This window comes from Catalinimonas locisalis (genome assembly GCF_038039535.1).
GTDB lineage: Bacteria > Bacteroidota > Bacteroidia > Cytophagales > Cyclobacteriaceae > Catalinimonas.
The window spans coordinates 1-57,671 of the sequence record NZ_JBBPHP010000032.1 but is presented as its reverse complement, the minus strand read 5'-3'; the positions used below and the strand labels follow the sequence as shown (position 1 = coordinate 57,671).

At 40.2% G+C, this 57,671-nt stretch carries 54 protein-coding genes (1 of these 54 running past the window's edge); 26 read left to right on the top strand and 28 right to left on the bottom strand.

Annotated features, from left to right (window positions below; all coding sequences use genetic code 11):
* On the top strand, positions 1 to 402 hold the end of the coding sequence (locus WJR50_RS25720) for an FUSC family protein (RefSeq protein WP_341296179.1). It extends 1,812 nt beyond the left edge of the window; only the last 402 of its 2,214 coding nucleotides appear in the window; its start codon lies off the left edge, out of view; the stop codon is at positions 400 to 402.
* A 250-nt stretch (positions 403 to 652) separates the two neighbouring features.
* On the opposite strand, the gene WJR50_RS25715 is transcribed toward WJR50_RS25720, so the two are convergent.
* The 3 genes from WJR50_RS25715 to WJR50_RS25705 are packed head-to-tail and all read right to left on the bottom strand — an operon-like array spanning position 653 to position 2,401.
* A complete protein-coding gene (locus WJR50_RS25715; protein WP_341296178.1) occupies positions 653 to 970 on the bottom strand; it encodes a 2Fe-2S iron-sulfur cluster-binding protein in 318 nt (105 codons plus the stop codon).
* Between the two features lie 10 nt (positions 971 to 980).
* Entirely contained in the window at positions 981 to 1,412 is a 432-nt protein-coding gene (locus tag WJR50_RS25710; protein WP_341296177.1) for an RrF2 family transcriptional regulator, read from the bottom strand.
* Positions 1,413 to 1,468: 56 nt separating this feature from the next.
* A complete protein-coding gene (locus WJR50_RS25705) occupies positions 1,469 to 2,401 on the bottom strand; it encodes a PA14 domain-containing protein (RefSeq protein ID WP_341296176.1) in 933 nt (310 codons plus the stop codon).
* A 196-nt stretch (positions 2,402 to 2,597) separates the two neighbouring features.
* On the opposite strand from WJR50_RS25705, the gene WJR50_RS25700 reads away from it, so the two are divergent.
* From WJR50_RS25700 to WJR50_RS25680, 5 genes are all read left to right on the top strand, one after another.
* Entirely contained in the window at positions 2,598 to 3,503 is a 906-nt protein-coding gene (locus tag WJR50_RS25700; RefSeq protein ID WP_341296175.1) for a LysR family transcriptional regulator, read from the top strand.
* A gap of 33 nt (positions 3,504 to 3,536) precedes the next feature.
* Positions 3,537 to 4,172: a peroxiredoxin gene (locus WJR50_RS25695; protein WP_341296174.1), complete on the top strand. Its 636-nt coding sequence runs from the start codon at positions 3,537 to 3,539 to the stop codon at positions 4,170 to 4,172.
* 248 nt (positions 4,173 to 4,420) lie between these two features.
* A complete protein-coding gene (locus tag WJR50_RS25690) occupies positions 4,421 to 6,247 on the top strand; it encodes an assimilatory sulfite reductase (NADPH) flavoprotein subunit (RefSeq protein WP_341296173.1) in 1,827 nt (608 codons plus the stop codon).
* Between the two features lie 45 nt (positions 6,248 to 6,292).
* Positions 6,293 to 8,017 (top strand): assimilatory sulfite reductase (NADPH) hemoprotein subunit, encoded by a 1,725-nt coding sequence (gene cysI, locus WJR50_RS25685; RefSeq protein ID WP_341296172.1) that lies wholly within the window; start codon positions 6,293 to 6,295, stop codon positions 8,015 to 8,017.
* Positions 8,014 to 9,150: a trans-sulfuration enzyme family protein gene (locus WJR50_RS25680; RefSeq protein WP_341296171.1), complete on the top strand. Its 1,137-nt coding sequence runs from the start codon at positions 8,014 to 8,016 to the stop codon at positions 9,148 to 9,150. Before cysI ends, WJR50_RS25680 begins: the two co-directional genes overlap by 4 nt.
* Positions 9,151 to 9,228: 78 nt before the next feature.
* Here WJR50_RS25680 and WJR50_RS25675 read toward each other — a convergent pair whose 3' ends face one another.
* The 11 genes from WJR50_RS25675 to WJR50_RS25625 all read right to left on the bottom strand — a co-directional run bounded on the left by WJR50_RS25675 (position 9,229) and on the right by WJR50_RS25625 (position 21,934).
* Positions 9,229 to 11,532, bottom strand: coding sequence for a nitric-oxide reductase large subunit (locus WJR50_RS25675; RefSeq protein WP_341296170.1), 2,304 nt, complete (start codon positions 11,530 to 11,532; stop codon positions 9,229 to 9,231).
* 41 nt (positions 11,533 to 11,573) lie between these two features.
* The gene (gene ric / locus WJR50_RS25670) at positions 11,574 to 12,503 is read right to left on the bottom strand and encodes an iron-sulfur cluster repair di-iron protein (protein WP_341296169.1); all 930 of its coding nucleotides are present in this window, start codon (positions 12,501 to 12,503) and stop codon (positions 11,574 to 11,576) included.
* A 70-nt stretch (positions 12,504 to 12,573) separates the two neighbouring features.
* Positions 12,574 to 13,860, bottom strand: coding sequence for a hypothetical protein (locus tag WJR50_RS25665; RefSeq protein WP_341296168.1), 1,287 nt, complete (start codon positions 13,858 to 13,860; stop codon positions 12,574 to 12,576).
* A 3-nt stretch (positions 13,861 to 13,863) separates the two neighbouring features.
* The gene (locus WJR50_RS25660) at positions 13,864 to 14,235 is read right to left on the bottom strand and encodes a group III truncated hemoglobin (RefSeq protein WP_341296167.1); all 372 of its coding nucleotides are present in this window, start codon (positions 14,233 to 14,235) and stop codon (positions 13,864 to 13,866) included.
* Entirely contained in the window at positions 14,216 to 15,304 is a 1,089-nt protein-coding gene (locus WJR50_RS25655) for a DUF8744 domain-containing protein (protein ID WP_341296166.1), read from the bottom strand. Before WJR50_RS25655 ends, WJR50_RS25660 begins: the two co-directional genes overlap by 20 nt.
* Positions 15,305 to 15,401: 97 nt before the next feature.
* The gene (locus WJR50_RS25650; protein WP_341296165.1) at positions 15,402 to 16,184 is read right to left on the bottom strand and encodes an ABC transporter permease; all 783 of its coding nucleotides are present in this window, start codon (positions 16,182 to 16,184) and stop codon (positions 15,402 to 15,404) included.
* A 103-nt stretch (positions 16,185 to 16,287) separates the two neighbouring features.
* Positions 16,288 to 17,019: an ABC transporter ATP-binding protein gene (locus WJR50_RS25645; RefSeq protein WP_341296164.1), complete on the bottom strand. Its 732-nt coding sequence runs from the start codon at positions 17,017 to 17,019 to the stop codon at positions 16,288 to 16,290.
* On the bottom strand, positions 17,016 to 18,251 hold the full coding sequence (locus tag WJR50_RS25640; protein WP_341296163.1) for a nitrous oxide reductase family maturation protein NosD: 1,236 nt from the start codon (positions 18,249 to 18,251) through the stop codon (positions 17,016 to 17,018). The genes WJR50_RS25645 and WJR50_RS25640 overlap by 4 nt, the downstream gene beginning before the upstream one ends.
* Before the next feature lie 2 nt (positions 18,252 to 18,253).
* Positions 18,254 to 19,330 (bottom strand): nitrous oxide reductase accessory protein NosL, encoded by a 1,077-nt coding sequence (locus WJR50_RS25635; protein WP_341296162.1) that lies wholly within the window; start codon positions 19,328 to 19,330, stop codon positions 18,254 to 18,256.
* A gap of 61 nt (positions 19,331 to 19,391) precedes the next feature.
* Positions 19,392 to 21,260 (bottom strand): Sec-dependent nitrous-oxide reductase, encoded by a 1,869-nt coding sequence (nosZ, locus tag WJR50_RS25630; RefSeq protein ID WP_341296161.1) that lies wholly within the window; start codon positions 21,258 to 21,260, stop codon positions 19,392 to 19,394.
* 146 nt (positions 21,261 to 21,406) lie between these two features.
* On the bottom strand, positions 21,407 to 21,934 hold the full coding sequence (locus WJR50_RS25625) for a c-type cytochrome (RefSeq protein ID WP_341296160.1): 528 nt from the start codon (positions 21,932 to 21,934) through the stop codon (positions 21,407 to 21,409).
* 152 nt (positions 21,935 to 22,086) lie between these two features.
* On the opposite strand from WJR50_RS25625, the gene WJR50_RS25620 reads away from it, so the two are divergent.
* The gene (locus WJR50_RS25620; protein ID WP_341296159.1) at positions 22,087 to 22,698 is read left to right on the top strand and encodes a Crp/Fnr family transcriptional regulator; all 612 of its coding nucleotides are present in this window, start codon (positions 22,087 to 22,089) and stop codon (positions 22,696 to 22,698) included.
* Between the two features lie 86 nt (positions 22,699 to 22,784).
* Here WJR50_RS25620 and WJR50_RS25615 read toward each other — a convergent pair whose 3' ends face one another.
* The gene (locus WJR50_RS25615) at positions 22,785 to 24,188 is read right to left on the bottom strand and encodes an amidohydrolase family protein (RefSeq protein ID WP_341296158.1); all 1,404 of its coding nucleotides are present in this window, start codon (positions 24,186 to 24,188) and stop codon (positions 22,785 to 22,787) included.
* Between the two features lie 171 nt (positions 24,189 to 24,359).
* On the opposite strand from WJR50_RS25615, the gene WJR50_RS25610 reads away from it, so the two are divergent.
* Positions 24,360 to 24,845: an RNA polymerase sigma factor gene (locus WJR50_RS25610; RefSeq protein WP_341296157.1), complete on the top strand. Its 486-nt coding sequence runs from the start codon at positions 24,360 to 24,362 to the stop codon at positions 24,843 to 24,845.
* The gene (locus tag WJR50_RS25605; protein WP_341296156.1) at positions 24,817 to 25,377 is read left to right on the top strand and encodes a hypothetical protein; all 561 of its coding nucleotides are present in this window, start codon (positions 24,817 to 24,819) and stop codon (positions 25,375 to 25,377) included. Before WJR50_RS25610 ends, WJR50_RS25605 begins: the two co-directional genes overlap by 29 nt.
* 197 nt (positions 25,378 to 25,574) lie before the next feature.
* Here the strand turns inward: WJR50_RS25605 and WJR50_RS25600 are convergent, their stop codons facing one another.
* The 4 genes from WJR50_RS25600 to WJR50_RS25585 are packed head-to-tail and all read right to left on the bottom strand — an operon-like array spanning position 25,575 to position 29,554.
* Entirely contained in the window at positions 25,575 to 26,024 is a 450-nt protein-coding gene (locus tag WJR50_RS25600; protein WP_341296155.1) for a hypothetical protein, read from the bottom strand.
* A complete protein-coding gene (locus tag WJR50_RS25595) occupies positions 25,996 to 27,909 on the bottom strand; it encodes a type IV secretory system conjugative DNA transfer family protein (protein ID WP_341296154.1) in 1,914 nt (637 codons plus the stop codon). Before WJR50_RS25595 ends, WJR50_RS25600 begins: the two co-directional genes overlap by 29 nt.
* 2 nt (positions 27,910 to 27,911) lie before the next feature.
* Complete coding sequence (locus WJR50_RS25590) at positions 27,912 to 29,183, bottom strand: DUF5712 family protein (protein ID WP_341296153.1); 1,272 nt, start codon at positions 29,181 to 29,183, stop codon at positions 27,912 to 27,914.
* A gap of 8 nt (positions 29,184 to 29,191) precedes the next feature.
* Entirely contained in the window at positions 29,192 to 29,554 is a 363-nt protein-coding gene (locus WJR50_RS25585; RefSeq protein WP_341296152.1) for a hypothetical protein, read from the bottom strand.
* 759 nt (positions 29,555 to 30,313) lie between these two features.
* On the opposite strand from WJR50_RS25585, the gene WJR50_RS25580 reads away from it, so the two are divergent.
* Positions 30,314 to 30,982 (top strand): ParA family protein, encoded by a 669-nt coding sequence (locus WJR50_RS25580; protein WP_341296151.1) that lies wholly within the window; start codon positions 30,314 to 30,316, stop codon positions 30,980 to 30,982.
* A gap of 4 nt (positions 30,983 to 30,986) precedes the next feature.
* The gene (locus WJR50_RS25575; protein ID WP_341296150.1) at positions 30,987 to 31,514 is read left to right on the top strand and encodes a hypothetical protein; all 528 of its coding nucleotides are present in this window, start codon (positions 30,987 to 30,989) and stop codon (positions 31,512 to 31,514) included.
* Between the two features lie 94 nt (positions 31,515 to 31,608).
* On the opposite strand, the gene WJR50_RS25570 is transcribed toward WJR50_RS25575, so the two are convergent.
* The 4 genes from WJR50_RS25570 to WJR50_RS25555 all read right to left on the bottom strand — a co-directional run bounded on the left by WJR50_RS25570 (position 31,609) and on the right by WJR50_RS25555 (position 35,951).
* Positions 31,609 to 32,001 carry a hypothetical protein gene (locus WJR50_RS25570; RefSeq protein ID WP_341296149.1) on the bottom strand — a complete coding sequence of 131 codons (393 nt, stop codon included), beginning with the start codon at positions 31,999 to 32,001 and terminating at the stop codon, positions 31,609 to 31,611.
* A gap of 145 nt (positions 32,002 to 32,146) precedes the next feature.
* Entirely contained in the window at positions 32,147 to 33,007 is an 861-nt protein-coding gene (locus WJR50_RS25565; protein ID WP_341296148.1) for a DUF932 domain-containing protein, read from the bottom strand.
* Between the two features lie 86 nt (positions 33,008 to 33,093).
* A complete protein-coding gene (locus tag WJR50_RS25560) occupies positions 33,094 to 33,672 on the bottom strand; it encodes a hypothetical protein (protein ID WP_341296147.1) in 579 nt (192 codons plus the stop codon).
* 551 nt (positions 33,673 to 34,223) lie between these two features.
* Positions 34,224 to 35,951, bottom strand: coding sequence for a toprim domain-containing protein (locus tag WJR50_RS25555; RefSeq protein ID WP_341296146.1), 1,728 nt, complete (start codon positions 35,949 to 35,951; stop codon positions 34,224 to 34,226).
* A gap of 358 nt (positions 35,952 to 36,309) precedes the next feature.
* Here WJR50_RS25555 and WJR50_RS25550 point away from each other — a divergent pair, with 358 nt between their 5' ends.
* The 12 genes from WJR50_RS25550 (at position 36,310) to WJR50_RS25495 (ending at position 47,362) form a co-directional block, all read left to right on the top strand.
* Positions 36,310 to 36,684, top strand: coding sequence for a hypothetical protein (locus tag WJR50_RS25550; protein WP_341296145.1), 375 nt, complete (start codon positions 36,310 to 36,312; stop codon positions 36,682 to 36,684).
* An 8-nt stretch (positions 36,685 to 36,692) separates the two neighbouring features.
* Positions 36,693 to 37,025, top strand: coding sequence for a hypothetical protein (locus tag WJR50_RS25545; RefSeq protein WP_341296144.1), 333 nt, complete (start codon positions 36,693 to 36,695; stop codon positions 37,023 to 37,025).
* Positions 36,985 to 39,441, top strand: coding sequence for a VirB4 family type IV secretion system protein (locus WJR50_RS25540; RefSeq protein ID WP_341296143.1), 2,457 nt, complete (start codon positions 36,985 to 36,987; stop codon positions 39,439 to 39,441). Before WJR50_RS25545 ends, WJR50_RS25540 begins: the two co-directional genes overlap by 41 nt.
* Positions 39,441 to 40,679, top strand: coding sequence for a hypothetical protein (locus WJR50_RS25535; RefSeq protein WP_341296142.1), 1,239 nt, complete (start codon positions 39,441 to 39,443; stop codon positions 40,677 to 40,679). The genes WJR50_RS25540 and WJR50_RS25535 overlap by 1 nt, the downstream gene beginning before the upstream one ends.
* 2 nt (positions 40,680 to 40,681) lie before the next feature.
* Positions 40,682 to 41,296: a hypothetical protein gene (locus WJR50_RS25530; RefSeq protein ID WP_341296141.1), complete on the top strand. Its 615-nt coding sequence runs from the start codon at positions 40,682 to 40,684 to the stop codon at positions 41,294 to 41,296.
* Between the two features lie 3 nt (positions 41,297 to 41,299).
* Entirely contained in the window at positions 41,300 to 42,148 is an 849-nt protein-coding gene (locus tag WJR50_RS25525) for a DUF4138 domain-containing protein (protein ID WP_341296140.1), read from the top strand.
* A gap of 1 nt (position 42,149) precedes the next feature.
* Complete coding sequence (gene traM, locus WJR50_RS25520; RefSeq protein ID WP_341296139.1) at positions 42,150 to 43,145, top strand: conjugative transposon protein TraM; 996 nt, start codon at positions 42,150 to 42,152, stop codon at positions 43,143 to 43,145.
* Between the two features lie 13 nt (positions 43,146 to 43,158).
* Entirely contained in the window at positions 43,159 to 43,767 is a 609-nt protein-coding gene (locus WJR50_RS25515) for a hypothetical protein (protein WP_341296138.1), read from the top strand.
* An 11-nt stretch (positions 43,768 to 43,778) separates the two neighbouring features.
* A complete protein-coding gene (locus tag WJR50_RS25510) occupies positions 43,779 to 44,612 on the top strand; it encodes a hypothetical protein (protein ID WP_341296137.1) in 834 nt (277 codons plus the stop codon).
* Between the two features lie 26 nt (positions 44,613 to 44,638).
* On the top strand, positions 44,639 to 45,886 hold the full coding sequence (locus WJR50_RS25505) for a hypothetical protein (RefSeq protein ID WP_341296136.1): 1,248 nt from the start codon (positions 44,639 to 44,641) through the stop codon (positions 45,884 to 45,886).
* A gap of 95 nt (positions 45,887 to 45,981) precedes the next feature.
* The gene (locus WJR50_RS25500; protein WP_341296135.1) at positions 45,982 to 46,737 is read left to right on the top strand and encodes a hypothetical protein; all 756 of its coding nucleotides are present in this window, start codon (positions 45,982 to 45,984) and stop codon (positions 46,735 to 46,737) included.
* Positions 46,738 to 46,825: 88 nt separating this feature from the next.
* Positions 46,826 to 47,362 carry a hypothetical protein gene (locus WJR50_RS25495; RefSeq protein WP_341296134.1) on the top strand — a complete coding sequence of 179 codons (537 nt, stop codon included), beginning with the start codon at positions 46,826 to 46,828 and terminating at the stop codon, positions 47,360 to 47,362.
* Positions 47,363 to 47,731: 369 nt separating this feature from the next.
* Here WJR50_RS25495 and WJR50_RS25490 read toward each other — a convergent pair whose 3' ends face one another.
* On the bottom strand, positions 47,732 to 49,063 hold the full coding sequence (locus WJR50_RS25490; RefSeq protein ID WP_341296133.1) for an ATP-binding protein: 1,332 nt from the start codon (positions 49,061 to 49,063) through the stop codon (positions 47,732 to 47,734).
* Between the two features lie 201 nt (positions 49,064 to 49,264).
* Between WJR50_RS25490 and WJR50_RS25485 the strand changes: the two genes are divergently transcribed.
* From WJR50_RS25485 to WJR50_RS25475, 3 genes are all read left to right on the top strand, one after another.
* Positions 49,265 to 50,266, top strand: coding sequence for a helicase associated domain-containing protein (locus tag WJR50_RS25485; RefSeq protein WP_341296132.1), 1,002 nt, complete (start codon positions 49,265 to 49,267; stop codon positions 50,264 to 50,266).
* Positions 50,267 to 50,473: 207 nt separating this feature from the next.
* Positions 50,474 to 51,556, top strand: coding sequence for an amidohydrolase family protein (locus WJR50_RS25480; RefSeq protein ID WP_341296131.1), 1,083 nt, complete (start codon positions 50,474 to 50,476; stop codon positions 51,554 to 51,556).
* Between the two features lie 12 nt (positions 51,557 to 51,568).
* Entirely contained in the window at positions 51,569 to 52,384 is an 816-nt protein-coding gene (locus WJR50_RS25475; RefSeq protein WP_341296130.1) for a carbon-nitrogen hydrolase family protein, read from the top strand.
* Between the two features lie 146 nt (positions 52,385 to 52,530).
* On the opposite strand, the gene WJR50_RS25470 is transcribed toward WJR50_RS25475, so the two are convergent.
* The 4 genes from WJR50_RS25470 to WJR50_RS25455 form a co-directional block, all read right to left on the bottom strand.
* Positions 52,531 to 53,520 (bottom strand): virulence RhuM family protein/type II toxin-antitoxin system death-on-curing family toxin, encoded by a 990-nt coding sequence (locus WJR50_RS25470; protein ID WP_341296129.1) that lies wholly within the window; start codon positions 53,518 to 53,520, stop codon positions 52,531 to 52,533.
* 301 nt (positions 53,521 to 53,821) lie between these two features.
* The gene (locus WJR50_RS25465) at positions 53,822 to 55,516 is read right to left on the bottom strand and encodes an AAA family ATPase (RefSeq protein WP_341296128.1); all 1,695 of its coding nucleotides are present in this window, start codon (positions 55,514 to 55,516) and stop codon (positions 53,822 to 53,824) included.
* Positions 55,517 to 55,560: 44 nt separating this feature from the next.
* Positions 55,561 to 56,637 (bottom strand): dsDNA nuclease domain-containing protein, encoded by a 1,077-nt coding sequence (locus WJR50_RS25460; RefSeq protein WP_341296127.1) that lies wholly within the window; start codon positions 56,635 to 56,637, stop codon positions 55,561 to 55,563.
* A gap of 158 nt (positions 56,638 to 56,795) precedes the next feature.
* On the bottom strand, positions 56,796 to 57,536 hold the full coding sequence (locus WJR50_RS25455; RefSeq protein WP_341296126.1) for a hypothetical protein: 741 nt from the start codon (positions 57,534 to 57,536) through the stop codon (positions 56,796 to 56,798).
* Positions 57,537 to 57,671: the final 135 nt, after the last annotated feature.

Genomic DNA, 57,671 nt, shown 5'->3' with positions numbered 1-57,671 from the left:
ATGCAAACCGCGAATATGGGCTCGGCTTTTCAGAGGATGCTCCATGAACCAAAAAATAAGCAGGAAAGAGCTCCCTATATCAATGAGTTTGTAGTACTCAACCATATTTTATCATCATATCTGGCTGCTTTGTCTTCTAGTTTAGAAGAAAATCATGTCAAAAAAGTAATTAACACTGAACATTTAAAGCTTATTAGAAAGTCGAAATTTCTGTTGCAAGAAGCGATCAAGCATATTGATCAAAAACCATTTAATATAGATTTTGAGCTTCCTGATATAACCGAGGAGACAGATTGTGATAACTCTGACGCGCAGTTTATTCAAAAGCAATTGGAGTTAATAAGAAAAGTATCCTCGGATCTGGAGAAATTAAGTCAAAACTTGAGTAAGCTTCCAAATTAAAGATATAACTGTTGGGCAAATACATTTTGGTCCGGTTTTCCTGTGGTGAAAGCAGTTTGACTCTTGGATAGATTAATTAGCCTGGCATAAATACCGTGGTGTTGATTTACCGTAAAAGTCCGGCACGGAGTCTAATAGCTAATATTATCGGCCGCCCTTCCGGGGTTTGGCAAATAAAATTATAAATTGATATTTATGAATAATGATCTATTGTTTATCAAGAGTATAAAGCGGGTTACAATACTATTTATTAATCATCTTTTAAAATCTTAAATGTCATCTTATCTATGGAGCGATCCAGCATGATCTGGCAAGCTAATCTGCTTTGTGCTGTTTGATTAGGCAAGCCATTAAGAGTGTGTTGTTCAAATGAGTCTACCTCACCTAAGTTCCCGTGAATAACCTCTACATGACAAGTTCCACACATTGCCCTTCCCCTACAATCTCCCCATTCCTCCCACAATTCATTCACTACCAACTCCATAAGATTTCTGTATGATAATGGAGTAAAATTTATTTTTTTTACCTGCTCATCTTCGTCAATTATTGTGATACTATATTGATCCATTTTCAAATTGTCATTTTTTCAAAAACACCAATCCTTTTTCTAAATCTTCGGTTACTTCCTGAACAGTAGTTCTTTCCAACATTTCTTTAAGGGAATCTCTGATTTGTTTAAATTCATCATGAATGGGGCAAGGCCTCCGTTCTGAGCATTCTTTAATGCCCAATCCACAACCGGTAAACAGCTTGTTACCATCAATTGCCCTTACAATATCAATGAGTCGGATATCTTTTTTCCCTTCTTCAATATAAAAACCTCCGTGGGGACCTTTAACAGAACTGATCAGTTCCATACGACTGAGGTTTTGCAGTATCTTGCCGGTAAAATGCTCAGGAACGTCAATTTCCTGACTGATATCACGAATCCCAACTTTTTTTCCTTCCTGGCTTTTGGCTACAATATAGATGACAGCTCTTATACCATATTCACACGCTTTAGAAAACATATTTTTTTGAGTTTGTAAAATGTACTGACAAATTAAAGAACAAATTTTTTCTACTTTCATTTATCGTCAACAGAAAACACCTCTTTAGGAATGACACTATAGTATTCTTCATCAGGGGTAATCCATTGTAATGACCACACATTATGATCCTCTTTCAACACATATTCTACAACAATGGGATATGTTCCAGATTGCATTTCTTTTAAAACTTCAGTATCATCATCATTTTCATTGATGATCTTGTCCCCATCTATGAAAACTCTGCCTTGACCTGACTTTAGCAGCTTAAAGAAATATTTACCCTTTTCTTCAATGTGTATATTACCGGTAGCACGAACCAAAGCACCTGCCTCAACCGGCTGAAAAGATAACTGCTCTGTAAAATGTATAATATTTGCCCTTCCTGAATATGCTACCGCGACTTCTGATAGCTTCTCTGAATTGAGATAGGCCAGATCAAACGTATTCCCATCATTGGGAGCAAAAACATCTAATTCTAATCCTTGTGCTAAATTTGACTTCATATTTTTATCCGCAAGAATTTCAGAAAACTTAAGTGTTGGCTGATGACTCATAGGATTTTTATTAACTGTAGAATCATTCAGGGAAAAAATCCATCTCACTATTTTTTTAGCATCTTTTTTCTCCAGAAACGGATGTTTGGTCATCTGTTCACTTCCCCAGATACCTCCCCCACCTTCAATAATTTTGTTGGCCAGGCGACTGATGGTGCTAAAATCAGCTTCGTACTTTTGCGAGATCTGTACATAGGTAGGTCCCACAGATTTATCTTCTATATTATGACAATTCAGACAATCATCATTTCTGATAATGGTGAGCGCTGTTTTCTCTTTTACCTTCTTTTGCTGGTGGTTTTCTTCTCTTTCACTACAAGCTGGTAAGCAAAGCACCCAAACAGAAAGTACCATTATGCATAACATATTTCTCTCTCCTACTGTCTTCTTATGCTTACTACTTCTATTCTCCATATATTTTACGTTAGAATTTTTTCCCAAAATATAATAAATTACAAAAAGAGACAAAAAAGTCTTTTATTATGTTAGTTTGCGGCTAGAGCAAAAATTATTGTAGGTATCAAAAAACCTGATGATAAGTATGAAAGCTTTTCATCAATAAAATTAGGCTGACAACTGATCTGCTTATAATTTTGAAAAAATAAAAGAAATGGAGATAAGGTATTTACGTCTGATTAAAGCTATTGTGGAGGAAGGGAGCATTACGCGTGCCATTGATAAGCTCCATCTGTCGCAAAGTGCGCTCAGCTACCAGTTGAAGGAAGCTGAAGTACAGCTGGGCACACCTATCTTCTATCGTCGTAATAAGAAACTGATCCTTACTCCAGTTGGCAAAAAGCTGTACAACACTGCTAATCATGTACTGAAGGAAATTGATTCCACAGAATCAGAGATCAAAAAACTGATCTCGGGAGAAACCGGAGTGATCCGGATCAGTACGGAATGCTATACCAGTTATCATTGGCTACCCCCTGTACTCAAAAAATTTAAAAATGAATTCCCTAATGTGGAGGTGCAAATTGTATTTGAGGCTACTCACCGCCCTATTGAGAAACTCATGGAAGGAGAGCTGGACCTTGCCATTACCAGTAACCCTGAATCAAAAGACAAAGTAGAGTACACAGAACTTTTCTCCGATGAAATGTTCGCTGTCGTATCACCACAGCACCATTGGGCAGAGTTAAACTATGTGGAAGCCGAAGATTTTGAGGATGTCAAATTGATTATTCATTCCTTACCACTGGAAACAGTTTCTATATTCAGAAACCTGCTTACGCCCAAAGGGATACAACCCAAAGACCTCATCATACTGCCCCTCACTGAAGCCTCTATTGAACTGGTGAAGGCCAATATGGGAGTGATTGTCATGGCCAACTGGGCACTCAAACCCTACAAAAACCAGGAGATCAAAACGATTAAGATCAACAAACATGGCTTCTTCCGCCAGCAGTACCTGGCAAGGATGGAAGACCGGGACTTTCCCGCTTACTTTGACTATTTCATCAAGTTCCTGAGAGAGGAAATCAGATTTGATGATAATGAAGAAACCAACTGAAAATTTTCTTTTTTAACCATAAATATTTTTACAATGAGTTTACGAATTGGTGACGAAGCACCTAATTTTACCGCGCAAACTACTGAAGGAGAAATTAATTTCCATGACTGGCTCGGTCAGGGCTGGGGCGTGCTGTATTCACATCCCGCTGATTTTACGCCAGTTTGTACTACTGAGCTGGGAAGGACCGCTCAACTCAAAAGTGAGTTTGAGAAAAGAAATACCAAAGTGCTGGCAGTGAGCGTAGACGACCTTGATTCACATAATGAATGGGTGAAAGACATCAACGAAACCCAAAACTGTACCGTTAACTTTCCTATCATCGCTGACTCCGACAGAAATGTGGCAGAATTGTACGGTATGATTCATAAGAACGCATCTGCTACGCTTACGGTAAGGTCAGTATTCTTTATAGGGCCGGACAAAAAAATTAAAGCAACGATCACCTACCCGGCCTCTACAGGAAGAAATTTCCATGAAATACTGCGGGTAATAGACTCTTTGCAATTAACTGCTGATTATAGTGTCGCTACTCCTGCTGACTGGAAAGAGGGAGAAGATGTGGTGATTGCTCCGGCCATTAAAAATGAGGATATTCCTGCCAGGTTTCCCAAAGGACACAGAAAGATCAAACCCTATTTGAGACTTACCCCTCAGCCTAATAAGTAAATGGGTCTGCTGTATTCGTATGGAGAGTTGCCATGATTGGACAGAAGACCGGAGCGGGAAGACTGAAGAAAAGGTTATCATCATTGTTAAAATTTGTGATTTATCTGTTAGTCAATAGATTTCTTTCTTCGTCCTCCCAACTGCACGGTCACCTTCTGTCCTTCCAATTTGACTTCTATTAAATTCTTTGTAGAACCAAGTAAATTTATTTCATCACTCATTCGTAATTCGTAAGAAGGCAATTAACAATGGATTGGAAAGACGGAATTAAGGGAGGGCCATTTAGCTCGGATCAGCTTGACAAGCTTATCAGTGCGTTTTCAGACTTATCTTCTGAGCAGATACAATGGCTAAGCGGATATTTTGCTGGCACTACTAACACATTAGTGCAGCAAACGGCTCCACAAAAAGAGCAAAACCCTTTAGCAGAGAAATCTACTTCAGACCAAGTTTCTTTATTGATACTTTATGGCACGCAGACCGGCAACTCTGAAAAGCTCGCTTTGCACATGGAAAAGTGTGCCGAATCCACTTCTCTGGAAGTGACCGTAAAAAGTATGGCAGAATTTAAGGGTAAAGACCTCAAAAAAGTCACGAACCTTGCTATCATCGTAAGCACGCAGGGCATTGGCGAGCCTCCAGTGCAGGCTGAAGAACTGTACAGTTTCCTCCATAGCAAAAGAGCACCAAAGCTTGACCATATTAAATATACTGTGTTGGCATTGGGCGATACCGGCTACGCGCAGTTTTGCCAGACCGGTAAAGATTTTGACAGTGTGCTGGAAAAGCTCGGGGCAGCGCGAATTTGTAAAAGAGTAGATTGTGACATTTATTATGAAGATGATGCTTCTGCCTGGATAGATTCGGTATTGAAGGCGCTGCAAAAAAGTGAAACGGCAGCCTCTCCTACTCTACTTGTTAACTTTCAACAAAACAGTAATGGACATCAGCAGAAACCACAATACAACCGGAAGAACCCTTTTGAAGCTACGCTTTTAGAAAAGATCAATCTGAATGGCCGAGGGTCTAGTAAAGAAACCATTCACCTGGAAATTGGCCTGGAAGGTTCAGGAATTACCTACAAAGCGGGAGACGCGCTGGGCATTTACGCACACAATTCCGAACGTTTGGTCAGCAGTATTCTGGAATCTTTGCAATTCACAGGCACAGAAGAAGTGGAGACTTACAAAGGTACATCCAGCCTGGAAAACGCATTGACTTACGACTATGAATTAACTCCCTTAACTGCTCTCTCTTTAAACAAATACGCTGAACTGACAGGAAGCAGCAAGCTCAAAAACACATTGGCAGAACCTTCACGTGTGTCTGAATATCTTTACGGAAGAGATATCATAGACCTTTTGAAGGAAACTCCCTCCAAGCTAAGTGCTCAGGAATTAATCTCGGTGCTCAGAAAAAACACAGCCCGGATGTATTCAATAGCCTCCAGTCAGCAAGCTTACGAAGATGAAGTACACGCTTTAGTCTCTGTCATCCGATATCAATCTCATGGAAGGGCCAAAGAAGGATTTTGTTCATCCCACCTGGCTGACCGGCTTACTTTTGAGGATGATAAGCTCAAAGTTTTTGTAGAGGAAAATAACAAATTCCGGCTTCCGGAAGATGAGCAAACGCCCATCATTATGGTGGGTCCGGGTACAGGGGTGGCACCGTTCAGAGCGTTTATGCAACAAAGAGAAATAAGTGGCAGTCCCGGTAAATCATGGCTCTTTTTTGGAGATCGTAACTTTACGACAGATTTTCTCTACCAGACAGAGTGGCTGCAATATCTCAAAGAAGGTATACTCACCAAAGCGGATGTTGCCTTTTCGCGAGATAGTCAGGAGAAAGTCTATGTGCAGCACAAGATGCAGAAGAATGGCAGAGAATTATACGACTGGCTGGAAAGTGGCGCTCACTTTTATGTCTGTGGCGATGCCATCAGCATGGCTAAAGATGTTGAAAAAACATTGAAAGACATCATAAGAACGCAAGGGGATAAAACCACAGATCAGGCGGATGAATATGTAAAATATCTGCAACTGTCCTGTAGATACCAGACGGATGTCTATTAACCCACAACGCTACTTTTTTTAACAGCATTAGAAAATATTATAAATATGGCTGAACAAGACCATCTTTCACAGGAAGAACATATCAAGAAGAACAGTAACTACCTGAGAGGTACCATTCAGGATAGTCTGAAAGACCCTTTGACTGGTTCGCTGGCCCCTGAAGATATCAAGCTCATTAAGTTTCATGGCTCTTATCAGCAACATGACCGGGACCTTGAGCATGAACGAAAAAGACAAAAGCTGGAACCCCTCTACCAGTTTATGGTGAGGGTGAGGGCAGCGGGAGGAATCACCCAGCCTCAGCAGTGGCTGATCCTGGATGAGTTAGCCGAAAAATATGCCAATAATACGCTTAAACTCACTACCCGGCAGTCCTTTCAGTTTCACGGAATTCTGAAAAGAAACCTCAAGACAACCATCAGGTCTATCAATGAGGTGCTGATGACTACAATCGCTACCTGCGGGGATGTGAACAGAAATGTGATGTGTAATCCTAATCCTTATCACTCTCAGGTACATGATGAGGTGTATGAACAGGGAGAAAAGCTGAGCGAGTATTTCAAACCTAAAACCAAAGCCTATTATGAGATCTGGCTGGGCGGAACCCCGCTGGGCGGCACCCCGCTGGATGGGGAGAAAGTTGAGAACACTCCTGACAAAGAGCCTCTATACCAGGAAACTTATCTACCCAGAAAATTCAAAATCGCGCTGGCAATTCCTCCCCGAAATGATATAGATGTCTTTGCCAATGATCTTGGGTTTATAGCCATAGAAGAAGATGGAAAGCTGACAGGCTATAATGTATGTGTGGGCGGAGGATTGGGCAATACTTTGGGTGACGATACTACCTACCCCAGACTTGCTGATGTAATTGGATTTGTCAGGCCAGAGAAGGTAATTCAGGTCGCTGAAGGAGTCATTAGTTTACAACGTGACTATGGCAATCGGGTGGATAGAAAAAACGCTCGCCTGAAATACACCATTGATAATATGGGGCTGGAAGTCTTTAAAGAAAAACTCAATAGCTGGCTGGGCTGGGAATTAGAAAAAGCCATGCCCTTTAAGTTTACCACCAATGGCGATGCGTACGGCTGGTTGAAAGGTACTAATGGAAAGTGGTTTTATACACTTTTTGTAGAACACGGCAGGGTACGTGATGAGAAAAACTATCAGCTCAAAACTGCTTTAAGAGAAATCGCTAAAATCCATAGAGGTGATTTCCGCCTGACAGGTAATCAGAACTTGATTATTGGCAATGTCAGCCAGGCGGATAAAAGAAAAATAGAAAAGATTCTGACTGACTATGGCGTACTCAACCATCCTAAACTTACGGGTTTAAGACTCCACTCCATGGCCTGTGTGGCACTGAATACCTGCGGGTTGGCATTTGCCGAATCAGAACGTTATTTACCTTCTCTGGTGGATAAACTGGACCAGATCATGGAAAAGTATGGTCTGGAAAAAGATGCCATCAATATAAGAATGACAGGTTGTCCTAACGGCTGCGCCCGCTCCTACCTGGGTGAGATAGGCTTTGTAGGCAGAGCACCGGGACATTACAATCTATACCTGGGAGCCAGTCATAATGGCGACCGACTCAATACTTTGTACAAGGAGATGGCAGATGAGAAAACGATTCTGGAAGCCTTAGAGCCCATCATCAAACAGTATGCTGAGCAAAGAGAAGATGCGGAGCATTTCGGTGACTTTGTGCTTCGTAAAGGTATAGTAGAGCCTCTCATAGTAGAAAATAAAAACCGTAATTTATGATAGCTGAAAGCACTTTATGTGTGCATCCTGTCTCAAGTAACAAGCGTAAGGAGCCATCAATCACTTCTCCTATTTACACTTCTACAGCATACTCCTATACGGGCGCTGAAGAACGTTTATACCCGGGCTTTCTTTCTACCTTTAATCAAATTAGATTGGGAGAAGTTATTGCGGGATTGGAAAGAGGAAATTATGGTATTGCTTTTAATTCCGGGATGGCTGCCATTAGCAGTACCATACTTTCTCTTGTGAAAGAAGGTGACCATATTATTTTTTCTCGTGACCTCTATGGAGGCACTTCACAATTTGCCACTGATGAGCTGATTCAGAGAGGTATCTCTTGTGATTTTGCGGAAAATACATTACTCAGTTTTGAGTCTAAAAGACAAAAAAATACGAGAGTCGTCTTTTTTGAATCACCCTCTAATCCATTATTAAATATCATTGACCTTCAGGAGATTGCCCTTTGGTCAAAAAAGCATGAACTAATTACCATCATTGATAATACATTCGCTACGCCCATCAATCAAAAGCCACTCTCATTTGGCATTGACATCGTAGTACACAGTGGCACTAAATATTTGAGTGGTCATAATGATCTTTTATTTGGTGCTACTGTAACAAACAATGCTTTTTATAAAGAATCCATTCTGTCTACCGCTAAACTTTATGGTGGGGCTCTGTCTCCTGCTCTCTGCTATCAGGCTGAAAAGAATATTAAAACCTTAGCTTTGAGAGTCCAGCAACAGAACAGCTCTGCTATGCGGATTGCTTTATATCTGGAAAAGCACCCCAAGATAAAAAAGGTGTATTATCCGGGTCTCAGCTCTCACCCTTCCTACCAGCTTGCAAAAAGGCAGATGTCAGCCTTCGGTGGTATGATATCGTTTGAATTATATGAATCCGCATACTTAGATCAATTCTTAAAAAACCTAAATATCATTCAGCCTGCGCTAAGTTTGGGTGGCGTAGAAAGTCTGATTTGTGTGCCAGCACAAACTTCTCATGCGGCAATAACTAATACTCAAAGAGATTTACTAGGAATTAGTGAGGAACTATTAAGACTTTCAGTAGGTATAGAAAATACTGATGATCTAATTCATGACATTGAGAGCACTTTGCAATGTTTGTAAATATTATTCCAACGAATACAAATGAAGAATAAAAATCCGCTTACCTGTTTGGTAAGCGGATTTCTGCTTTACAAAACGTTAAACTGTTACTTCTTTTTCTTCTTTAACTTTGGGATAATGCTTATCCGAAAGGTCAATCTCATCCTTCAAAGACCAGCCGGTTTTTAGTCCGATTACAAACCAGCCCAGGGCAAGCACTCCTACGGCAAAAATAGTATCGCCAATCACGCGCAGCCAACGGAGGGTATCCATGCCGGGCTGTTGCAAAAACTCAGCAGAACGGGCATACCACAAACCTACTTCCACACTTACCCAGGTTTGTGCCAGTCCAATAGGTAACACACTGATCAGCACCATCAAAGCCAAACCAATATTGATAGACCAGAAGGCAAAACGAATCACGCCATCTTTCCATACGTTACGAGCAGCCAGACCCTTGAGGACAAAAAGCATCAGTCCAATTCCTAAGATCCCATACACCCCAAACAAAGCGGTATGGCCATGGACCGGAGTCGTATTGAGCCCCTGCATATAGTAAAGCGCAATGGGTGGGTTGATCAGAAATCCAAAGATACCCGCTCCTACCAGGTTCCAGAAAGCTACCGCTACAAAGCAGTAGATCGGCCACTTATAGGCTTTGATCCAGTCGGTAGAACGGCTCAGAGAAAGGTTATGATAAGCCTCAAAACCAATCAGTACCAAAGGAACTACTTCCAAAGCACTGAAGGTTGCTCCCAGCGCCAGCACCGCGGTAGGTGTTCCAGAAAAATACAAGTGATGAAAAGTACCTATGATTCCTCCTGACAAGAAAATAATGGTGGAAAATAACACTGTAGCCGTGGCAATATTCGCTTTGATTAACCCCATTCTTACGAACAGGAAAGAGATGACAACAGTAGCGAACACTTCAAAGAAGCCTTCCACCCACAGGTGTACTACCCACCAGCGCCAGTACTCAGCCACCGCCAGATTGGTTTGTCGTCCCCACATCAATCCGGCTCCATAGAAAACAGCAATGGCAATGGATGATATCAGGAACATCGCCAGCATATGCCGGCTGTCTTTCTGTGTTTTGAAAGCGGGCCATATGGCTCTGCCCATTAGGAACAACCAGATGAAAAGACCAGCAAAAAGAAAGATTTGCCAGAACCTACCCAGGTCCACGTATTCATAACCTTGATGTCCAAACCAGAAATTAGCTTCATACCCAAGTTTTTGCATCACACCATACCACTGCCCAGCCAGGGAACCCAACACAATGACAAGCAAGGCACCAAATAAAATATTAACTCCCAATGCCTGGTATTTTGGCTCTTTTCCCGACACCGCTGGCGCAATGAATAAGCCAGTGGCCAGCCAGGAAGTAGCAATCCAGAAGATCGCCAGTTGAATATGCCAGGTGCGGGTAACCGAGTATGGTAAATATTCTGCCAGGGGAAAGCCATAAAATGCTGTTCCTTCAACGCCATAATGTGCTGTTACTGCCCCCAGGATTACCTGTACTACTATCAGTGCCATCACTACCCAGAAGTACTTAAGGGTAGCTCGCATAGATGGTGTAGGCTGAAGCCCCAGCAGCGGATCTTTATCCGGCAGCTCTGAAGGGTCAGGACTCTCTTCATGGTGAGAGGCATAATAATAAGCAAGTAAGCCGATACCAGCCAGCAATAAAATAACGCTAAACCCTGTCCAGAGAATAAGACCACTGGTCGGCTCATTGGCTACCAATCGTTCGGGAGGCCAGTTATTCGTATAAGTTATTTCACTTCCAGGTCTGTTGGTCACACAGGCCCATGTTGCCCAGAAGAAGAAAGCATTCATTTCCTGCATTCTACTTTCTTCCTGGATAGAATTCGCCGGAATGGCATAAGCATCTCTTAGTGCTTCCTGTGCCGGATCATTCATAAACAATCCCGCATAAAAATGGCTGTTATCTTCTATAGCCTGAGCCCTCAAAGATGTAATGGTCAGTGTACCTGATTGAGGATCATAGGTATTTTGCCGCAACTGCTTTTGTAAGCGTGCCCTCAGTGCGGCTTGCTGTTCTTCATCCAAAACATCATAGGCAGAATTATAATCCTGCTTTGCCATTTGGTTCAGCATAAAAACCGCTTCTTTATGCAGCCAGTCAGCAGTCCAGTCAGGAGCTACATAGGCACCATGCCCCCAGATACTCCCTACTTCCTGCCCTCCCATGGACTGCCAAACATTCTGACCATTTTTGATGTCCACTTCAGTGAAAATGGTTTCTCCTTCTTCAGTCACAATCTGTCTGGGTATGGGAGGAGCCTGTCTGTAAATTTCTATCCCATAATACCCCAGCACGGCAAAAGATCCCACCATTACCACGATAAAACCGATCCATAACTTTTTGTACTTCATAATGATAAAAATTAGGTTGTCAAAATATTAAAAAGTGTCTATCAGTATAGACTGGCCGTATCAGGCTTATTCATCTGAAGTTGCTCAATGAATTTAGGAAAGAGGATATTGTTCTCCAAATGCACGTGGGCATAGAGGTCTTCTTCAAATTCAGCCAGCTCCTGATAAAACATTTTGTAAGACTGACAGGCATCATCGGGTAAGGTGTAGTCATTGGTAAGGTTACGAATTCTTTTTATCTCATCACCGGCATCTTCATGTTCCTCATTGAGTTCTTTCAGCAGATCAGCCAGGTCAGTTTCAGATATGCTGACATCTTGTTGATCTAATGCTTTGATCAATGGAAACAGCTTTTCTTCTTCCTTGCGGGTATGCTGTAGAAGTTCCTCATGCAGCTCAATAAAGTCATGATAAATGTCAATCAGCTCAGGATGCTGCTTCCCATGCACTTTGCTTACCTTATCTGCCAATAGATGAATCTGCGGCCCCTGATTTCTGATGTATTCATGGTGGTTATTGACGATGAAGTCGCAGAGCATGGAAAGTGGCCATTTATCGACCCTCAGATTTTGCTTTTCGGTCCGGACCTGCCGGATAGCTTTGTGCACCTCTTCGGGATCTACACCGGCTTTACGGCAGGCATCCTCAAAACTTCTTTTCCCACCACAGCAATAGTCTATTTTCAGTTTGTTGAACACAGTAACAGCCTGAGGGTACTGTTGAACCACATCAGCGACGATTATTGTAGAAGATTGTTTACTGATTTTAATTCGCCACACTTCCGGACCGGCTTGCAGCACTTTCCACTGTAACTGTCCAGGTCGCTCTTCCTGAAACTGATAAAACAGCGGTTTGGGATCATGATCGTTGATAAGCATCAGGCTTTCACCTTCGGAAAGCTTGTCAAAAGATTCAAAAATGAATCTGTGCTTATCTTTTGGGGCGATTTCTCTTACGTCTATCGTACTCATTATCTTAAGGTTATGAATGAATAATGAGTTAAAGATAAAGGAGACGAAGAGCAGAGTTTTATGATTTGAATCACATTGACTCAGAAAAAACTCTCTTTTTCTGGCTAATGTACAGCAAGCCAAGTCCAATAGGCATGATGAGACTCAGATAAAAGAGCAGTTCAAAAAAATAGCTGAATCCGGGCAGACCATTAATATTGAGTAGAGACTGTAGCACCAGCGCCAGTTCACTTAAGATAAAGCCTGTGATAAATATCCACATGCCCAACTGCTGCCTGCGGCTGGATAAGCTTAGCCATCCTTCCAGCGCAAACCAGCCCATCAAAAAGAAAGTGGTGATCCCAATGAAGTTCAGATGCAGATAAGCAATCACCAGGTTTCTTTGCTGGTAAGCCAGATCAGCAATAAAAGGTAAGGCTTCGGCTAACTGCAAGATATTTTTCACAACCAGTGCTATCAGCACCAATAGCCAAAGCGAGGCTACCATTTTACCTAATTTCTTTGTCCACTGTGGACGGACTACCCGCAGGATGCGAAACAGAAAATAAAGACTAAATAACTGAGCAAATGCCGCCAAACCAGCCAATACATAAAGCCAGAGAGGAGGCTGGATCCACAAGACGGAAGAGGCATAAGCGGGTACAGCAGCCCAAGCATTGAGCCAGAAGAATACCTGACCATCCTTCTTAGAATAACCTATATTATTTTTCTCCAGCCAGTAAAAAAACAATCCCATGACGGCTAAGAGAAACCAGCCATTGTACTGAAAATGCAGGTAAAAATAAATCGCCAGATGATACCAATGGGTAGCCGATAAACCATTAGCCATGATAGGTCCCAGGGCAAAAGGCCCAACAGAGGAAATAAGCATCAGAATGATGGCAAAGCGTACGATCACAAATGAAAAGCGATGTCTGCCATTGGGCTGCGTTTCTTCTCTTCTATCCTTCAAGAATCTCCAGGCAAAAAAGTAAGACAAAAAGATATGCAGGGTAGAGACGATGATGCTACCTGCGGCATAACCCTGCATGGGAAAAAGGATCAGCATACCTAATACAGTAAGCTGAAAAGCCCAGAAGAGACGGTTGAAAAGGAGTAGGCGTTCTCTTTTCACATAAGCTGCTACCAGCACCACAAACAAGGCATTGAAAATCCAACCCAGAAAAGCCACATGGGAATGGCCGTGTAGCCAGAATTTATAATTAACTCCCGGCACAGGACTGAGGTAGAAAGAACGCAGAAACACACCCAGTACCGCTACGATAAAGAGAAAAAGCAAAGAAACCCAGGCCCATCTTTTAAACAGCTTTTGGCTCGTTACTACTCCTGCTTTTGGCATGGACTGAGTAAATGGCATGGCTTAAGAAGTGGTTTTAAGCGTTTTCATCTTGAAGCGAAAAATATCAGCAATGCTTTGTGCCTTCAGACGGGCTTCCTCAGCTTTTCGTCCGGCAAAATGCTCGTCCAGCGTCTGCATAAACAGACCCAGCCAGCGATCAAAATGCTCTCCTTCAATGGGCAGAGGCAGGTGTTTGTCAAAAGGGCTGCCTTGGTATGCATTTTCTCCCAGCAGCAGCTTGGCCCAGAAGTCATACATTTTGGGGAGGTGTACTTCCCAATGTACCTGTGCTACCTCATTAAAAATAGGAGCCAGCAGTTCATCCTGATTAACTTTGTTATAGAACTCATCCACCAGCAGGCGAATGTCGGCTTTATCCTGTATATCTTTCATGACAATATCTTTTTTGGCAGCTGAGTAGCCGCTTTGTTTTTAAGTTTTGACGAACAGCAATAGTTCCTATGCTGAGGAGGTAAGCGAAAATAAGAAGACCATTGAACAAGCCACTCCATTGATGCAGCTCATAAATTCCTCCTATACTGCCGGTTATGCGCAAGGCCAGGCTGAGTTGTAATCCTAAGAGCCAGAGGTAAAGTATGGGGTGGTATGGTTTAGCAGAAAGCTTCAGTACGCCCGGCAAGATGATAGGTCCATGCGCGAAGATCATGGAAAAAACGAAACCGATAAAGAAGCTATGCAATACGGCATCGTAGTAAAAATCGCTGAGCAGGCAGAGCGCTCCGCAAACTATCAGCCAGAAGTAGCCACAGAGCAGAGAAGCTGCCACAAATTTGGTCAGCTCTTCTTTTCTGATGCTGATCCGCGCAATGTCGTAGCGATACAGCCATACTCCCATCAGGATCAATCCACTTCCAAAAACCATTCTGCCCATACCATGAAAGGGAAATACCAACCCCAGCAGAAAAATAGTGATTGCCAGCAGGAAGCTATTGCTTTTGAATTTAGAATCTGGCAAAAAGCGGCTGAGTTCTAAGCGCTCTCCGGCGATGGTAAGCAGCAAAAAGGCTATCCACCAGCTTACAGCCAAGGGGTACAGTTGAGATTTAATTAACAGTAGATTGCCAATCAGCCAGCAAATAGCCCCGGCGATCATCACCAGCATATGCCTTTCCTCATGACGCTGGTAGAGGTAATATAGCATGATTGCATAACCCAGGCTGGCAGCAGCTAAGAGCACATAGGCTACTAGGCTCAGATGTGTCAGAAAGAAAAAGGTACTGATACCTGAAAGCAGTGGGGTCAGGTAAGCCCAGTTTTTTTTGATGACCACGGCTCTTTCCAGGCTGATCAAAGTACCCAGGAAGCTACCTACCATCATGGCGCCATGCTCTCCCGCATTCACAGAGATCGGAAATGAAATGCCTAATCTTAGCCAACCCGCTGTCGTGGCGACCAGCAGCGCCAAAGCAACCAGCGGTAAAATAAAATAAGGATTTTTCATGGCTGCTTAATTTTTGTCTTGCAGGCTTATTAATTAAAACCTTCGTTTCAAAACTAATGCTGCCTTTCCTAAACAATTATGATCTAAGTCATATTCCTCAAAAATCTCTGCGGTTGGCAGTTTTACTTGCTCCCCACAGAGGAATCAGTGTCCAGAACATAGAGCAAAGCAAAGCCAGCACAATACCCAGAGAAGTGCCAAAGAATTTATTAAACACAGCTCCGGTATAACCCAATAGTGCCGAGATATCCAGCTTGAGCATCATCAGGATACGGGAAAGGTCTACCGGATTAAAAAGGGTAAAGGCAATGGCAAATTTTTCTACCGGATAATCCTCAAAGGCCAGGAGTAAGAGTAGAAATATTCCGTCGTACAGTACCGCCATGAACAACCAGACCAGCAGCGCCAGGCCGAAGCCTTTCACTCTGTTTTCATTTTTGAGTGAAATCCAGAAGGCAATGGCGGTAAAAATAAAGGTCAGCAGTATGCCTGTGAGCAGCAGTGTGAAGAAATTCCATATCTGAGCAGAAACGAAGATTCCATACAACAGAAATGGAAGGCCAATACCCAGCAACAAGCTCAGGGAAAGGGAAAGCGCCAGTCCCAGATACTGTCCTCCAAAAATAGAAGTGCGGCGTATAGGTTGGGCCAGCAACAGTTCCACAAATTCCCGGCTGCTGTAGTAGTAAATCACGCCAAACATGATACTGACCAGCGGACTCAGCACGATCAGGATATTCATCAGGCTGATGATGGCTTTGGATAAGTCATTGCTGAAGTACAGCAGACCGGCAGCACAGAGCAGGTAGAACAGAAAATAAATGATGCTCCAGCGGCTCCGCATCAGATCAAAGAAGGTGAATTTGAATATTTTTAACATTTTAATTACAAATTGAAAATTGGAAAATTAAAAATTCAGTAGTTCTGAGAAGAAACACGATTAATCGTGTTCGTACTGAATTTTGATTTTTTATAGGGATTCATCAATCATTCATCATTAAAACGCTTTCTTTTTTTTTGAGTAGCATTTGGGCGATGGCATGCTCAAGGTCTACCTCACCGCTTTGCCTTACCAACTCCTGAAGGCTGCCTCTGAAGTGGATATGTCCTTCCAGCAGAAAGACAATTTCATCGGCCAGCGTTTCCACCAGGCTCATGATGTGGGTAGTGAGAATGATTGTTTTGCCAGCCTCTCTTTCTCTCAAGATCATCTCTTTCAGCCGGATCATGGCCACCGGATCAAGCCCTACGGTAGGTTCATCCAGGATGATGACGGGATTGTCAAACATCAGGCTGAGCAGGATATTGACCTTTTGCCGGGTGCCACCGGAGAGGCTTCTCAACTTTTTGTCAAGAAAACTTTCCAGTTCAAAAGCTTCTATAATCTCGGCCTCATAGACCGCTTGTTGCTGCCGGATGTCTTTTACCATACTTATGAGTTCCTGTACTTTCAGGTTTTCAGGGAAGCGGGCGATCTGGGGCAGGTAAGCAATCTTTTGACGATACAGCCACTCTTTCCGAATCTTTTTTCCATCAAGATAGATTTCCCCTTCGTCAGGATGTACCAGGCCGAGTAGGCTTTTGATGAGGGTGGTCTTGCCCGAGCCATTGGGTCCGAGAATGGCAAAAATGCCTCCCGAACTGATATCCAGGTCTACGCCTTTAAGCACCTGATTGGGTCCAAAGGATTTATATAATTTTTTGATCGTAATCATGATACTGGTTTCATTAAAGGTGCGGGATCTACCAGGTTTTGCGGGGTAATAGCCGGAGCCACTTTTTCAGCAAAATTGATGATGTCTATGAAAAGACTCCGCAACAGAATGATAGAAGGCTGCACCCGGTTGATGACATAAGAAAACAGCTTGACCGGATGGTAGGGCACATCCCCCACACCGTCTTTGTCCAGGTCATAGCCGCTGTATTCGCTCCAGTAGTTGCTTTCGTAGGTGTTGTAATTGTGCTGACTGTTCGTAGACAGATCAAAAGTATTGGACAGAAAGTTGTTTTTTGTAAACACATTGCTGTCGCAACTGCCGGAGATACGCAGTGCCCATCCGTTTCTCCTGAAGTTGTTATGGGCAATCTGACAACGGTTAGCCCCTTCAGCATAAATGCCGCTGGTATTTTCGGTAAATTCATTGTAAGTGATCTCGCTGTCAAAAATTTCTTTGAGCAATAGGCCATAGGAGGCACTTCCCCAGTTTTTTTCAAAGACGTTGCGCTGCATGTTGATTTGCTTAGAAAACATGACCGCTACGCCCGCTCCATTGTTGCGGAAGGTATTACGCAGGTAGTTGTCGTAGTTAGAAAACATAAAGTGCAGGCCGTAACGCAGATTGCCTTCACTTACATTCTCGGCTATGCTACTGTAGTTGACAAATTCCAGATAAATTCCATCCCGATGGTTTTTGACGATATTATTTTTGATGGCGATACTATCACAGTACCAGAGGTGGATGGCATTGCCGGAGGAAGCTTCATTTTCCGCATTGCCAATAATTTCGTTGTCTGACACAGTACATTGAACAGATTCTTCCAGCATTATTCCGAAGAAGGTATTCATGAGTTGATTGCTACGGATGGTACTTCCCCGGCTGTTGTTGAGCTTGATTCCCGCCTGATCTTTAAGATAGCTGATCCCTACATTCTGAATTTTGAATCCAGTTACTGTTACAGAGTCAGCGGTGATAGTTAAAATTTCGTTCTGGTTTTCTCCATCCAGCACCGGAAAGTCCTGACCCAATAGTACCAGGGGTTTGTCAATGATGATATTCCCTTCTTGGTAGATACCTTTTTTTACCACTATCGTATCACCGGCACTGGCAAACTGTATGGCTTCGGTGAGAGATGTAAGCCGATGCTCTGCACCCACATAGATGGTTTGTGCATGTACTACACCTAAACTCAAAAACGCGAGCAGCCATATATTCAGCAAAGCTTTCATGATTATTCCTCACTTTCTTCTCTGGTTTGTACTTGCGGATCAGCCAAGGGCCAGAAGGTATCAAACTGTGTGTTAAGTTCTTCCCAGCTGTAGAGTTCCCCTCCCTTTTCCTGTTGAAACTGCTGCGCGATTTCCTTATTCTGAAAGGCAGTCATGTTCAGTCCCATAGGACTGGGCATCTGGTCAGTCTTCAAATAGTGCGCTTCCTGAGCATTGATCAATACTCCCGGTTCTATAAAACCGGTGACGAGATAGTATTCTATATCTTCACGTGCAAGCTGATCAGTTTCGTAAAAGTTGACCATACATTCTATGGCGTCAAACTTAAACACCTTGCCTTTGGTAGAAACAAGCTCGCTACCGTAGCGCTGGTCTACGATGGTCATCTGGCAGAAGTGGCAATGATCCTCACCATAGATGATAGGTTGAGGCTCTGCGGAGCATCCGCAAAAAAACACTATAAGTGCCAGCACAGCAAGGGCGGTTTTTTGGATAACTTTATTTTTTTTGATATTTCTCCATTTCAGCCAACTGGCTGCCAGGCCCAACACCATTGCCAATCCCAGAAACATGCTTCCCCAATGAGGATATGAGTAGGCGTCAAAATTCAGAAGCATTTTTTGTCCAAACAGGGGCGGTTGATAGACCATACCTGGTATTTTGATGGGCGCATTAGGATCAAGGTTATGACCATAATCATATTCCCAAAGGTAAAAGTCGTAGATTCCAAGTACGCCCAGTATAATCAGTATTATACTCCATGCCAGAAACCCCTGCCTTTTGTTGACAAAGAAAAGTATAACGCCCAGTACAGTCATTGTCACTACGATATTGGGGAAATACTGCAGTTCAGGAATAGAATCTGGCTCTATATACTTCATGCCGATATAGTGGTTCAGTATGTTGATGTTTTGCAAAACTGATTCACTGTTGCCTGATATCTGGTTGATCCAGATGTACATGGTGATGCCATCGGGATACTGAGGGGCAAAGAGTGTGATCTGCCATAAAGGAAAAGCAAATAGCAAGAGCAAGCCCAAAGCTCCGGTCAAAAGCAATATTCTTGGTAAATTTTTCATGGCTTTAGCTTTTCGATGAACAGAAAAGCAGGCTTCCCATTTAGGGAAGCCAATGCTCTTATTATCTGTTTCCGGTTTTCCAGTTCAGCGCCACATTACTTCCTTTAGGGGAAACCCTGGCGTAGCCCTGCATTTCCTGGTGTAGTGCGGAGCAGAAGTCTGTACAGTAGAAAGGGTACACACCTGCTTTCTGGGGCTCCCAGAGTAGCGTTTCGGTCTGTCCGGGCATCACCAGCAACTCAGCATTATTGGCACCCATGATGCTAAGTCCGTGAGGTACGTCCCAATCCTGTTCCAGGTTGGTCAGGTGGAAATACACTTTATCACCTACTTCTAAACCTTCAATATTGTCAGGAGCAAAGTGGCTGCGGATGGAGGTCATGTACACGTGCACTTCATTACCGTTTCTCTCCACCCTGGCCTCATTTTCCTTTTTAGCAGCATGAGGGTGATGATTCTCTGACAGCTTAAAGGTTTTGACAGATCTTGGGGCCACTAGCTCGGCAGGCAGTGCCTGTGCGTAGTGCGGCTCACCGATGGTCGGGAAGTCCAATAGCAATTCCATTTTATCGCCGGAGATGTCATAAAGCTGGGCAGAGTGTGCCAGTTCCGGACCGGTAGGTAGGTAACGGTCTTTAGTAATCTTGTTCAAAGCGACCAGGTACTTGCCAAAAGGTTTTTGTGAGTCGCCACCGGGAATCATCAGGTGGCCGATAGAATAATAGCTGGGCACACGGTCTACCACTTCTTTATTATCCAGTTTCCATTTCACCACTTCAGAAGAGATGAAGAAAGAAGTATAGGCATTGCCTTTGCCGTCAAACTCAGTATGCAAAGGGCCAAGACCGGCCTGCTTAACAATGCCATCCAGCACAGATTCGTATTTGAGCACGGGAATCCCATCAATGGTGGTTTCAAAGTCTTCGTTTTCAATGGCCTGCACCATTTTGCTAAAGGAGTGTACTGACATATCTGCTGACAATTTACCGTTACCCACGATATATTCTCCGGTAGGATCAACATCCACTCCGTGGGGTGACTTAGGTGTAGGCAGGAAGTATACCAGTCCGGGACATTCTTCCGGAATCAGCACTTTCACAGAGTTCTTCTGGGTGGCAGTAGCAGAATGGGTCTCATCGCTGTACTCATTGTTATAGTAAGAAGCTGGCATTTCTTTGGCTTTGCCCTGTGCCAGGTATTCCTCTGCTTTTTTCCAGTTGACTGCTGCGATGAAGTCCTTGTCATTTTGTGAGGCATTGATCTCTTTCAAAGTAGCAGCTTGTTCAGTATTGTAAGTGGTAAAGAATACCCATCCGTGTGATTTGCCTTTACCGGCATGTGCCAGGTCATAATCGTAGCCGGGCACCAGTACTTGAAAAGCTACATCCATGTCACCACTTTCCTGATCCACACTGATAAAGCTCAGCGACCCTTTAAACTTCTCCTGATACTCATCCAGTGCCACATCTTCATTAGGGATAGGTACGCTGAAGCGGGTACCAGCTACCACGTATTCAGAATTGGCGGTAATAAATGGAGAAGAGTGGTTACCTCCGGAGTTTGGAATCTCAATGATCTCAGCAGTTTCAAAAGTGCTCAGATCTACCCGGGCAATGCGGGGCGTATTATTACCATTGATGAAAATCCAGCGGCCGTCAGGCACTCCATCAGTCTGGGAGAGTTCAGGGTGGTGGGCATCATCCCAGGGCACAAAACCATAAGAGGTCTGTAGCATGGGCTTGGTTTCTTCATTATAGCCGTAGCCCTTTTCAGGGTCTTGAGAAAAAACGGGAATTACTCGAAACAACCTGCCGGAGGGTAAGCCATACACACTGATCTGTCCGCTAAAACCACCAGACATAAAAGCATAAAACTCATCATGGTTGCCGGGGGCTACATACACTTTGGAGGCTGCGTTGGTGACGCTCATGACGCCTCCGGAATCGTTGTTTGGGCCCTGAGGAGTACAGGCAAAGGTAAAAGCTGCACTCAGGATTATTTTTGCGTATTTTTTTATAATTTGCGTATTTTTTTATAAAAGATATCATGACGTTTACTGATTTGATGGTTATTGTTTTATTTCACTTCATCTACAGAACGGAAGTATTCCAGTATTTTCCTAGCCTGTTCGCGACTAATATTTTGATTTGCCATTGGGGATAAATATTCTGCCAGCAGGGCTTTTGCAATGGGGTCTTTCTCTACCATTTCGTTAGGGTTCATGATCATATTCATGATCCATTCGGGAGAGCGACGGGCAGTAAGCTCTTTCAATGCTGGGCCGATATAGCGCTCTTCTATTTTGTGGCAGGCAGTACAGTTTTCTTCAAAGATAGCCTTGCCTTCAGCAGCCATCGCTTCATCTAACGGCTCCAGGTCCACATGATCTACCGGGCCGACACCCTTATTATCCATAGGGTCGATCAATTCCTCAGTCAGCTCTTCTGTATTTTCCTGTGTCTGTTCAGTGTTATCAGATGCAGTGGATGCATTTTCGTTTCCGGCATTGCTACCACAGCCAAAGATTAGTGCGCTGAATAGCAGGCTCAGTACCAGGTTTCCGGTGAATTTTAGTACTTTAGGTGTATTGTTGAGGGTTTTCATAACGAATCTTATTTTGTTGTTTCAAAAGTAGGAGGGCCTGGAGTGTAGTGTTTATGATTTGAATCATATAGCGCTGATAAGGCTTATTTTTTTTAATTTTATGGGATACCTTTAGCCGTTTTAGACTTAATATTTTTTAAAGAAGGTGAAGCATGGGCATGATAGAAGCCGAAATACTGAAGAAATACGGAGCCAGAGAAAGCAGTTTCAGTAAAGATGAAATGCTCTTTATGGAAGGGGAAAGAGCGCTGTATTACTGGCAGATTGTACAGGGCAGTGTCAAAATGGTCAATTTCAGCCCTGATGGACAGGAGTTTACACAGGGTATTTTTCATGAGGGTGAAAGCTTTGGTGAACCGCCCCTATTTTCTGACTTTGACTACCCCAGCAATGCTGTTGCCGTGGAAGATTCGGTGCTGCTGAAACTTTCCAAAGAAAACCTCATCCAACTGCTGAAGGAGAATTTTGATATCCACTGGATGATTACCAGTACGCTCAGCAAACGCCTACAGTACAAAGCCATGATCATGCGGGAAATGTCCAGCCACCCTCCTGAGCACCGCATCCTAACGCTGATTGATTACCTGAAACATGAAGAATCGCAGGAACATGAGGGTGAGCAGTACTACGAAGTACCACTTACCCGGCAGCAGATCGCCGACATGACAGGGCTAAGGGTAGAGACTGTCATCCGAAGCATCAAAGCACTGGAGGAAAAAGGTAAAGTAAAAATTATCAGGAGGAAGGTCTATAGAAAAAGATAAGCCATCTCACAGCTGTCCAAAACGGTTTTCAACTAAAAAGAAGGTATTACTAAATGCAATTATTGGACAGCTGCGATCTTTATATTTTACTTTAGCTCAACTTTGCTTCCGTTGGAAATAATCATAGCAATGTCTTTGGTATTCTGAATGTCCAGCAATGGATTAGAGCTGAGCAGAACTAAATCAGCTTCTTTCCCTTTCTCAATCGTACCGATACGATCTTCAATTTTTAAGAGTCTAGCTCCGTTAAGCGTAGCCATTTTTAAGATTTCAGCATGAGTTAATCCACAATCGGCTAATAACTGTAGTTCCCGATGAAAGCTTTCACCTGGGATAATCCAGGGATTATTACTATCTGTTCCGGTGGTGAGTAAAATACCCTGATCATGCAACATTTTAACAAACTTCTGTACCTTGGGCCAGACCTTCTGTGCCTCTGCAAAGTCTTGTTCTGTCCACCCGAGATTAAAATTGAAGATTGTCTGCCAGTTCTCTACCATTTTGTCTGGAAGTACGCCGAGTAGCTCATGAGTTTTATAGGCTGAAATATTGCCGAAAAAAGTTGCGTGGAATACAACCAATGTTGGATCAACTGAAGTTTTGTTTTTCTTTAGAGTGTTGAGCAGCTCTGAGATCTTTTCACTTTCAAGATCCACATATTCAAACCATTTATAAAATGCCTTGCTACCCATAAGCACATTTTGGTGGTAGCTCGCCTTGTGTTCATCCGGAATGTAGATATCGCTTCCGGGGATAATATGAACAATATTATCAAGGCCTAGATTGGATGCTTCAGTCCAGGAGGTATTATGCAGGTGTGCAATCGTTTCCAGATTAAGCTTATGCGCTTCCTGGATACCCGCTTCTAGTAGCTCAGGCGGTAAGGAGGTGTAGAACTTGATAAAGTCTACTCCAGCCGCTTTCTGTTTTCTTACTTCCTCCACCATATCACTTTTTGACTTTACCTGGGCTACCAAATTGGTAAACTGGGTAGTGTCTATGATGCTACCCGCTACGAATAGTTCGGGCCCCAGTATTTTTCCAGAAGCAATATTTTCTTTTACATGAACAGTCACTTCGGTAAGACCGCCGGGGTCTCTACTTGTGGTTATACCATGTTTCAAGAGTAAACTTGCAGTAATTTTGGGTAGTTCATCTGCTAAATTCATTCCAATGATGGGCTGGTTATCAACTACCGATACTTGCACCTCCCCCATGGCCATATGCACATGAGTGTCTACAAAACCCGGCAACAAATATTTACCTGTACCGTCAATGACTTCTACATTATCCGGTTTCTTCTCATGTTGCTGATGAGCTGAAATTTCAGAGATAAGACCATCCTTGATAAAGATATCCATGTTCTCCTTTACCTGACCGTTTTCTACATTGATCACATTTGTGTTTTTGATCCATATACCCTGTCCGTAGGCTTTACACAAAATGCTAGCAACTACCACCAAAACTATCAGTGTTTTTTCTATTATCATGATTGTTTAATTTATGTGTTGACAGGATTAGTAACTCATAGTAATGATTCTTTACATAAAGAATAATTTTTTCAAAAAATGTAAAGAATATCCTCCTGCTGATACTAATTGGCTGCAAAGGCTAATGCACAAAAGATGACTTCTCAAAAGAAAAAGGAACGGTTTAACATTATGCTAAAAGAACATTACGGTATCATCCGAAAGCTGTGCCGTGGATATGCTAATTCTACAGAGGACTTTGAAGATAATGTACAGGAAGTCTGCTATCAGCTCTGGAAATCCATAGAGAAATTTGAGGGAAGGTCAAAATCAGGAACCTGGGTGTATAGATTGACTTTAAATGTATGTCTGTATAACCTGAATAAAAGAAAAAAGAGAATTGAGCATCCAGCTGAAAATGTGCTAATCTCAAGAATTATTGATAAGCAGACTCAACCCTATGACTCAGACAGTCCAGTGAATATCCTGTATCAATCCATAGCTTTGTTGAAACCCATTGATCGGGCCATTATCATGCTTTACCTGGAAAAAAAAGAACATGCCCAAATTGCTGAAGTCGTGGGATTGAGCCTTTCAAATATTGGCGTGAAAATCAATAGAATTAAAAAACAATTAAAAAAAATAGTTGATGAAAGATCTGCAAGCCTTATGGAGTGAAATCCAGGAGAAGACCTTGGAAGAAGATGAAATCAGCGCTATAGCAAACAAAAAATCAGTCTCTGAATTAGAGCGTTTCAAACATCTTTTATGGATTGAATTATATAGCTCCTGGGCCTTAGTCGTTGCCCTTTTCTTTTTTTATGAAGCTGTAGGAGATGAAATCACTCTGCTGATCTGTATCACTGTATTGCTTGGCTCATTGTTAAACCTCATCACCTTAAAAAAGCTTCAAAAGTTGCAGTTGCTAGAGGATGTGAAGAGCTTTCTAAAAAAAATCATAAAAGTGTTATGGTCATTTGTGATTGGATTCATTGTAAGCATTCAAATGGTGGGAGTTATTGTCATTATTACTGTCAAAATCTTACGACAGGATCTCATGCCCTGGGCCGAATGGTTTTCTACTGCGGAAGGTATTTCCGTAATCATTGTACTTTTTATTATTGAAGTGGTGCTGTTATCCTATGCCTGGATATTTTATGTAAGAAGGATCCATTCCCTGAAGAAACTTCTGGAGGAAATGAATCAATAAGGCCTCCGGTTTAGAATGGAAAACAGAACATTATAGCTTTAGGGGGCTTACACCCATTCTTGTTTAAAACAGATTGTTAAAGTGTAACAGCCAAATTGAAGCAGATACCAATTAGGTTTAAAAATCACTTATATAAGTTGTCTTTACTAATTGTTTAAAACCATTCTTTTTGCACTTTCTTCTATTAGGGAAAACTATTATTGAGAAGTTGTTTCTGAATAAAACTCTTCTAGCATTATTTTTTTATGCTGATCATATAGAAGAACAAGGGTATTTTCAGGTATGTTTTCCCCTCCAAGGCAGGCATAAGATAAGAACCGAAATCGCTCCGACTTCTCTTCAATTGTTTGATAATAAGAAAAGTCAAACAAATAAAAATCAGGCTGTGGAAATCCTCCAACATTGTATGCATACATTACCGGTCCATCTATTATGATTGCATAGGTATCTCGTTGTGAATTTAGGGCCGTATCAGCCTGAATAAGCCCCTCTAAGCGATGCAAATAGACTGAAGCCATCTTTGGATCTTCCCATACCGTTTCAGCTAAATACAAGCCTTTAGAGAAAGGAATGTCATTCTGAACAATATTCTTTATAAAATCAGCAGCACCTTTAGGCTTATTCGGATGTGAGTGAAGTGCCTGCATCAGCATATACGTTTTTATAGCTATTCACTATTGATTTCACTTCAGATTTAATAGTATCTAAATTTTGCTTGATGACAATATCTCTGTCTTTCACAGGCTTATTGTCTTTCCGGTGTAAGAATTCCACGAAAGGTTCTAAGGTGTACAGAGTGCGGAATCGATGTCTCTTAAATTTGGCAAAGAAATAGTTTTGCGCTTCATCTGTGGATCTACCAACAAATTCCCCCTTTTTCAGTGTTTGTACCTCTTCAGGTTTAACTATTGCTCTTTCCTGCACACTAAATCCATGGCTTAAATTTCCCTGATCATATTTGTGGTAACTAGTACCTTCATTCTTAGAAATTATTTCTCTTTCCTCTTTACCGATAGTCTCACTTACAATCTTTGCCGTTTGAGGAAGGTTGGTCCTTCCGAAATACATATTGTTCATATTGGCAATGATGGTTTGTGCTTTTTGCAACCCATATTTTTCAACTAGCATTGCTGTATCTTGAGCAATTAAAACCATTGCGATTTTATTGGATCTTGCTACAGCTCCAATATGATCCAAATCATCCAGATAAAGTGTAGTGGCTTCATCCAGCATAAGAAAACTTTTATGCTTACCTTCAACATTCATCTGTTGTAATGCTACTGTAAAAATACAGCTTATCACTGGAGCAAGCGACTTCCTGATTTGAGGACTCATCCCAATGGAAAGCAGTTTCGGGTCTTCCGGATTATTAATATCCAGATCAAAGTCATTGCCGGACAGTATCCATGCCAATTTAGGTGTGTTCAAACGTGCAATTACATTTTGCAATGACGCCACCTGCCCTCCTAACTGACGATCTGCTTTGGTGTCCAATGAGGTAACGATGCTGCGGATGTAGTCTGCACTTGTATCTTCGCTCAACAGCATGGAAAATACATGCTGGTAATCCTGGTACAAAATAGTATTGAAAACATGAGGTAATGTGCATTGTTCAGGATGCTTAACCTTGTAAAACCAGATTATAGCTGTAAACCAGTTGATAGCACTACGGGTAAAAAAGTTTCCGTTATGTTTGACCGAACTTAGATCCAGGTTATTGTAAATGCTGGTGGCAATTTCTTCAGCATAACTTACGTCTTTGATATAATCTGCTCTGATAGGATTTACCCTATGGCAGCGGCTTATGCTTTCAAAGTCTAGCACATACAATGGTAACTTTGCCTTTCTCTTATTTTGAATAAGTATGGTGTTTAATTCATTTGTTAGTGTCGGAAATTTATAGTCGTACAAGATCCCACAAAATCCCTTTTCAATAAATTGAGACATATAAGGACGGACCACTGATTCTGTTTTTCCCGATCCGGAACCGGCAATGACAATGGTATGGCGAAATGGTTCAGTGATGTTTACCCATCCCCTACCCTTAGTCTTAAGATTAACAGAATCAGGGTTGTTGATTTTCTTCCTTTTTACCAGACTTCCAAGTTTTTGTTCTTTGGTGGGAAATAAAAAACTACATAATGGAAGAAAGATGAATACACCGACAACAGAAGCTGGATACCCAAATACAAAAGATAACGACATTTTTTCAATATTGAGAAAAGTATAAGCGCTGCCAATAGTGAAAAAAAATGCTAACCACTGTATGCCCTTGTGTATTATTAGCTCTTGATATTTTGGGCCACTATAGCGTGGCATTCTTGAGCTGATAGTAGCCATCACGAAGTAACTAAAAAGTAATATAATTCTGAGTGGTATAATAAGTTTCTCTAAAATCCCAAGAGGCTTAACCAACCAATTAGCTAAATCCCCATGAAAATGAACCAATAAGTAATAATCAACGCCTAATAGCAATAAGCTTATCAACAGGAAAAAAAATGCTATCTGGAGCAATTGTCTTGACAAAAACATATTTACGACATTTCATTTTGATCCTCTCCCCTACCCTTCTCTTTTGATTTTTTCATTTGCTTTCGCTCATCATCCAGCACGAGTGTTTCTTTGATAGCTATGGAACCACCACGAATGCTTCCCAAAGCATTAAGCATCTGTGATGCTGTCATACCCTCACTCCTACCCTTTGAATATGTAGGTAGCCCATGCTCATTGCCTGATGCTAATATAGATTCCTGAGATTGAGTTTTGGAATCACCAAGTTTACCTAAATATTCTTCCTGCTTCTGATCTCTTCCGTGCTTTACGAAAAAATAAGGATCATGTGAGTAGTCTCCTTTTGTAAACCTGTACTTGAGCTTTGTCAAATTTATAAAAAATGCCCTGCTATAACTGCACTCATACCCAATTTCCTTCAACCGTCCTGCCTCAACCTTCTCGTCACCTAAATGTTGGTTGATTTGTTCAGCAGTGTTTTCAATCTTCTGGTGAAAGTAGATGTGTTCAGTTGTGCTATATTTTTGATAAAAGCCCTTGCTTATGGTTTCATGCTTATAACCATACATCTGTTGAAAATCCTTTGCGCACTTTTCCTGAAACTTTTTGATGTAGAATGTAGATTGCCTGGACCGCGGATTAAGAACGTTTTCCTGTTTCGCATCCATACGACTAACAATAATATGAGCATGTTTATGGAAGCCGGGCTTTTTTTCTCCTGCAATAAATTGCGCTGACTGATACTTTTTGCTTTCCCTTTCTTCAGCCCTGTTTATTATTTTTGAAATCTCTATTTGATCATTAGGATTACTACTCTTACTTAAAGTATTTACCCTCTGAGCTTCTTTGACCGACAATAATTGCCCACTTTTCAAATCCAGGTTTTTTATCTCTCTGTCTTTATGAAGCGTCGCATACCATACTAAATCATTTGATCTAAAATTGCTTCTGTTCTTAAGCTGAAAATTAGCAGCATAATTATTCATGACTCGTCTTACATATTCTTTTAACTTCTCATCCTTATTATCAATATGCAATAACTCTTCCTCAGCTGGGCTCACTATTATTGAGTAGAATTTCTCTTCAGATGGTTTTAATTTTTTACTATTTTCATCAATTTCAACCTCTACTTCATGAGCAGAAATTTTATCGTTTTTATGATTAAAAAAAACACCTTCATCCTCATCTCCCAACATAGAATCATGACTTAGATATGAAATCAGCTGGTTTACGGATCCATTATTTTGATAAATTTTATTACCATCTTTATTAGTTTGGATGATCTTTATATACATGAATTAATTTATTTTTTTATATATGATTTTAAAGTTTCTTCCACATATTCAGCTATTTCTCTCTGCATTTTTTCCTTAAATTCAGGCTCTATTAGTTTTTCAATCAAGATATTAATTTGAGCCTCTTGCAATAACTTAGTTCTGATCATCTCTTCAGTTATTTTCATTAAAACATTATTCTCTTGATCTTCAATCTTATTTAACATCTTATCAGAACTTTGCTTCATTATTTGTACTAAATCAAATTCTTTCCCAGGATCATATGTAGCTGGATTAATTTTCCTTGTCACAAAAAAAACAAGTGCATCTTGAACATAATCTTTAATCTTCATATCTAAACGATCAGCCTCCTCTCCCACTTTTTCTCTCATTGTTTTACTCACTGTTACTACATACCGGTTAGACATAATAATTTGTATTTGTTGACTTAATTATATTGAATATCAGTACTTTATGATATAAAAGCAACACATATTAATAAATTAGCACTTAGAGCCCCTCATAAGGCATTCATAATCAGAGATTTAAGTATTTGATATTTTATTTATTTATTTTACTTCTAGCTAAGATTTGAGATAACTCATTATATTTAATTAATTTGCATCTACTATATAATTATCTAATTAGATAATTAAGTTAGTGTTTAACATTATAGTTTTATAATTATACGGTTTTTTGATTAAAAAATTATTTAGTTATGTTATTTTATCATTGTTGCATTAGATAATTATTTGTTTATATAACTGTTCATTAATGTAATTAAATAAGGATATTATATTTTAATTGTATAATTTTATAACTTAATAACTAAGAAACTATATAGTTTTATAAGTATATCATTTAGTAATTACATGATGATAATATTATATACTTTTATTATTACTTAGTATTTTAGTTTTATAATCATATTATTGTATAAGTTTATTATTAGTTAATTACTTATTTATATAATAAAATAATTGTAATATTTTATAATTACATAGTTATAAACCTATTTCATTTTTTAATTAGAGAGTGATATTATTATTTAATTTTTTAGCTTTATAATTGTATCATAGAATCAGCATATTAGTATATGCGTATATAACTTATTAATTAGAATATTTTATAATTATATCAGCAATTCACCTATGGATATATTTTTAATTTCAGCACAAAAGGGGGGGGCGGGGAAATCTACCTTAACAGCTCTAATATCAAACTCCTTAGCAGTCGATTTTAAGAAAAAAGTTTTGGTAATTGATGGAGATGAACAAGGTACAATTTCAGACTTTAGAGAAGCTGACGAGTTAGAATTTGAAGAATTTCCCTATGAAGTTAAGAAGCTTCCCACCAAAGAGGTCGCTGAATACCTAGATAATCTAGAAGACCAATATGACGTCGTTTTTGTAGATCTACAGGGAAGTACAAGTGATAATGATATATTAGAGATAATGATGCTAGCAAACAGAGTGTTGCTGCCCATTATCGCCAGAAAAGCAGATCTATACAGTACCCTTAATTATGTTGAGACTATTCGGAAAATAGAAACTTACAAAAGAGAGGAAGAAGAAGACACTGATTTTTTATTATTTGCCATGCTAAACCAGAAAAGAGGGAGAATAGAAGAAAAGGCCATGCGTGATTATTGCAAAGAAGTAGGAGTAAACATTTTTGAAAGTGGACTGCGGGATTTGGTAGCATACGCCAGATGGAACACATATGAAAGTTATATGTCCAGCGATAACTCAGATTTGAGCGCGGTGAGAGAAGAGTTCTCCGCATTTATGAATGAATTTGTGAAAAAGTATAAACTGTAACATTATGAATAAGCAAAGTATTATAGCGAATGTAAATCCAAAGAAAAAAAAGACTAACAGAAAAGCTGCTGCTGCCAAACTTAGGGAAGAGTCATTTAACCAGGCTTATCAAAAAAACAAAGAAGAAAAAAACGAAGGTGAGCATATTCAGTCTGATCAGGTTACAAATCAGTCAAATGAAGAAACATCATCTGAAATTCAAAAAGATGAGGTAGCTACATCAAACAATTATGCTGAAATAGCTCCTGAGAAGCCTCAGGAAGAGACATCTCCCACTTCTAAAGCCTTAGAGTCATCTCAACCTAAGAAAAAGGCTAAGAGAGGCCCTAAAAAGAAAAAGAGAGAAGAAGGGGAAGGAGAGATAACGTATACTACTATTTCAGTCCCGCAGAATGTCTCTAAAGTTGTAAAACTAGCTTCTACATTAATGGAAGCTAATAAGTTAGACTTTACAACGGAAGCTGTAAGGTACTATATTAAACATCTAAAAAAATCAGGTAAACTTCCTGATATGCCAGTACTTGATCTTTAAGCTTTGATTTTATTCAGGGCTTTTTTGGTTCCCTTGCCCGTTACCTTATGGATTAAGCTGAATCTAATGAGATTAAAACCTACAATTAAAAATTTCATGGTTCATATTTTTCAATCAGCTGACTTAACTCTCTCACCATTTTGCGATACTTCTCTACTTCTGTTTTAAGTTGTTCATTCTCAGCTTTTAATCCATCTGTAGATCGTAGATTAGATTCACCCTGATCAAAAAGCCACCAATTTAAGTCAAGCTCAGGAATCATCTGCTTGACTTTAATGATGGTTTCGCAGGAAGGTAATTGAGACCCATCCCGAATTCTGTAAAGAGTTTCGGGCTTCATGCCGGTTATTGTGGCAAGGCGGTTAGCGCTTAATTTTCTGGTAGAAAGTTGTTCCTCCAATTTTTGTCCTATTTGACGGACAATCTTCTCACGTTGTGCATCTAATTCCTCGGCTGCTTTCTGATCTTGGCGTATATCCTGGCTCATATTTTTAGGCACAAGATATGGAATTCTGGTTAAATGCTGATTCTTCAAATCAAATCAAGACTTTTAAAACTTTTCTGTAAAACCGGAGCCATAATGGCTCCAAAAATTTTTTAGAAAAGAGGGGGGAAGCTTCCCCCTTATTAGTTTAATTTAGGTGAGTAATAGACCGGCAGTAACTGTAAGCTCTATCGTTGATATCTGCCATGCTACCTAATGCATTTCCAAATGTTTTCTCTTTGGTTTTTTTCACATGCGTTGTAAAGTGAGTAAAACCATTAAACAATCCCCATACGTTTTTACCTAAATCAAAACACTCTCTGTGAATACTGGCAATAGCTTGATCGTAAAGGTTCTTTTTACGGGTGCTAACCTTTTCATTTGACGAAATATTCATCACTTCTGCAATTGCTTCATCAATAGTAGATAATTCTATCGGCACATTCACAAAGCGTTCAAACTCCTGATACATGAGTTTATTTTGTTGTAAGTAGGTATCAAAACTTCGCAATAGTTTATCAATTCTCGTTTTACTGTTACTGGTATGGCTTACGCTGAAGTGTTGATTTCTTTTTGTAAATTGATTGCTGCAACGAAGCATCATTGTTGTATTTCCAATCCAAAATCCACTGCTGTAATCATGGGAATTACCAATCAATAAATAATCATTCAGTTTGTGACCAGCGATTTCATTTTCTTCAGGGTTCTGTAAAAATGCTAGTACTTTTTTCCCTTTTTGAAATGTATCAAATCCGGCAATTTCAAAACCTGTTTCCGAAGCTAATTTTTCTGCACACTCTTTTAACATTTGGTTTGGGGTAGGGGTGTAGGAGCCTTTACAGATATTTAAACAGGTCTTATCGTCATTGCGGCGGATTGACTTCCATTCAGGAATAACATTACCTTCCGCATCATAAATGGCGTGCTCTTCTACTTCCCAACTAAGTGTAGAATTTAATACAGCTTCTTTGCCTTGCTCATAATTGTATGTTTTTACTATATTTGCCATTGGTAAACTAATTTTGGGCTTATTGCCCAGGTTAAACATAGGGGTAGGTGCCACTGCGAATGGCAATTACCCCTTTTTACTTATATTTAGATTAATGGATAAATTTCATAAATTTTGACGGTAGCTCCTTCTTTGCTCTTCACCTTCTCCTCACATACAAACTGAATTTCTACAGGAGTACCCAAAGGTACTTCAGCACGTTGAAAAGCGTTGATTAATTGCTTACCAAAATTGATATACAAGCCCTCTGAACCTATCCATCTAACAGCCTGACGTTTACTAGTCAACACTTCACCGCTTTCTTTGTCAATGCTAGAAACCTCTAGCTCATGTATACCCTCATAAAAGCCCTGCGTTTTTGTATCTACCAAAGCCATTTCAAGATACTGTTCTCTATCTTTTCCTTTTTTCTTTTCGGCATTTTTCATAACATCCTGCAAAGAAGTTTTAAACTCATAATACTTAGGTACGATAGAGACTTTCCCTTTCTTATTTTTTAGATCTTCTGCTTCACTTACCAGACGTTGGTACTCTTCAAAGTCGTAAGTACTAGCTTGTACCTGTAACTCGCCTTCCTCGTGCTGGTCAGCTACTGGATGTTTAGTGTTTGTTTGAACATCCTCATGTACTTCTGGAATCTGGGTGTTTTCTTCAAATTGATTCATGGTAAACTATTTATTTGGTTAAACATAAATTACTCATTAGTAAAAATTGGGAGTTCAGCTTCGCTATTTTAGATTATCCTTTACTATCATAATCGCTTTACTTATCACCGAATCAATACATAAATATATGATAATATAGGTTAAATATCAAGCTAAAAAAGGAAACAATAAGCTTTTTATTAAATTAAATATGATAAAAAAGGATAACTATTTTAACTGAAATGATCCAGTTGGAATACCTTTTGCATTTTTTTCCCTTTTGTTTTATCGTCTCCCGGCTTAGGGATGGAGTGTTTGTTTGAGCTCGTGTTGGTTTGTGGGTATGCCAGCGAGTCACGAGAGCCCGACCCTTGTGGGAAGCCCACTCAACTATCTCATATTGGATAGTATTTGTACACTGCCGAACATATCAATTCATACCAAAAGAAGAAAATATAGGTTTGAATCCAATAACTGTAAAGCCCCTAGAAAAGTGTAATATTTGTGTTCTTATATAGGGTTTATAGTACCTGCAATTTTCAAAGTGAAATTTACAGTGCGTTTTGAATATTTTAAATTCCAATTTCTTTATCCTGCTGTCTAGCCAAGCTTTTGGTATGCCCTGGCTGTTGGGAGCTCATTTTATCTTCAATAGAAATATAGGTATCTATTTCCTGGTCGTTGAGGTGGGGATAGTTTTTGTAGTAGTGCAGCTTCCGTGACATTTCCTCATGTGCCGGGTTACCAGCGATCTTTTGCTGCAAAGCATCTATTTGATGATTATATCGTTTCTGTGTAGCCATAAATCCATCTACTTTATCAACACCTCTATTTTCCTGGGGTTCAGCCTCAAGCTTTTGGGTGTTTGGAGCCTGGTTTTTGACGTAATTGTCTGCTTCCTGAATTGCTTGCTGTCTTTTATCATTTTTTTCATAAACTTGATTGATTCTTTTTTTGATTGTTTCAGGGGTATCCTTTGATTGCAGGGATTTTTCCTGTTTTTTATTCAGTACTGCATTATCTTCAACATCCTGCGTTTTTTCTGCCACAAATGCTTTGTCAAATTGCTTGCTACCTGCATGATTACCCAGTTGCATTTCCAATTTTTTATCATTGTTGATGAAAGCTACTTCTTTTAAAGAAAATTCTACCTTCTTACCCTCTATGGTTCGCTCAATAAAATAGGAGGGAAGGTACTGTTTTTGATCTTTAGTAAGCTCTCTATATTTTTTATGCTCTAATACTATTTCAAGCTCAGGACTGGCTTTGGTCTTGCTTTCCAGCTGTACTTGACGAGGATTATTCATTGTCCGGTCTAAAAGTCTTGTCCGATAAAGTGCCGTAGCATAAAGGTCAGCATTCCAGTCTTTAAATTGAGATTTTTCTATTCTGGTGGGGGTATTACCGGATTGCAGCTTCTCCCGATATTTTTCATCATACTGATGACCAGCTTTATCATTATCGTTGGCTAATACAATCTCTTTTGGTTGTAATTCATTTACCTTAGATTGAATAACCTCCAGTTGTTTATGAGATGGGTTGCCTGCAGTAGCCAGATATACTGTATTATGGTTCTGCTGTGAGTCTCCATGAAGTTGATGATAACTCATGGCATCAATTGGATGTTCCGTAATCACCAGTTGATCCACTTCCTTTCCTGGCATGCTTGGATGAGAAATCCACACTCCGCTTTTTTCACCCAATATTCTTTCTTTACCATTTCCCTTCATAGACAAACCTGTTGGCTTACCCTGTTCATTTTCCAGAGGGAATACAACCCATTTGTCATCAGAAACTTCATTCAGTTTTATTTTGCCTTTGAAAGCAGAATGATGAAGAGTAGCAGAAGAGAGCAGCCGCTTTTCCAGGTATTCATCATCCAATCCGGATGGATATTCTTTTGCAATTTTTTCCACCATATACTGCCGGCGTTCATCTGTATTCTTTTCTTCATGGACAGGTACAGTTTGTTGTTGTCTCACTGTAGGTACATAACCTTGTTGAAAATCCCTGAGTGTAAGCCTGGCTTCATTCAATGATTTTTGCTCTCTGCTCATCACAAAGTCTATCACGGTGCCTTTATCATCATTGTCAAACTGGTTCACGTAGTAATTGGGGACACCATACTTACTGTTTCTGGGAATATATATTTTATCGCCATTTTCCTGATTAGAATAAGCTCTGTAGCGAGCTGTATCCCTGGTTTTATCCAAAGTATAACCTGAGGTTTCCAGATAGTCACGAATGTCAATATTCTCTTTATAATAGTTTAGTTCATCGCGAAATGATGAGTATTCCATAGAAGTTCCATTTTATAGAGTTCATGATTGAGGTACCACTCGCTTTAGAAAATGTGATCACACACTAACTTTTTTTAGTGATTTTTTTGACCTCAATAATTTTTTGATACCTTGCAAATAATTTCAATAGTATTTATTGAAATGTGGAACATATATAAGAAAAAAGTAAGGAATTGCCATAACCTGAAGAGAATTTGTTACCGCTGTTCTGATGAAGACCTGGGGAAACAGAAAATCTCAGCTAAGGACAAGCATAGAAAAGCTTATGCGAAAATCTTTCAGGAGAAGGCGCATTCCAATATGAAAGAACGGCTTAAAACTTTTCATCAATTTCAATCACAACTTAAACAGCAACATCATGAAGAAACTTCTGATTAGTATCTCTGAAAAGGGGAAAATCAAATCTTTCTCCCGCACATTACTGGCATTCAGCTTTTTAATGTTAACTCTTTCAACAGCTGCACATGCGCAAGGCATAGTAGCAGGTGCCAATCGTATTTCCCAAACCATCATCCAACTGATCAACATTGCTTTTCCAGTGGCCTGCGGATTGGCTCTGATAGCAGTTATCTGGTTTGTTTTTACAAAAAATCCTCAGTGGAAGGATTATACCATCGGCCTCTTCATCGGCTTACTGCTCTGGGGCGCTTATACTACTTATAAGGATGAAATATTTAGCTACTTTGGTGGTACAGACCAATTTTCAGTTCAAGGAATTAATGGGGGCAATTAATTTCAGATATGAAAAGCTTTAAGAGACTTGATAAACCGACAGGAATATTTGGAATCTCTTTTGAAGACTGGGGAGTATTTCTATCGGTTTCTATGGTACTATTTTTTGTAGTGAACCTGCTGCGTAACTGGATCGTATTGCCCAAATTGGTATACCCGATCATACTGCTGGTTACAATTGTACTTTTCATTATGCTTAGGAGGTCCAACAAACAGAAAGCACCTATGTACTTACACAGTCGGGTAGCCTGGCTATTGACTCCTAAAAAACTTTACATCATACGACCAAACCTTTTTCAATATGATCAACCTCATCAACCGACCCAAAAGAAGAAGAGATGAACGTGATCTTAGAGAAGCTATCCCTATCTTTAGCTTTGAAAACAATAAAGTAGTATTTCGTGATGGCCATGTGGCAGTGGGGTTCCGTATCCATGCTGCCGAAATGGAAACTTGGTCAGCGGCACATTATGCTTCCTTTAATAATAGCCTGGCACAGCAGCTTTCCTCTTTTCCTGAAGAAGCAGTGCTACAGAAAACTGATGTTTACTATTTCGAGGAATACCAAGGTGACGCTGGTGCAAGAGAGTATTTCGAGCTAAAAACGCAACAACATTTTGCGCACAGTATGGTATTGCATCATAAAGGATATCTATTCATCAGTTTTCCACCTCAAAACAAAAAACGAAACAGCATACATCCCTTCAATACCCTTTTAATGGCATCAAAAAGCATGTTGGGCAATGCTTTCGGACAAATTGAGGAAGCTTTAGAGAAGGTGGAATTACAAGCTACTGAATTTATTAATGGTCTACAGGGGGTTCATGGTGTATCATTCAGCAGGATGAGAGAGGAAGAGCTTAAAATCATGTATTCCCAGTATTACACCCTAAATTTTGAAGAGGATAACCACCAAAATTTAGCTTGTGCAGTATCTGCAGATCTGGATGGCATACAAGTAGGAGAAAAGAGATTGAACCTGATCTCTATGCGGAGCAGGGGAAATTTTATAGAAGATGCCGTAATGAACGTGCATGGGGTTACCGCACCATATACTTACCTCTTAGGTAACTATATGCAAATACCCCATATCACAACGACAACTATAAAAATAGAAAACACAGAAAAGGAACTAAGCCGACTGGATCAGAACAGGTTCTGGAATTCTACCATGGATTGGATGGGTACACAAGACAATGATCTAGCGGGAGGTAATATAGAAGAGTTCACTGCGATGATACGAAATAGCAGTCAAAGGCTGGTTTCTGTTTCGGTCAATGTGATGATCTATGATTCAGATCAGGCCATACGTCAGAATTACCTGGAACAAGCTAAGCGGGATATGAGAAGCATTGCCAATTCTGAATGCATTGTAGAAAGCTCGGATACGTTGGCACTGTATTTTGCCAACACACCGGGCAACGCCTATAACAACTACCGGTGGATGCTGATGAGCGATGAAATGGCCTGCAAATATTTTAATTTTATAAGCAACACCCGCAGTGCCACACATGGGGATATGCTATGTGACCGTTTTAGAAACCCCGTACAGGTAAACTTCTTTAATACCAGCCTTACCAACCAAAATGCTATTATTGTAGGAGAGACTGGTGGGGGTAAATCCTTTACCAATGGATATTTTATGATTCAGCGCAAGGAACGTGGAGCCCGGCAGGTGATCATAGACGTAGGAGGCACTTACCGAAATACTTTGCTGATGCTTAATGGGGAACAATTTGAAGATACATACTTTGAATATGATCCTCAAAAGCCGATGGCTTTCGCTCCATTTCAGGTGACCCAGGATGAGCATGGAAAGTACATGTATGGTGATGATAAACTGGATTTCCTATTGAGCTTGCTGAGTACGATGTGGAAAGGAGTAGATGCTGTCAATTCTATTAAAAATATTGAGAAGAGTATCTTACTGGAAATTCTGATCAGCTACTATGCGCATATCAACGAACATAAGCTTCCCGCAAAGTTTAATACATTTTACGAGTTCTGTCAGGAACTTCGCAAAAGCGCTGCTCACAATGAAGATCTTAAGGCAGACTTTCAGTATTTTGACATTGTAGAGTTTCTTCGTGTGTTACGGCCTTTTTACAATGGCCCAATGAAAGAGTTGCTCAATGGAGAAAAGCAGAGAGATTTAAGCGAATATCCACTGATTTGCTTTGACTTGGCACGTATTCAGGAGAAAGAAATGATTTATCCCATTGTTACCCAACTTATTATCCAGTTGGTTCTTGATCAGTTAGACCGGTTTCCGGATGATGAAAAGTTTATCTACATAGATGAAGCATGGTCTATGCTGGAGGGCACCCTAGGAGACTTTATGCAGGCGATGTTTCGTACCATACGTAAATTGAATGGCTCTATTTGGATCATCACGCAGAATATAAACGACATAACAAGCAGTATTCATCATAAGGCTATCCTGGCCAATGCAGCGACTAAAGTAATTTTGCGGCATACAGACGCCAAGCTAGCTGAGGAAGCCGCTTCAGCACTGGGTTTTACTAATCATGCAAGGGAATTGTTGTTTTCTCTTAGGGATGGTGGAGATTTTAGAGATATTCTGGTCAAGATGGGAGAAGATGTTAGGGTATACGCCCTGGAAGCGCCTCCGCAACATGCGGCAGTACTTTCTTCCAAGCCCAAAGAAAGAAATGAGTTTAGAAGGCTAATGAAAAAATACGGTAGCCAGGCTTTGGCTTTAGAGGAATTTGTAGCACAGAAAATGTCAGTGGTCTAATGGAAGTTTTTGCAGATTGGCAATTAGAGAATATGGTGGCCAGACTAATGGCTCTATCCAATAAGGCTGCACTCAGTTTTGCTTCAGTATTGCTGGCATTGCGCATCTTTGTTGAAATTTTCAAAAGCTATACGTCCTATAGATTTAGGTTTACTATTCCTCAGTTTGTACCTATCCTATTGATAATTATTGGGCTTCTAACCTATAGAGAAATCATAACTATGATAGGTGATGCTTTTCTGGGTTTGGCAGAATATATCAGAGGAGAAGCTGAACTTTCATTCAGGCTCACCAATATATGGGAAGCATTAAAAGAAAAATTAGGGGTTGAAGAAGAAGAGCAAAGCATGTGGGAACTCGTCCAAAACTGGGCAGGCTACATTTCAGATCAAGCCAATCCTTTTGACTGGATTCAAAACTGGTGGGGTCTTGCTACAGCTCTAAGCTGGCAGGCTTTGAGTGTGCTTATTCGTGCCGGCATGATAGTTTTCAAAAATATAGTGTATGCATACATGCTCATTGTGGGACCGATTCCACTAGTACTGAGTCTGATTCCTGGTTTTCAGGGCATGGCAGCCCATTGGATAAAAAACTTCATAGTGGTATGCTACTGGAATGTGACGCTTGCTTTACTGGACGCGATCATGCAGGCCCTAAATGTTCAAATACTGGCTGATATCGCTTTTGGCGGTGACGAAGAAATGACCATTGGCTTACTTACGGCGCTCTCTGCTATTATGTACTTCTTTGTGCCTTATCTATCCTCTATGGCCATTGGTCAGACAGTTGTAGCCATGTCTGGATCCAAAATGGTTATGGCGCCTCTGGCCACAGCTGTAGGCGTTGGACGATTAGCGGCATCAGGAGGCACTTCAAAAGCCACAAGTGCAGCAACGAAGGCAGCTCACAAACCTATTATTCCCAGTGGGGGAGGAGGGGAGCGCAGTCCTTCAGGATTGGTCATGATGGGAACACAAAGAAATCCTGATGTCCATAAAAATTATACTGCCAGTCCAGTCCGTACAAGAAATGTCGTCTCTGGTAGCAACAGTACTCCTGGCAGAGTCTTTTATGGTTCAAGGCATACAAACCAGATTTCGCAGAGCCGCATGCTGGATGGAAAGCAAGCTGCCAGAATACAGTCCCCCTCGGTTAATGAAAACCTAAAGGCACCACGGACTTTACCGCCCAGTGAAACAAAGCCTAGATACTTAATCGGACCAAAAACGAAAAAATAGAAATGGAAAAAATTAAAGACTATAATCGGGCATTCAGGACCATGAAGGCAATAACTATGGTTTCAATCCTCGGATTTATCTCTGCGACTGTCATTTATTACTTCCAGTACAAGCAACTGGTGGATACTAAAAATGATCAGGTTTATGTGGTGACAGATAATGGCACACTGTCGGCTTACCTTACTGAAGAAAGAGATGTAACCCCCTTTGAGGCTAAATATCTCTCTGAAATATTCATTAAAAGTATGTTTGCCCATGATGCTGAAACTTATGACCAACATGTAGATGATGCCCTTCATCTGGTGGATGAACCCAGCGGACTGATGGTGGTAGAACAGTTTGACAAAGGCAAAGTAAAAGACAACTATATTCGTTGGGGGTCAAGAACAGAAGTTTTTATAGACTCAGTAAAAATTTTGAGTAACGGTCTTCCAGCAAAAGCCAGAGCCTATTTTAAACAACGCCACTACATTGGCACTGAACTGAAAACAGAACTTGCCATTGCACTAAAATACAATATCGTCAAAACGTATCGTAATGAACAAAATCCTTTTGGTTTGCAAATCGCTGACCTGGATTTTGTGCCCTACAATCAATATAAAACCGAAAATGAATAGGTGATGAAAAGATTTTATTACTACACACTATTTCTTTTATTCAATACCTCCTTTGCAAATGCGAGCGATACCATTTATGTCAATAACCAGCAAAATACCTATTTGGTATTTGATGAAAATGTAAGCTTGCTAGATCTGGGTGGCCAAAGAGAATTTGCCGATCATTTACCCGAAGAGAATGTGGTCTTAGTCAAAGATTTTGGAGCTAAAGCAGAAAAGAACACAGTGTATATCAAAGCAAGATCCCCTGAAGCTGCCGAAACAACAATCTTCATTTCAGCAGGTTCAAAAGTTTTTGCTGGCATAGTGAGCTTTAAATCCAGGCATGAGAAAATTTTGTATGATTTCAGAGACAAAACACTGAATAAGGCGGCTTCCTACAACCGAGAGAATTATGTGCCGGAAGTGGATATTAGCCAAATAGAGGAACGCTTATATTCTCTGGATGACAAAAAGCGGAAGGTTTTTGATATTGGTGTAGCTGATAATAAAGTGAGTTGGTCACTAATGAATCTTAAAGTGGACAACTCTGCCATTTATCTAAAATTACGACTGGAGAATAATTCTGCCCTGGTTTATCGCATGGAAAGTCTAAGTGTTGAAAACGCTGAATTCTACCGGAAACGATTGTTGAGCCGAAAGAAGGTCAATAAGGTAACGGTAGTACCGCTGATAGAAGGAAATATTGCCGATGTTAAGCCTTATGGCTGGCACGATTACTATATCGCTATTCCTGTATATGCGGTAGGAGAACAAGGAGCGGTGATGGTGACCATACGTGAAACTTCCGGAATACGCTCTTTACAACTGGAAATTCCACCTCGTTTGATGAATACTGCTGACCTATTTTAAAATGGAACGCATTGAAAATCCGGAGAAATACCAGGCAAAAGAACCTTTCAAAATAAGGGCGAAGAAGTTTTTGCTCAGGTATATCCTTTGGTTGCCTCTAGTCTGTTTATTTGTTGGCCTGATTGCTCTGCTGTTGCTTTATCAGCATCAGATACAAAATACGATAAAACTAGGTGTAAATTATGGTAAAACAGTAACCCGAGAAGATTACAAAGGTCAAAAGTCCAAAAGCAGGCTACAGCAATTCCAGGATAAAATTTTTGAGAAAGATCAGGTAAAACGAAGGGGAAGATATGAGCATATTGTCAGCGGAAAGGATGTGGTTTCGGTAGATTTTGGACAGGCTACATATTCGGATGAAGAAAAACAGCTTACCAAAAAGCCCCAGCAAAAGGATAGCATACAAAATCCTGAGCCAATAAAATCTAAATACGAAAGACCGGTAAGAAGAAAGAGAGTGATTACTACAAAAAAAGTAATTCATGAATCAGAAAATGTACAAGCAGATTCAATACCAGAAGTAGAACGGAGTCCTTTTGCTTCTATCAGGTTAACCAGTCATGCTGGACAGCAATATACCTTGGCTTATATCTATGGCGATCAGGAGGTAGAGCCTGGTTCATTTATCAAGCTTCGTTTGGGAGAACCCTTACAACTTCAGGAAAGTGCTATTCCAGAAGGAACAGTATTTACCGGAAAAATCCGCATGAGTTCAAATGCCATTAATGTAAAAGTTGATCGTATTAGACGTCATGATGTAAACTACGAAGTATATGATGCGGATTATTCTCATGGTATTATCATTGATAAATCTAAAAGCCAGGATATGGAACAGGCTACCAATAATACTATATACCGGTCCGCCGGACGCTCAGTTATAGACCTGCCATATGAAATTTTGCAGGATGTCACTCAATCCATAATTCGTAACAAACGCAACAGACAGAGAACGATCAAACTCAATGATGGCTATAAGATCTATTTAGCTAAAGGATAAATTTTTGTGAGATATGAAAAAACTATTTTTTAGATACTCCTACATCTTTTCCATAAGTATAATGCTTGCCTGTCAGGGAGAAGAAACCCCAAAACCAGATGCAAGTGACCAACCAGATAGCCCAGAGGAGAGAAAAGCCTTTTTCTCTGGTCAAAAACAGCCATGGAAGCTTAATCAGCTGACTTTTGCTAAGCCTACTTTTGTTGCTGAACTTTCGGAAGATCCATTCAACATTGATTCTACTCAGGTCACAGACTTGTATGCTGAACTGCCTCCTTGCCGTCTGGATGATGTTTACTCATTTAGATTAGAATATAGCAATATCTCAATTGATTTTTTGGAGCAAGATGAACGCTGTAATTCTCAAAAACCCTCACTAATAGAAAAAGGAATTTACCTGGAGTTTAATGATTCCCTTACAGTGGCCCAGGCTGATTTCCGAAATAATCTGGCAGTACAGCAGTTTTTGGGCTTCAAAGGTAACCAATCAGGATCTGGGTATTTAGGATATTCCATGGAATGGAAGGTTAAAAGCTTATCTCCTGATTCTATCAATATCAAAGGTTCTTTTATTAAACGTGATCTTCCTGATTTGTCCATTCAATTTGTTCCTGCAAAGTAATAATTAAGAACATGAAGAAACTCATTTGTACTATACTTTCATTGTGCTGCTTTACATTGGTTGAAGCTCAGTTGATAGTCATTGATCCCGGAGATATCGCCGCTACCATTGCCAACGGAGGCATTCTAGCCAAAACCAATAGTGTCATTAAAGATGCCAATGAGATTGCTTCTGACATTAAGAATACCGTGCAGAACATACGTGAACTGCAGCAAACTATTGATGATGCGCTGTGGGAGGTGAAAGCTTTAATCAAAAGCGATAAACTAGGCATTAGCAACATCCAATTTGAAATGGATGCCACCGCCCAGGTTTCTACTGATCTGAATCATTATGTCAGCGGCATTCTTCCCGGCGATCACCCCATGATACAAGGTTATGGCAATACCAGCACTTCTTTAGGTTCGGAAGTACTCCATCAGGTTTTTGGCTTTGATTTTGACGAAAAACTTCCTGATGATTTGCCCCTCTTGCAAAACGCAATTGGTAATAAGCTGGCCAACCGGGAAATATTCGCCTATGCTTCTGCCAGAAAAAGTATCCAGATTGCCCTCACCTATAACCAGGTAGCTGAAGTGATGTTGACCAAAGCTGAACAGCTAAATGAATTGCTTCACAGAAGTAGGTCTACCGATGGAGAAAACTCCACCCTTAAGATGAATGAAGCGGATAGAATACAGCTTCTGGAAACCACTGCTTCCTATGTTAGAAAGGCTTTGGAGCTGCGCCTGATGTGCGACCAGTTGATAGAAAAAGAAATAAGCCGTGAAGCACCAGTACAACAAGAGACATTGCACATGTACCGACAGTATACTGCTATGGATAAATTTTTTGGAGGTGAGTAAAGCAGATGTCAAACTTAAGAGTAGCAATGTATAAACTAATCTTTGTTATCCATTTCCTGATGATTTCTATAAACTTAACAGCTCAGGATAACCAATCTAATCCATTTGACTGGCTGCCTGAGGATGGAAAAGACACCTCAAACTTAGGTGATTCTCTTTTGTCGGATTTTGACTGGAGTGACTGGCAGGGGAAAGATTGGGAGAAAGCTTTTAAAGATGATTATAAACATTTCTACAGCAAGGAGGGTGCGGATGAAATGGTGTATCAAGCTTACCAATATGCTAATGAACAGGATATTACCATGCCGCAGCATCAGGAAGGAATTACTTACGATAGGGAAGCGGAAGAAGTATATTTTGAATCAGAAGCAGACTATTATGATCGTCTAAATGTCTGGACTGAAAATCTGAATGATGAGCTCACCCAAACAGGTGTTGACGCAGCTCTGAGCGTATTGTATACCGAGTTAGAGCCTATGTTAAAAGCCTTGAAGGAACAGAATTCAGCTTTGCTAGACAAAATTTTACCTCAAGGAAAGGGGATACCGGTTATGGATCCTCTTGAAAAACGGGCAAAAAAGAAACAGGAAGGGAAAAAGAATTTCAAGTACTGGGTAAAACTGGCTGCCGAGAATGTCATGCAAACCCTCTTTAAGAAGAATGCTGAAGGTAAATATGAGCTTCAGCGCGAAAAAATAGAACTACTTAAGCAGGTGGGCATCATCCGATTTCTCAAAATGTCGGCTATGGATTGGGAGATTATGCAAAGCATGGCTTTGGAAGTCCCTGATGAAATTCTGAGTTATGCTCATAGTCTTCAGGAAGTTTACCAATCCGGAGAAGCTACTTTTCATGCAGGAATAGACCTTTATCGGCAAATTAATTTGCTGGACACTGAACTTAATATACCGGTACAATATGATCATTTTCGCGAGCTGTCTACGAATATGGCTACCAATCGTCTAACTCTGGTAGAAATGGCTAATAAGCGAAAGAAAATGCTGGCGCTTACCTATCGTGAGCTTGCCCAACGCTACCGCCGGTATGGGGAGAACCTTAATCAAAAATTAAAAGACAAAGATGAATTAAGAATGGATGATGCTGAAAGAATTAATACCGCTGAAATTGCCAGTGCATATCTCCGTGAGAGTTTGCAGCTACAGTCTAAAGCAGAACGCCTACTTTCTGATAGTTTCACAAATTCTGATGCCCTAATGAAAGATAATTATGTACAGCAAAAGGCACTGTTCAGAAGACTGGAAGATTATTTTTAGTTAATTGTTTAATTACCTAATTATCTAATTAGATATTTTTTATGAAAATTAGCTATATCAAGCTTTTAGGGTACTGCATGATTACCATTTTGCTTATGAGCAATCAATGTGTAGTGGTAGTTAAGGACAAGAAAAACCGAAAAGAAGAAATTAATAACACGGCTCAAAGCCTGGGAGAACTTGTGCTTTGGAAGAAAATAGAGAAGACCAAAGAAGTCATTGATAAAACTTACGACAAAATACATGAGCTTCAGGACAGTATTGATCAGGCTAAATACATGGCACAAAGTGTCATCGGAATGAAGATGGCCTCAATTGAGAATGAATTGATGGGAATTGATGATATCAAAAATGATATAGATGAATACGTGAACATGTTACCTGCTCAGGAATACGGAGAAAGGCTGTACAATCTATATAAGCATCCGGATGTGGCTGATGCTGCACGGGAGCTCGCAGATAAAATGTACTTTACAGCTCCTCTGCCTGGAACATCCAAAGGACTGGAACAGCGTATTGCAGACAACCGAAACTTTCGGCTCTACTTCCAGGAATTTGCCGGCAAACGCGCTGCTCAGGCTGCACATACCTACCGCAAATGGGCTGACCTGTACAGAGAGAAAGGTATGGAGCTTTCACAGAAAGTGCAGCAAGATAAAGCTTTTGCCATGAGTGATTATGAGCGTATCAGAACTCAGCGCATTGCACAACGCTACATTACAATGAGTTATGCATTTATTGAGAAAAGTGATAGCATTCTCCTGGCAGAAAGTGAAGCTAAGCATAATATAAAAAGACTTCATAAAAAACGTATAGGTCAATTTCTATTTACCAAAAAGTTAATGGAGTAAACCCATGATAAAGACACTCGCAATTCTTAGTTTTTTAAATTGTTTAATCAGTTTCACCCCAGCACATGCTCAATTTCATTTCAAAGGATTGAAGGGGATAAGCGTAGAATATGGCGTTCAGCCCAACCTGGATGAGTTATATTCCATAGGCTATCAGGCCTTTTTGAGCAAAAGATTCCAGATAGAAATTAGTGGAGGGTATGAGCAGGGCAATTTCACAGATGTTTCTACATACGGGGCCTATCAGGTGACTTCGGAATACGGGATGAATACTTTTATGCTCAATGAGACGATAGATTACAGCTTTTTAAAGTTATTCAGACATGTATATTTCAGTATCGGGGCAGGACTCACCCAGACGTATCAGGAACCTGACTTATCTTCTATCCGCTACAAGCTGGACTCTAGCATGTTGGATACATCGGAAGAAGTACCGGAATTTGACCAAGAGGAAGCAACATTGAACGAAGGTTTCACCCTGGGTGGTCACGCCAACATTTTGACTGAAGTTTACTTAAGCCGTTACTTTACCCTCCTGGCCCGTTACCGCTACACCTATTTTCTAAAGAACCATTATGACCAGCAGGTGCAGCAGGCTACGCTAGGAATCCGATTTAATTTTTGATTTACATAAACTAACCAACTTGCTTATATTAATGTGAAAGGATTTTTTGCATATTTTTAATATATTATGTGGAAATTACTTTGTTATGGATAGATACTATGTTAATCAAAACACGACAACTAATCCTAATAATGATCATGAAGTTCACAAGGAGAATTGTAGGCTTTTACCTCTCAAAGATAAAATTGATTTAGGGCTTCACAATAGCTGTCAAAGTGCTATCAAAAGAGCCGCCGGGTATTTTGATAATGTTGACGGTTGTATTATTTGTATTCCAGAATGCCATAGAGGGTAAAAATAAATGTCAATTCTCTAGGTAGCAAAGCTCAATTGTGCAATTTGTGCAATTATTGTGCAATTGAATTTTGCCTAGCGCAGCACATAATAAGATCCCGCCCCTTTGCGGCCAGCCTGCATGATGATCTTGAGCGAAACCAACTCTTTCAGGTCATTACTGGCTGTATTTCGGGAGCAATTAGTCAACTCCTGGTAATCCTTATTGCTGATGCGGCTGTACTCCTTAAGGTACTGAATGGCCTGGCGCTGCCGGTCATTGATAGGTAGCTTGGCAAGTTGCTCTTCGGTAAGGGTATTTTTGAAAAAGGTCACCTCTAGTCCACCAAAAGCTTCACGGAAAGCCGGTTCAGGTAAGCCTGCCCGGATGCAATCCTGAGTGATAGCAATGGTACCTCGTCCCCAGGACTCAATATATCCGGCCTTATAGAAGACATCCGATAGCGACCTGTTGCGGGGCCGGGATGGATGTTTATGTTTCAAATCTTCTATGGTAAGGGTAGCAGGGAGACCTCCTTCATTCCACAAAATCATCTTATCATCATATACACTAATTTGTAAAGGCGGACCGGCATAATCACGATGCACCAAAGCATTGATGATAGCCTCACGAAGAGCTGACTCAGGATACTCGGCTTTCTCCTTTCTGACAATACCTTCATAATACACCTTGGGGACCAGGTATTTCAGCTTTAATACCTCCATGCCTTGCTCCACCTGGTTGAAAAGGTTACCCTTGATATGGTCGTCGGAAAGTAACTCCGCATCGGAGGCAAACATTCCAATCTTTAAATATGCATCTCTGTAGTAGCGTTGGGGTTCTTTCCCAAATAGTAGTATAGCCGCCCGGCTCAGCATACCTCCTTCGGCTAGATTGAGTTTTTGCAAGAAACTGAGTAAGTCTTTGTCGGTTTTCAAAGGCTCCTGGCGAATGGAAGGTACACGCTCAGAGGCAAATCTTTGAAATCGCTGTAAGGTATTGACGTCTAAATCTTTGAGGGTAGCCTGAGGTTCCGGCAGTTCGTCCCAGCCATTACCACTCTTTTCCATCAGAAACTGGCTCAACATCGGTCCTTTCAGTTCCTGATTGGTACTACCAATACGCTTATAATATCTACCGTTCAGGCCAACGGGTAGGGGAGAGGCTTCTATGCGAATGACAATAAAGGCTTGCTCTTCCTCCTGCACTAAATCCAGCCGAGGATAGACACCCAGCTTCTGGATAATTTTGCCTGGCAGACTTTCCAATAGCTTTTTGGGTTGCTCAAGGGGGGTGATTTTTCCTTGATCATCTTTCCCCAGATGTATCTCTCCACCTTCCGCGTTCGCAAAGGCACAGAGGGTTTTGAGGTGTTCATCCTGCCAGCTTTGTTTATAGTCCAGATGCTGCGATTCAAGGTCTGCCATAGGGGCGATATTCAATTGATACGCTCAAAAGTACGGCAACTTAGGGAGCAAAAAAAATGGAAGGTTTTGTAGATACAAAACAGGAAACTAGAAAAGGCAGATCCACACCTAGTGCGAAAAATTTGTAATTTGCATCGGAAAGGCTGAAATCAAGTGAAATTCATTTTGATTTCGGCAAAAATTGAATAGACCTGAACTACATTGGATGCTGATCAGATAGAGCAGATTTGTACCCTGCTGAAAACTTTTTACCAAAAACACCGGCATAGCTATGTTCCTCCCTATGATGAGTACAAAAAGCTCTATCAGCTCACCCAATTTGCCCGCAAGCACAGAACTTCTTTGTCCAAAGAAACAGTAAAATGCCTGGAACAGCTTGAGTTTGACTGGAATATTGGGAATCGGGATATCCGCTGGTTTTACAATTACTATCTGTTAAAAGACTTTTACGAAACAAACGAACATACTGACCTGCTGTTCCATCATCTGGAAAATCCGCGTCTGGGGGCATGGGTTCACAGGCAGAGAAAGCAAAAACACAAGCTTTCCCTGAAACAAGTTCATCTGCTAAACCAGCTTCAGTTTAACTGGGCTGCTGGAGACAGAAGTCTGGAAGATCGCTGGGAGAAAATGTTTCAAAAACTAAAAGAATACCTCCGGCAGCATCACCATACCATGGTGCCCAGTACCTATGAAGATAAATCATTGGCCAAGTGGGTGGTCTACCAGCGCAAAAACAGACACCGTCTGTCTGAAGAGCAAAAAGACCGTTTGGAAAAACTAGGTTTTGTATTTGACATGCAGCAGCAAAAATCCTTGTCCTGGGAGTACCGTTACCAGCAACTTCTCTTATTTAAGAAAGAACATGGGCATACCAACGTTTCCCGGCATTACAAAAACAAGCAGCTTTACGACTGGGTAAGGACGCAAAGAATGACAAAAAATAAACTCTCTGAAGAGCGCATCAAAAAATTACAGCAAATAGGATTTGAATTTAGCAACACCAAACAATCCCAACGTGACCGGAAGTGGATGGAAAACTACCGTAAGGTGGAAGAATTCTATAAAAAAAATGGCCACTTGCAGCTACCTGATCGTCAGCTGTACCAGTGGCTCTACAAACAACGGCTCCGCTGGCCTAAGGATGAGTATAGACAAAGCCTGTTGAGGAAAATTGGGTTAGGAGAGGGGAGCAGCAATTAAGTAATCTGTGGAATGTAATTGAAGTGATGATCCCTCTTTACGTGTACAGCTGATCAAGTCCTTATTCTAAACATGCCATTACACTTTTTACATTTTTAATGTATCTTCATGCCATGTGCAGGTTATGGCAGTAGAGAAGAAGCGTCTGCCATACTTATAATAGCACCCCCCAAAAGTCATATTCAGTAAAATTTTAATCACTAAAGGATGAAGCTTTTATATTTTCTCTTTACTCTCTACCTGCTTGCAGCCTGCGGACAAAACAATGAAAATGAAGCTTACTATAGTATCGATGATTTTGATCAGGTGGAGAAGGTGGATGTGCACGTGCATATCCGCACAGAAAGAGATGCTTTTGTAGAACAAGCACAGAAAGATAACTTTAAACTGCTTACCGTTGTTGTTGATCATTCTGCCGGTATCCAGGATGTGAGAGAGCAGTTCAAGTATGGCATGCTCCAGGCCAATGCACATCCGGATGATATTGCCTGCGTTACTGCATTCTCTATGAAAGAATGGGATGCCCCCCACTGGACACAACAAACGCTGGCATGGCTGGACAGTTGTTTTGAAGCCGGAGCAATAGGCTTGAAAGTGTGGAAAAATATCGGGATGGTACAAAGGGATAAAGACGGGGCCCTGGTGATGATCGATGACCCGAAACTGGATACCATTTTTAATGTACTGACTCAGAGGAATATTCCTGTGATGGGACATTTGGGAGAGCCAAAAAACTGCTGGCTGCCGATAGAGCAGATGAGCACTAACAATGACAAAAGATATTTCACCAACAATCCGCAGTACCATATGTACAAGCATCCGGAGATGCCATCCTATGAGGAGCAGATTGCTGCCCGTGACCGGATGCTGGAAAAAAATCGTGAGCTCACTTTCATAGGTGCACATATGGGTAGCCTGGAATGGAGTGTGGATGAATTGTCAAAACGGCTGGACCAGTTTCCTAATATGTCGGTAGATATGGCTGCCCGTATGGGCCAGATGTTTTACCAAACCCAGGAAAACAGAGAGAAAGTAAGAGATTTTTTTATCAAATATCAGGATCGTTTGTTATATGCCACTGATATGGGTGATGAGGGTGAGGAAAGCAAAGAAGAGCTACAGCAGAGCATGCACCACACTTGGCTCCGTGACTGGCAGTATTTTACCACAGAGGATTCCTTGAGCAGTGATCTGATTGAAGGAAAATTCCAGGGACTTCGCTTACCAAGGGAGGTGGTTGATAAGATCTATAGCAAGAATGCCCGGACATGGTTTAGCGTATTTCAATAAATCCAAAAGACTATGGAGAAAAAATTAGCCATTTTACAAATTGATTCTGTGTTGGGAGATATCAATGCCAACCTTCAGAAAATATCTTCTATGATTGATTCCATTGAAGATAAAGATGTCCGGATGGCTTTATTCTGTGAATACGGTACAACGGGCTATTCCCTGGATTTGAACGCCGTAGCAGAAGAAATACCTGGCAAAACCACAGCTTTTCTTGAGGAATTAGCTTTCAGAAAAAACATCTGGATCAGCGGGGGAATGATGGAAAAGGGGGATAACAATAAACCCTATAATAGCTCTATCATGATTTCACCAGCCCAGGGACTGGTGGCCAAATATCGTAAGGTACATCCTTTTAGCTTTGAGAAGGATCAGATTAACTACGGTGATAGCGAAGTCATTGTTGATACAGAGCTTGGCAAGGTAGCCATGACCATTTGTTATGACTTTATATTTCCGGAATATATCAGAAGTCTGGCTTTGAAGGGCGCTCAGATTGTGCTTAATTCTACTTTTTGGTTCGCTGATGAAATCAGTGGGCCGGCAGGTTGGAGCCCTGAACAATCCAGGGCTTTGGCCATGACGCGAGCTTTGGAAAACAATGTGTTTGTGGCTATGGCCTGCCGAACAGGGACAGAAAAAAATTTATGGGGCTTTGGGCATTCTGTCATTGTAGGACCTCAAGGTAAAATCTTGACTGAAGCCGATAGAGAAGAGAGAATAATTACAGCTCCCATTGATTTAAAGATGATCCACTCTTGGAGTAAGTATGCCACCTATATGCGTGATCGACGCACTGACATGTATGCACGTTTACTTGATTTCTAAAGATTAACATTTCCTTGATCAGGTAATGGTAAAACTCAATACTCCACATTGTGCCGAAAAAATTGGAGAAACTTCATATTAACATTAAATGTAAACCCGCTGGGTTCAGAAATGGTCTCTGATTATCAGGCAGTTACCGAGATATTCTAATTCTGCTTATTGATCAGGTTCACTACCACATTGATGATGAGTTCTTTCTCATCAGCTTTGCTCTCAGCGATCATCAAAGTAAGAGCTACCAGGGCATTATCGGCTATTCGTTTGCTGCCGTCACTTTTGTAGAGCATCCGGTTCTTATCCAGGAACCAGACGAAGATCCCTGCTGCAATCCGTTTATTACCATCTGAGAATGAGTGGTTTTTGACGATAAAATAGAGCAGGTGAGCTGCTTTCTCTTCTACTGAAGGGTAGAGGTCAATGCCATCAAAAGTTTGGTAGATCGTATCTATAGAGCTTTTGAAGGACTCATCTTTTTCATTACCGAAGAGTTTACCTGCACCATAATGATTCCGCCACTGATCAATTTGGGCCCGAGCCTCTTCATAAGTAAGTCTATAAGTTTCTTGGTCCTGGGTATGCTGTACTTCTACCGACTGATGATCATACTGGTCCAGGATATCCAGGGCATAGCTGTACTCCTGCAATACTTTGAGGATACTAGCTGCTTCATCAGAGAATAATGCTGTACGATCAGGCATTTCGCTAATCATACGGATAGCCTGCTGTAGTTTATTCATTTGAGCTTGCTGCTGTTCAAGCAAACGTTTCTGGTTGAGCGCATATCCCTCTACCAAGTACTGCCGCAGTACATTAGTGGCCCAGATCCGGAACTGTGTACCTCTCTTGGACTTCACTCTATAGCCTACTGAGATGATCACATCCAGGTTGTAATGATTTACCTGATAGGTTTTACCATCGGCGGCAGTTGTCCGGAATTTCCGGACAACTTGATCAGGCTCGAGCTCTCCCTCTTTAAAGACATTGTTGATGTGCTCTGAGATAGTCTTTTTGCTCTTATCAAAAAGAGTTTCCATCTGGGCCTGGGATAGCCAAACTGTATCCTGTTGAAGGTGAACCTTTATTTCAGTTGAGCCATCCTCTGTGGCAAAAATTTCAATAGGGTTGTCTGAGTTCATGGCAGAAATATAACAAACTCCGGGTGGTAATTTTTTTGAAAATTAAGTTCGTGCACATGAGAAGAGGCGACCCTTTGTATAGAATTCTACTTGGGGTTAGAATATGAATCTCGATAAGATCAAAAAGGATTGCTGATTTTCAATCCATTATGTTCTTTTGTTGTAGAAATATTAATGAAGTTGACGATTTAAATTTATCTGCTATACGCAGTACTGAGTAATGACTTGTCAATAGTGACTAATACGGACTTTGTCACCTACCTACTCATGAAGTCTATTGGGCCCAGTGAACTTTATTTTTTTAGAACCAAAGCTCATGTTGTTTAGGTAGTAGTTCATCTGCTACTTCTTCGTATTCAGACTTTTGAAGTAAACTATATTTTTCTCTTAACTCAATTACCTTACAATCGAAGTCTTCACCAAATGTTTCTGCTAGCCCAAGAACCATTTGACTACCTTCCGGTTGATTATTGTTGATAAACCCCATTATCTTATCAATATGCTCAATATCTTGATCTTGTTGATTTGGAGAATCAATAACTAAAGGACAATATGTTGATGTAGAGTACTTTTTCATAAGATGAAAAAATGTGAAGTAATAAGCAATTAATGCACGTGGTCTCGAACTTCCAGTTTCTTTATTCTCAATTTTTGTTGTAATAGCTTTGTACTCATCTTCATTCAAAGAATGAACATCTAACTTTCTCAGAAAGGAAGACATACGTGATTTATAGAAACTTACAATAGAGGATTTTCGGTCTTTACTCTCAATAGCTTTTAACTTTTTTTCTAGTTTATCTTTTTCTAAGGCATTTGAAATCAGAATTTCGTTCAATGCTGAATGCCTTTCAGTAAAAATTGCCTTAACTTGATTTTTGCCCGAATTATCAATAATGTCACGTAGTCTTAAATCTCCTTTCTTTTCTTCCAAAATCTCATTAATTCTAGATACTTCTGAAGACACAGACGAAAGGCTCTCATTTTCTTTTTCTATTTGCTGATCTATATTTTGGGCATCTTTTTTTAACTCAAGCAATAAGTCTTTACTTCTTTTTTCATCCTGTGCTATTTCAAATCTTTCAGCAAAAGAGTTCTCATATTGTGCACCACAAGTTGGGCAACCAATTATGTCTGGAAGTTCATTAGTAGCGAATTTTAAATCTTTGTTACTTTCTGTTATAGCTTGCAGAACAATATTTATTTGAGCATCAAGAGAAGCTTTTAAGTGATAGAGGTCGTGAAGTTTGTTTTTTAGAACTTCTTCCTTTGCCATTAAACTTTTGGATTCAGTTAATAAATCTGTTATCTCTTCTTTAAATGCATCTATATCTATATTGAAGTTTGTTTGAGAAAGTTTTTTACGTACATCTTCCAATATTTTAGAAGTTAGTTTCTGCTCTCTATCGGTTTCTTCAATGATTTGTATATACTCCTGAATCTCCTGCTTTGTATTGTAGTATTCATTCGGTCTTATTCCCGAATGAAAGAAAATACTTTGAGTTCTATAATCCTTTATTTGCTGGAGGTTTTTAAAGGAATACCAACTCTTGCTCCAACTATAGTCTTGATCTACATAATAAGGTAAAAAAAGGTAAGCTGGCGGGGGTATAATGAACTTAGATTTTTGATTTTGAAATAGTGGCTGAAATGAAAACATCTTACCAAAATAAGGAGCTAATTCTTTTGTGACTGAGGTGAATCTTTTTATTAATTCTCCATTTTGATTATATAATCCAAATAGTTTTTCATCTCTTAACATTGAATATTCTACACCATCTATTGCAAACTTTAATAGTGCTGATACATTCGCATTTTTAAACTTCTGATTAAATAAGGGTTCAGCACCTAGTGTCCAGTAGATGCTCTTCATCAAGGAAGATTTACCTGTATGATTTTTACCGTAAATTAGAGTCCTCTTCGGGTCGAATTGGACTTTTTTTGCTTTTTTTTCCTTTTGAGACAATAATTGAATTTCCGATATGTATAAGCTTTTCATTCTCCTTTTTTCTCAGATTTCTCACTAAGATTTTTAGATTACCCTTACGACTCATTTAACTTGTTTATTATTAAGCATTTTACAAAGTATTCTTCGTACCGTGTTTCGCCTATTATTGCAAATATATGTTCAACTATTTGTAATAGATTTAAGCTTGCAACAACATTAACTTCTGATCCTAAGACATCTTCAATTTTGTTCCTAAGATCTCTCAGAGGTATGCTCTCTGATTCTGCTACTAATCTTGCACTCATTTCTCTCCAGGCACTTTTGAACTTCATTAATGTAAGATAATGAATACCTACTGCTTCTAAGCTATTTTTAACTTCATTCCATTCATCTTCAACACTTTTGTACAAACCAGCCTTATTAAGGATAGCCAAAAATTGTGACTTTGAGAGCCCTTTTATTTGGAAAACTTCAGAAATATCTGTGAATGATTTATCACCAACTGTTTCGTTTGTTTTACGCGTTATTTCTCTAGAAACTTGCTCGTAAGCAAGCTGAGAATTAATTCTATTCAAAGGATTTATTGAATTAATAAGAGAAGCTAAGGCCCCAACACAATGAGTTGGACTATCTGAGTTACTTAATGTAGTAACTTTAAAGGTACCTAATTTTTCAAAATCGCTTATTGAAAGTGCATGCTCATTTTTAATAGATTGATTGCATGTATCTAAATCATCACAACTTAAATTTTTTGCTGAAATTTCTGCCAAAGTCGCTGATTCAGACCCGCACTTAAGATTTTTGAACGAGTACTTACTATTTGATATAAATGTTAATGATTTAACGGTATCTTCAAATACAATTTTATTATAGTATAATTTTCCAAGTATTGAATTTTTTCCTTTTGGTTGCTTAGTCAAAGCTTTTATCGTCCAATTTCCTTTATCTTTAGATTTTATTTGAAAACACTCTAAATCTTTCAAAGTGGTAGAAGAATTAGATATGATTAAATCTTCATGAAAATCAAAGAGAAAAAGGTAATCGCTTCTTTTTGAATGTTCTTTTAGTAGAATGAAAAGTGATAAGTCCTTCTGAAACTGATATTTTCTAGAAGTTTTAGGTCCCGACTCTTCTCTCGGTTTTTTACTTAATATTTTAGTATCTATATTCATGCACTATACTGATTCCAAAGGTCTTAGCTCTCAGATAGAGAAGTTTCTCATCCATTAGCTTGTAGTTGTGGGATTGCGGGTCTAGTTATATTTGATGTCTTTATTTCATTTTACTGTTCAAGTTACATGTTAATTAGCCCTCCCTGAGTTCAGCATTATTATTTTATCAAAATTTCTAAATTCTTTAAGGCGCGTTTTATTCTGCTGTCTTTTCTCATTTCAGAAAATGATCCTTTGAAGTCCAAAATGAAGTCGAGCAACTCAACTGTTGATGCATTAGTGATTTTTGGTCTAATGAAATTCAGCAACTCTATGTACTTTTTTTTACAAAGCCCAATTTGGAGGGAGCTACTGATTTCATCTGTAGTAAAAGAAAGAAGAGCCATAGTCGCTTGTCTATTATCAAAATGACCTATCAGTTCTAAATAAATTGGCTCTGCTTCCCATGCCACACCATTACCATTGGTCATATAGGCTTCAACAAGTGTTAAAATATATGTCTTGTTAATTCCTTTTGGGACTTTCGGAGGTGTTCCAACTATCCTTTTCAACTCTCTTGCAAAGGGTGGTTCGTTATAAAAGTTATTTGTACGCCTATGAGCATTTAGTAAATCCCGCAGTGCTGTTTGAATTTCTAGGATACGTAGGTCATCAGGTATATACTTCTGCCCTTCGACTATTTCTAGAAATTGACGAGCTAATTTTTTTGATTCAGTCTCATGATTTGCAGAAAAATGACCGTATTTAATACCAAAAGATTCTCTAACATCTTCGTCAATTGCTTTCCAAAGAAGGGGTAGAAGTAATTTAATATTTTGTCTTGTTTGTGTACCTGTATCTTCTCTTGTGTATATACCAAAAAAAGCAAGCCCTAAACTATTAGATTGTTCGGAAGTCAATTCTGTTAAAAAAATTCCGATTTCGTTTGCGTTATTAGTATCAATGGGTTCTTTCTTTGTATCCGTCCTGTGAAGTAGCCTTGATTACCTGCTGAATAGCAACTTAATATAGCAGGAAAAAGTATTATGCGCACA

What these genes read in the sequence shown, in the direction of transcription:
- WJR50_RS25570 (WP_341296149.1), bottom strand. Translation starts at nt 32,001, where the DNA reads ATGAGCCAGGATATACGCCAAGATCAGAAAGCAGCCGAGGAATTAGAT.
- WJR50_RS25525 (WP_341296140.1), top strand. Translation starts at nt 41,300, where the DNA reads ATGAAAAGATTTTATTACTACACACTATTTCTTTTATTCAATACCTCC.
- WJR50_RS25715 (WP_341296178.1), bottom strand. Translation starts at nt 970, where the DNA reads ATGGATCAATATAGTATCACAATAATTGACGAAGATGAGCAGGTAAAA.
- WJR50_RS25460 (WP_341296127.1), bottom strand. Translation starts at nt 56,637, where the DNA reads ATGAATATAGATACTAAAATATTAAGTAAAAAACCGAGAGAAGAGTCG.
- WJR50_RS25540 (WP_341296143.1), top strand. Translation starts at nt 36,985, where the DNA reads ATGATCAACCTCATCAACCGACCCAAAAGAAGAAGAGATGAACGTGAT.
- WJR50_RS25510 (WP_341296137.1), top strand. Translation starts at nt 43,779, where the DNA reads ATGAAGAAACTCATTTGTACTATACTTTCATTGTGCTGCTTTACATTG.
- WJR50_RS25560 (WP_341296147.1), bottom strand. Translation starts at nt 33,672, where the DNA reads ATGAATCAATTTGAAGAAAACACCCAGATTCCAGAAGTACATGAGGAT.
- WJR50_RS25470 (WP_341296129.1), bottom strand. Translation starts at nt 53,520, where the DNA reads ATGAACTCAGACAACCCTATTGAAATTTTTGCCACAGAGGATGGCTCA.
- WJR50_RS25585 (WP_341296152.1), bottom strand. Translation starts at nt 29,554, where the DNA reads ATGAGAGAAAAAGTGGGAGAGGAGGCTGATCGTTTAGATATGAAGATT.
- WJR50_RS25515 (WP_341296138.1), top strand. Translation starts at nt 43,159, where the DNA reads ATGAAAAAACTATTTTTTAGATACTCCTACATCTTTTCCATAAGTATA.
- WJR50_RS25545 (WP_341296144.1), top strand. Translation starts at nt 36,693, where the DNA reads ATGAAAAGCTTTAAGAGACTTGATAAACCGACAGGAATATTTGGAATC.
- WJR50_RS25645 (WP_341296164.1), bottom strand. Translation starts at nt 17,019, where the DNA reads ATGATTACGATCAAAAAATTATATAAATCCTTTGGACCCAATCAGGTG.
- WJR50_RS25505 (WP_341296136.1), top strand. Translation starts at nt 44,639, where the DNA reads ATGTATAAACTAATCTTTGTTATCCATTTCCTGATGATTTCTATAAAC.
- WJR50_RS25655 (WP_341296166.1), bottom strand. Translation starts at nt 15,304, where the DNA reads ATGAAAAATCCTTATTTTATTTTACCGCTGGTTGCTTTGGCGCTGCTG.
- WJR50_RS25490 (WP_341296133.1), bottom strand. Translation starts at nt 49,063, where the DNA reads ATGGCAGACCTTGAATCGCAGCATCTGGACTATAAACAAAGCTGGCAG.
- nosZ (WP_341296161.1), bottom strand. Translation starts at nt 21,260, where the DNA reads ATGAGCGTCACCAACGCAGCCTCCAAAGTGTATGTAGCCCCCGGCAAC.
- WJR50_RS25705 (WP_341296176.1), bottom strand. Translation starts at nt 2,401, where the DNA reads ATGGAGAATAGAAGTAGTAAGCATAAGAAGACAGTAGGAGAGAGAAAT.
- WJR50_RS25575 (WP_341296150.1), top strand. Translation starts at nt 30,987, where the DNA reads ATGAATAAGCAAAGTATTATAGCGAATGTAAATCCAAAGAAAAAAAAG.
- WJR50_RS25580 (WP_341296151.1), top strand. Translation starts at nt 30,314, where the DNA reads ATGGATATATTTTTAATTTCAGCACAAAAGGGGGGGGCGGGGAAATCT.
- WJR50_RS25650 (WP_341296165.1), bottom strand. Translation starts at nt 16,184, where the DNA reads ATGTTAAAAATATTCAAATTCACCTTCTTTGATCTGATGCGGAGCCGC.
- WJR50_RS25565 (WP_341296148.1), bottom strand. Translation starts at nt 33,007, where the DNA reads ATGGCAAATATAGTAAAAACATACAATTATGAGCAAGGCAAAGAAGCT.
- WJR50_RS25500 (WP_341296135.1), top strand. Translation starts at nt 45,982, where the DNA reads ATGAGCAATCAATGTGTAGTGGTAGTTAAGGACAAGAAAAACCGAAAA.
- WJR50_RS25680 (WP_341296171.1), top strand. Translation starts at nt 8,014, where the DNA reads ATGATAGCTGAAAGCACTTTATGTGTGCATCCTGTCTCAAGTAACAAG.
- traM (WP_341296139.1), top strand. Translation starts at nt 42,150, where the DNA reads ATGGAACGCATTGAAAATCCGGAGAAATACCAGGCAAAAGAACCTTTC.
- WJR50_RS25610 (WP_341296157.1), top strand. Translation starts at nt 24,360, where the DNA reads ATGCTAAAAGAACATTACGGTATCATCCGAAAGCTGTGCCGTGGATAT.
- WJR50_RS25640 (WP_341296163.1), bottom strand. Translation starts at nt 18,251, where the DNA reads ATGAAAGCTTTGCTGAATATATGGCTGCTCGCGTTTTTGAGTTTAGGT.
- WJR50_RS25620 (WP_341296159.1), top strand. Translation starts at nt 22,087, where the DNA reads ATGGGCATGATAGAAGCCGAAATACTGAAGAAATACGGAGCCAGAGAA.
- WJR50_RS25695 (WP_341296174.1), top strand. Translation starts at nt 3,537, where the DNA reads ATGAGTTTACGAATTGGTGACGAAGCACCTAATTTTACCGCGCAAACT.
- cysI (WP_341296172.1), top strand. Translation starts at nt 6,293, where the DNA reads ATGGCTGAACAAGACCATCTTTCACAGGAAGAACATATCAAGAAGAAC.
- WJR50_RS25475 (WP_341296130.1), top strand. Translation starts at nt 51,569, where the DNA reads ATGGAGAAAAAATTAGCCATTTTACAAATTGATTCTGTGTTGGGAGAT.
- WJR50_RS25710 (WP_341296177.1), bottom strand. Translation starts at nt 1,412, where the DNA reads ATGTTTTCTAAAGCGTGTGAATATGGTATAAGAGCTGTCATCTATATT.
- WJR50_RS25590 (WP_341296153.1), bottom strand. Translation starts at nt 29,183, where the DNA reads ATGTATATAAAGATCATCCAAACTAATAAAGATGGTAATAAAATTTAT.
- WJR50_RS25625 (WP_341296160.1), bottom strand. Translation starts at nt 21,934, where the DNA reads ATGAAAACCCTCAACAATACACCTAAAGTACTAAAATTCACCGGAAAC.
- WJR50_RS25635 (WP_341296162.1), bottom strand. Translation starts at nt 19,330, where the DNA reads ATGAAAAATTTACCAAGAATATTGCTTTTGACCGGAGCTTTGGGCTTG.
- WJR50_RS25465 (WP_341296128.1), bottom strand. Translation starts at nt 55,516, where the DNA reads ATGAAAAGCTTATACATATCGGAAATTCAATTATTGTCTCAAAAGGAA.
- WJR50_RS25550 (WP_341296145.1), top strand. Translation starts at nt 36,310, where the DNA reads ATGAAGAAACTTCTGATTAGTATCTCTGAAAAGGGGAAAATCAAATCT.
- WJR50_RS25595 (WP_341296154.1), bottom strand. Translation starts at nt 27,909, where the DNA reads ATGTTTTTGTCAAGACAATTGCTCCAGATAGCATTTTTTTTCCTGTTG.
- WJR50_RS25555 (WP_341296146.1), bottom strand. Translation starts at nt 35,951, where the DNA reads ATGGAATACTCATCATTTCGCGATGAACTAAACTATTATAAAGAGAAT.
- WJR50_RS25660 (WP_341296167.1), bottom strand. Translation starts at nt 14,235, where the DNA reads ATGAAAGATATACAGGATAAAGCCGACATTCGCCTGCTGGTGGATGAG.
- WJR50_RS25665 (WP_341296168.1), bottom strand. Translation starts at nt 13,860, where the DNA reads ATGCCATTTACTCAGTCCATGCCAAAAGCAGGAGTAGTAACGAGCCAA.
- WJR50_RS25480 (WP_341296131.1), top strand. Translation starts at nt 50,474, where the DNA reads ATGAAGCTTTTATATTTTCTCTTTACTCTCTACCTGCTTGCAGCCTGC.
- WJR50_RS25690 (WP_341296173.1), top strand. Translation starts at nt 4,421, where the DNA reads ATGGATTGGAAAGACGGAATTAAGGGAGGGCCATTTAGCTCGGATCAG.
- WJR50_RS25535 (WP_341296142.1), top strand. Translation starts at nt 39,441, where the DNA reads ATGGAAGTTTTTGCAGATTGGCAATTAGAGAATATGGTGGCCAGACTA.
- ric (WP_341296169.1), bottom strand. Translation starts at nt 12,503, where the DNA reads ATGAGTACGATAGACGTAAGAGAAATCGCCCCAAAAGATAAGCACAGA.
- WJR50_RS25530 (WP_341296141.1), top strand. Translation starts at nt 40,682, where the DNA reads ATGGAAAAAATTAAAGACTATAATCGGGCATTCAGGACCATGAAGGCA.
- WJR50_RS25600 (WP_341296155.1), bottom strand. Translation starts at nt 26,024, where the DNA reads ATGCAGGCACTTCACTCACATCCGAATAAGCCTAAAGGTGCTGCTGAT.
- WJR50_RS25605 (WP_341296156.1), top strand. Translation starts at nt 24,817, where the DNA reads ATGAAAGATCTGCAAGCCTTATGGAGTGAAATCCAGGAGAAGACCTTG.
- WJR50_RS25675 (WP_341296170.1), bottom strand. Translation starts at nt 11,532, where the DNA reads ATGAAGTACAAAAAGTTATGGATCGGTTTTATCGTGGTAATGGTGGGA.
- WJR50_RS25615 (WP_341296158.1), bottom strand. Translation starts at nt 24,188, where the DNA reads ATGATAATAGAAAAAACACTGATAGTTTTGGTGGTAGTTGCTAGCATT.
- WJR50_RS25700 (WP_341296175.1), top strand. Translation starts at nt 2,598, where the DNA reads ATGGAGATAAGGTATTTACGTCTGATTAAAGCTATTGTGGAGGAAGGG.